At 48.3% G+C, this 57,671-nt stretch carries 45 protein-coding genes and 1 CRISPR repeat array (2 of these 46 cut by a window edge); of the genes, 18 read left to right on the plus strand and 27 right to left on the minus strand.

What is annotated here, in order from left to right:
* From N836_RS41375 to N836_RS41395, 5 genes are all read right to left on the minus strand, one after another.
* Window positions 1-462, minus strand: the beginning of a protein-coding gene (locus N836_RS41375; protein WP_235071007.1) for a CoA-acylating methylmalonate-semialdehyde dehydrogenase. 1,011 nt of this gene lie to the left of the window's left edge; only the first 462 of its 1,473 coding nucleotides appear in the window; it begins with the start codon at window positions 460-462; its stop codon lies off the left edge, out of view.
* Between the two features lie 75 nt (window positions 463-537).
* On the minus strand, window positions 538-1,170 hold the full coding sequence (gene upp / locus N836_RS41380; RefSeq protein ID WP_023070390.1) for a uracil phosphoribosyltransferase: 633 nt from the start codon (window positions 1,168-1,170) through the stop codon (window positions 538-540).
* Window positions 1,171-1,380: 210 nt separating this feature from the next.
* Window positions 1,381-2,604 carry a URC4/urg3 family protein gene (locus N836_RS41385; RefSeq protein ID WP_023070391.1) on the minus strand — a complete coding sequence of 408 codons (1,224 nt, stop codon included), beginning with the start codon at window positions 2,602-2,604 and terminating at the stop codon, window positions 1,381-1,383.
* A complete protein-coding gene (locus tag N836_RS41390) occupies window positions 2,601-3,869 on the minus strand; it encodes a GTP cyclohydrolase II (RefSeq protein WP_023070392.1) in 1,269 nt (422 codons plus the stop codon). The genes N836_RS41385 and N836_RS41390 overlap by 4 nt, the downstream gene beginning before the upstream one ends.
* Before the next feature lie 152 nt (window positions 3,870-4,021).
* Window positions 4,022-5,695, minus strand: coding sequence for a solute carrier family 26 protein (locus N836_RS41395; protein WP_023070393.1), 1,674 nt, complete (start codon window positions 5,693-5,695; stop codon window positions 4,022-4,024).
* 229 nt (window positions 5,696-5,924) lie between these two features.
* Here N836_RS41395 and N836_RS75545 point away from each other — a divergent pair, with 229 nt between their 5' ends.
* Window positions 5,925-6,110 (plus strand): hypothetical protein, encoded by a 186-nt coding sequence (locus N836_RS75545; protein WP_152532022.1) that lies wholly within the window; start codon window positions 5,925-5,927, stop codon window positions 6,108-6,110.
* Between the two features lie 188 nt (window positions 6,111-6,298).
* On the opposite strand, the gene N836_RS41400 is transcribed toward N836_RS75545, so the two are convergent.
* The 7 genes from N836_RS41400 to N836_RS41430 form a co-directional block, all read right to left on the minus strand.
* The gene (locus tag N836_RS41400) at window positions 6,299-7,840 is read right to left on the minus strand and encodes a radical SAM/SPASM domain-containing protein (protein ID WP_023070394.1); all 1,542 of its coding nucleotides are present in this window, start codon (window positions 7,838-7,840) and stop codon (window positions 6,299-6,301) included.
* Window positions 7,821-8,192, minus strand: a complete 372-nt coding sequence (locus N836_RS41405) for a CU044_2847 family protein (RefSeq protein ID WP_023070395.1) — start codon at window positions 8,190-8,192, stop codon at window positions 7,821-7,823. The genes N836_RS41400 and N836_RS41405 overlap by 20 nt, the downstream gene beginning before the upstream one ends.
* Window positions 8,193-8,314: 122 nt before the next feature.
* Window positions 8,315-10,294: a S1 family peptidase gene (locus N836_RS41410; RefSeq protein ID WP_161634917.1), complete on the minus strand. Its 1,980-nt coding sequence runs from the start codon at window positions 10,292-10,294 to the stop codon at window positions 8,315-8,317.
* 157 nt (window positions 10,295-10,451) lie between these two features.
* On the minus strand, window positions 10,452-13,169 hold the full coding sequence (locus N836_RS41415) for a tetratricopeptide repeat protein (RefSeq protein ID WP_023070397.1): 2,718 nt from the start codon (window positions 13,167-13,169) through the stop codon (window positions 10,452-10,454).
* 702 nt (window positions 13,170-13,871) lie between these two features.
* On the minus strand, window positions 13,872-15,779 hold the full coding sequence (locus tag N836_RS41420; RefSeq protein WP_023070398.1) for a heavy metal translocating P-type ATPase: 1,908 nt from the start codon (window positions 15,777-15,779) through the stop codon (window positions 13,872-13,874).
* A gap of 174 nt (window positions 15,780-15,953) precedes the next feature.
* Window positions 15,954-16,340, minus strand: a complete 387-nt coding sequence (locus tag N836_RS41425; protein ID WP_031291308.1) for an ArsR/SmtB family transcription factor — start codon at window positions 16,338-16,340, stop codon at window positions 15,954-15,956.
* Between the two features lie 102 nt (window positions 16,341-16,442).
* Complete coding sequence (locus N836_RS41430; RefSeq protein ID WP_235071008.1) at window positions 16,443-17,879, minus strand: multicopper oxidase family protein; 1,437 nt, start codon at window positions 17,877-17,879, stop codon at window positions 16,443-16,445.
* A gap of 177 nt (window positions 17,880-18,056) precedes the next feature.
* Between N836_RS41430 and N836_RS41435 the strand changes: the two genes are divergently transcribed.
* The 3 genes from N836_RS41435 to N836_RS41445 all read left to right on the plus strand — a co-directional run bounded on the left by N836_RS41435 (window position 18,057) and on the right by N836_RS41445 (window position 21,067).
* The gene (locus N836_RS41435) at window positions 18,057-18,254 is read left to right on the plus strand and encodes a heavy-metal-associated domain-containing protein (protein ID WP_023070401.1); all 198 of its coding nucleotides are present in this window, start codon (window positions 18,057-18,059) and stop codon (window positions 18,252-18,254) included.
* Between the two features lie 375 nt (window positions 18,255-18,629).
* The gene (locus N836_RS41440; RefSeq protein ID WP_023070402.1) at window positions 18,630-20,882 is read left to right on the plus strand and encodes a heavy metal translocating P-type ATPase; all 2,253 of its coding nucleotides are present in this window, start codon (window positions 18,630-18,632) and stop codon (window positions 20,880-20,882) included.
* Window positions 20,879-21,067, plus strand: coding sequence for a hypothetical protein (locus N836_RS41445; protein ID WP_023070403.1), 189 nt, complete (start codon window positions 20,879-20,881; stop codon window positions 21,065-21,067). The genes N836_RS41440 and N836_RS41445 overlap by 4 nt, the downstream gene beginning before the upstream one ends.
* Window positions 21,068-21,110: 43 nt before the next feature.
* Here the strand turns inward: N836_RS41445 and N836_RS72715 are convergent, their stop codons facing one another.
* Genes N836_RS72715 through N836_RS72720 form a run of 4 tightly spaced genes read right to left on the minus strand, consistent with a single transcriptional unit; the run spans window position 21,111 to window position 29,695 of the window.
* Window positions 21,111-23,915 carry an ATP-binding protein gene (locus N836_RS72715; RefSeq protein WP_023070404.1) on the minus strand — a complete coding sequence of 935 codons (2,805 nt, stop codon included), beginning with the start codon at window positions 23,913-23,915 and terminating at the stop codon, window positions 21,111-21,113.
* 8 nt (window positions 23,916-23,923) lie between these two features.
* Window positions 23,924-24,307, minus strand: a complete 384-nt coding sequence (locus N836_RS41455; RefSeq protein ID WP_023070405.1) for a response regulator transcription factor — start codon at window positions 24,305-24,307, stop codon at window positions 23,924-23,926.
* A 57-nt stretch (window positions 24,308-24,364) separates the two neighbouring features.
* Window positions 24,365-27,394 (minus strand): response regulator, encoded by a 3,030-nt coding sequence (locus N836_RS0136810; RefSeq protein WP_023070406.1) that lies wholly within the window; start codon window positions 27,392-27,394, stop codon window positions 24,365-24,367.
* Window positions 27,395-27,454: 60 nt separating this feature from the next.
* Window positions 27,455-29,695, minus strand: a complete 2,241-nt coding sequence (locus N836_RS72720) for a GAF domain-containing sensor histidine kinase (RefSeq protein WP_023070407.1) — start codon at window positions 29,693-29,695, stop codon at window positions 27,455-27,457.
* 781 nt (window positions 29,696-30,476) lie between these two features.
* Between N836_RS72720 and N836_RS41460 the strand changes: the two genes are divergently transcribed.
* Window positions 30,477-31,871, plus strand: a complete 1,395-nt coding sequence (locus N836_RS41460) for an HTTM domain-containing protein (RefSeq protein ID WP_023070408.1) — start codon at window positions 30,477-30,479, stop codon at window positions 31,869-31,871.
* Between the two features lie 556 nt (window positions 31,872-32,427).
* A CRISPR array of direct repeats spans window positions 32,428-33,406; the repeat unit is 37 nt; unit sequence GTCACAATCAACCACTTCCCCTAACGGGGATTGAAAC.
* Between the two features lie 165 nt (window positions 33,407-33,571).
* Here the strand turns inward: N836_RS41460 and N836_RS41465 are convergent.
* Window positions 33,572-34,204 carry a Vat family streptogramin A O-acetyltransferase gene (locus tag N836_RS41465; protein ID WP_023070409.1) on the minus strand — a complete coding sequence of 211 codons (633 nt, stop codon included), beginning with the start codon at window positions 34,202-34,204 and terminating at the stop codon, window positions 33,572-33,574.
* A 209-nt stretch (window positions 34,205-34,413) separates the two neighbouring features.
* On the opposite strand from N836_RS41465, the gene N836_RS41470 reads away from it, so the two are divergent.
* The gene (locus N836_RS41470) at window positions 34,414-35,559 is read left to right on the plus strand and encodes an MSMEG_0565 family glycosyltransferase (RefSeq protein ID WP_036052101.1); all 1,146 of its coding nucleotides are present in this window, start codon (window positions 34,414-34,416) and stop codon (window positions 35,557-35,559) included.
* On the opposite strand, the gene N836_RS41475 is transcribed toward N836_RS41470, so the two are convergent.
* Entirely contained in the window at window positions 35,504-36,799 is a 1,296-nt protein-coding gene (locus N836_RS41475; protein WP_023070411.1) for an amidohydrolase family protein, read from the minus strand. The two genes, N836_RS41470 and N836_RS41475, sit on opposite strands and share 56 nt — an antisense overlap.
* A 139-nt stretch (window positions 36,800-36,938) precedes the next feature.
* Between N836_RS41475 and N836_RS41480 the strand changes: the two genes are divergently transcribed.
* Window positions 36,939-37,223, plus strand: coding sequence for an MSMEG_0570 family nitrogen starvation response protein (locus N836_RS41480; RefSeq protein ID WP_023070412.1), 285 nt, complete (start codon window positions 36,939-36,941; stop codon window positions 37,221-37,223).
* A 63-nt stretch (window positions 37,224-37,286) separates the two neighbouring features.
* Here the strand turns inward: N836_RS41480 and N836_RS41485 are convergent, their stop codons facing one another.
* The gene (locus tag N836_RS41485) at window positions 37,287-37,601 is read right to left on the minus strand and encodes an ArsR/SmtB family transcription factor (protein WP_023070413.1); all 315 of its coding nucleotides are present in this window, start codon (window positions 37,599-37,601) and stop codon (window positions 37,287-37,289) included.
* Between the two features lie 231 nt (window positions 37,602-37,832).
* Here N836_RS41485 and N836_RS41490 point away from each other — a divergent pair, with 231 nt between their 5' ends.
* Window positions 37,833-38,180: a hypothetical protein gene (locus N836_RS41490; protein WP_023070414.1), complete on the plus strand. Its 348-nt coding sequence runs from the start codon at window positions 37,833-37,835 to the stop codon at window positions 38,178-38,180.
* A 58-nt stretch (window positions 38,181-38,238) separates the two neighbouring features.
* On the opposite strand, the gene N836_RS72725 is transcribed toward N836_RS41490, so the two are convergent.
* From N836_RS72725 to N836_RS41520, 7 genes are all read right to left on the minus strand, one after another.
* Window positions 38,239-39,363 carry a caspase family protein gene (locus N836_RS72725; protein ID WP_023070415.1) on the minus strand — a complete coding sequence of 375 codons (1,125 nt, stop codon included), beginning with the start codon at window positions 39,361-39,363 and terminating at the stop codon, window positions 38,239-38,241.
* Entirely contained in the window at window positions 39,327-40,061 is a 735-nt protein-coding gene (locus N836_RS41495; protein ID WP_023070416.1) for a hypothetical protein, read from the minus strand. Before N836_RS41495 ends, N836_RS72725 begins: the two co-directional genes overlap by 37 nt.
* 275 nt (window positions 40,062-40,336) lie before the next feature.
* On the minus strand, window positions 40,337-40,687 hold the full coding sequence (locus N836_RS41500) for a DUF1257 domain-containing protein (RefSeq protein ID WP_023070417.1): 351 nt from the start codon (window positions 40,685-40,687) through the stop codon (window positions 40,337-40,339).
* A gap of 170 nt (window positions 40,688-40,857) precedes the next feature.
* Window positions 40,858-42,366 (minus strand): stress-responsive protein Ycf46, encoded by a 1,509-nt coding sequence (ycf46, locus tag N836_RS41505; protein WP_023070418.1) that lies wholly within the window; start codon window positions 42,364-42,366, stop codon window positions 40,858-40,860.
* Between the two features lie 104 nt (window positions 42,367-42,470).
* A complete protein-coding gene (locus tag N836_RS41510; protein WP_031291330.1) occupies window positions 42,471-42,803 on the minus strand; it encodes a hypothetical protein in 333 nt (110 codons plus the stop codon).
* A 297-nt stretch (window positions 42,804-43,100) separates the two neighbouring features.
* Complete coding sequence (locus N836_RS41515; protein ID WP_152532023.1) at window positions 43,101-43,604, minus strand: hypothetical protein; 504 nt, start codon at window positions 43,602-43,604, stop codon at window positions 43,101-43,103.
* Between the two features lie 22 nt (window positions 43,605-43,626).
* Window positions 43,627-44,136, minus strand: a complete 510-nt coding sequence (locus N836_RS41520) for a hypothetical protein (RefSeq protein WP_023070421.1) — start codon at window positions 44,134-44,136, stop codon at window positions 43,627-43,629.
* A gap of 265 nt (window positions 44,137-44,401) precedes the next feature.
* On the opposite strand from N836_RS41520, the gene recQ reads away from it, so the two are divergent.
* Window positions 44,402-46,606, plus strand: coding sequence for a DNA helicase RecQ (recQ, locus tag N836_RS41525; protein ID WP_023070422.1), 2,205 nt, complete (start codon window positions 44,402-44,404; stop codon window positions 46,604-46,606).
* 399 nt (window positions 46,607-47,005) lie between these two features.
* Here recQ and N836_RS41530 read toward each other — a convergent pair whose 3' ends face one another.
* A complete protein-coding gene (locus tag N836_RS41530; RefSeq protein WP_023070423.1) occupies window positions 47,006-47,497 on the minus strand; it encodes a DUF1822 family protein in 492 nt (163 codons plus the stop codon).
* 555 nt (window positions 47,498-48,052) lie between these two features.
* Between N836_RS41530 and N836_RS41535 the strand changes: the two genes are divergently transcribed.
* The 9 genes from N836_RS41535 to N836_RS41570 all read left to right on the plus strand — a co-directional run.
* Entirely contained in the window at window positions 48,053-49,798 is a 1,746-nt protein-coding gene (locus tag N836_RS41535; protein ID WP_023070424.1) for a phage tail sheath family protein, read from the plus strand.
* Between the two features lie 44 nt (window positions 49,799-49,842).
* Window positions 49,843-50,301 carry a phage tail protein gene (locus tag N836_RS41540; protein ID WP_023070425.1) on the plus strand — a complete coding sequence of 153 codons (459 nt, stop codon included), beginning with the start codon at window positions 49,843-49,845 and terminating at the stop codon, window positions 50,299-50,301.
* Between the two features lie 35 nt (window positions 50,302-50,336).
* The gene (locus N836_RS41545; protein WP_023070426.1) at window positions 50,337-50,834 is read left to right on the plus strand and encodes a phage tail protein; all 498 of its coding nucleotides are present in this window, start codon (window positions 50,337-50,339) and stop codon (window positions 50,832-50,834) included.
* Between the two features lie 262 nt (window positions 50,835-51,096).
* Window positions 51,097-51,450 (plus strand): hypothetical protein, encoded by a 354-nt coding sequence (locus tag N836_RS41550; protein WP_023070427.1) that lies wholly within the window; start codon window positions 51,097-51,099, stop codon window positions 51,448-51,450.
* Window positions 51,434-53,890 carry a hypothetical protein gene (locus N836_RS41555; protein ID WP_152532024.1) on the plus strand — a complete coding sequence of 819 codons (2,457 nt, stop codon included), beginning with the start codon at window positions 51,434-51,436 and terminating at the stop codon, window positions 53,888-53,890. The genes N836_RS41550 and N836_RS41555 overlap by 17 nt, the downstream gene beginning before the upstream one ends.
* Window positions 53,887-54,036, plus strand: a complete 150-nt coding sequence (locus N836_RS76260) for a hypothetical protein (protein ID WP_023070429.1) — start codon at window positions 53,887-53,889, stop codon at window positions 54,034-54,036. The genes N836_RS41555 and N836_RS76260 overlap by 4 nt, the downstream gene beginning before the upstream one ends.
* Window positions 54,020-54,520 carry a phage tail protein gene (locus N836_RS41560; protein ID WP_023070430.1) on the plus strand — a complete coding sequence of 167 codons (501 nt, stop codon included), beginning with the start codon at window positions 54,020-54,022 and terminating at the stop codon, window positions 54,518-54,520. The genes N836_RS76260 and N836_RS41560 overlap by 17 nt, the downstream gene beginning before the upstream one ends.
* Window positions 54,520-57,264 carry a hypothetical protein gene (locus tag N836_RS41565; RefSeq protein WP_023070431.1) on the plus strand — a complete coding sequence of 915 codons (2,745 nt, stop codon included), beginning with the start codon at window positions 54,520-54,522 and terminating at the stop codon, window positions 57,262-57,264. Before N836_RS41560 ends, N836_RS41565 begins: the two co-directional genes overlap by 1 nt.
* Window positions 57,265-57,269: 5 nt before the next feature.
* Window positions 57,270-57,671 carry the 5' portion of a CIS tube protein gene (locus N836_RS41570; protein ID WP_023070432.1) on the plus strand. It continues 123 nt past the right edge of the window, so only the first 402 of its 525 coding nucleotides appear in the window; its start codon is at window positions 57,270-57,272; its stop codon lies off the right edge, out of view.

Below are 57,671 nucleotides of genomic sequence, written 5' to 3' on the forward strand. Positions count from 1 at the left end.
GGCCGGAAAGTTAAACGGCGCAATAATTCCCACTGCACCCAGGGGCTGACGAATCATAATCTCATCAATGCCCCGAGCAATGTCTTCTGAGTTAATCCCCTGCATCAGGGTGGGAATACCACAGGCCACTTCCACATTTTCAATGGCCCGCTGCAGTTCTCCCTGAGATTCTTTGAGGGTTTTCCCACACTCGGCAGTAATGGTTTTAGCCAGATCGTCTCGGTGGGTTTCTAGGAGAGTTTTTAGTTTAAAGAGATATTGGATTCTCTCCGTAGGGGGCATCCGTCGCCAGGTGGTAAAGGCCTTGCTGGCAGATGTTGCTGCCTGGTCCAGGTCACTGGCTAATGACAGGGGAACCTCGGTTAAGACATCTTTAGTAGCGGGATTGACAACATCGAGATAGTCAGTGGTGGCGGACGAGTGCCAGGCACCAGCAATATAGTTTTTAAGTTGTTTCATCATAGAGCCCAGAAACTAAACGTTGAATACAAAATTGAATGCACTAACCAAAAATCTCCCCTCCTGGGAGGGGATTCTTTATTGAGTACCAAACATGCGATCGCCAGCATCCCCTAGACCTGGCAAAATGTAGCCGTGTTCGTCAAGTTTGTCGTCAATGGCGGCGGTAAAAATTGGCACGTCAGGATGTTCTTGGTGAAAGCTTTTAATCCCTTCGGGGGCGGCTAGCAGACAAACAAATTTAATTGACTGGGGTCGAGTTTCTTTGAGCCGATGGACCGCTGCGATCGCAGTATTGCCCGTGGCAATCATTGGATCGACGATCAGCATCTCCCGCTCACTGACGTCTTTTGGTACCTTAAAATAATACTCCACTGGCATCAGCATTCTAGGATCGCGGTAGAGACCAATATGGCCCACCCGCGCCGATGGAATCAGCTTGAGCATGCCGTCCAAAATTCCCTGGCCCGCCCGCATAATCGAGATCAGCACCAGCTTCTTACCCGTGAGCATGGGAGCTTCCATGGAGGCAAAGGGAGTCTCAATCAAGACTTTCTCCATGGGCAATTCACGGGTAACCTCATAGGCCAATAACAGGCTAATCTCCTCCAACAACTGTCGAAATTTAGCCGTACTAGTGTCCTTCTGACGCATCAGGGTCAGCTTATGCTGAATCAAAGGATGCTCAATTTGTGTGACTTGTTTGTTCATTAGAAATAAAAAGAGAGAGCAGGGAGGGCAGAGGAGAGAGAAAAGAGAGGGGAGCCATAAAATGAGTCCGCTAAGAGGATTGCCCAAAAATAAAGTTCCAGGTTGAGACTATAGATGGGTGGATGAGTAATGGGGTAACGGGAGACTTATTTAAGCGCGGGAGCCTCAAGCTTTTATATTTCTCGGCTCTCATTCCCCATGCTGCCGTCCTCAAAACACAGTCCCGTCGCTTTGAATTGCAATGGGCGGTGCGCCAGTGGAGCGTCGCTGTTGGGCAATCCGGCGGCCAGCGGCCCAGGTACCCCCTTCTAACACTTTGATCAATGGCAGCTCGTCAGACGCTTTATCGAGCAACTGGCGGACACGGGCTCCAATTTTGTCTAGCATGACGACGGTTAACGCCCGCCATTCCACCACCACCGTTGAACCGGGTAGGTGGGTCTGGCGAGTCACCTCAGGATGTTTGGGCACCAGCAACCCCAAATCGACGCAAAGCCCGCCATTGCGATACTCGGCTAACCCCGTCAGGGCATCTAGATTAGTCACCGTGATTCCAGCAGCGGTCAAGGGTTCTACCAGAGAATAGGTTAACCACTGGGATAACTTATGAAACGGCACCAGAGTTGAGCCGGGTCCCTGGTCAGGAAAGGCGGGATGGGGCCAAACGTCCCCCAGGTTAGTGTCCGCCAGGGCTATTCGACCGGGCCAGATGGAGCTGAAGCTTTGGAGCACCTCGGTGAGCAAACTCCCAGCATCCAGGGTTTGCCCATAGTGCCGGATCAGGTAGTCGAGCAAGTTACCCGGTCTGGCAGGGTTGGCCCCAAACCGCTCCGGTTGAGCTGTGAGGGCTGCCCCCAGCTGATGCAGTAGGGTCAACCGCCCCCCCAGGCCCACCAAAGGGTTGGTTTCACTGACTTGAAAGGCCTGGGCCAGATCGGCTGCGGTTAAGGATTGTAAACCCACGGCATCAACCTGATGGAGCCGTTGGGAATCGGTGGAAAAGAAGCCCCGCTCAAATGCTCGTAAACTGGCCACCGCCAGTCCTTCTGAACGACTCAGGATTTGGTCGGTGGCAAAGTCCTGATACTGCCACTGGCTACCGGCACCGGCATCCAGCAAAACACTAATGATCGCCAGGTCGAGCTGTGATTTAGCGATCGCACCCTCAATGGTTTCCTGGGTTGTGGGCACTAGGGTGGGAGCTAACCGGGAGCCAAAGTGACGCCAGCGACTATGAAACGGCACGTCAAAATCGGGATATAGCTGCTGGGTGGTATCCACCACATAGTTGGCCACCTTGTCTAACTTAGAAAGATCGCAGGCAAAATGCTCCAGCTGATCCGCCTGGCAAAGTTCAAACAGCTGGTGGGTGCGATCGCGAATTGCCTGAGGCCGTTGCAAATAGGCAATTGCCGCCTGTTCTGCCGGGGTCATAGGCCATCCTCATACTGACGGCCAATGGTTTGGGTGAGCACGGTCGCATCAGGGACATCCCCTTCGGTGTAGTAGCCTGCCGCCTTTTTTGCTTTGATTTCCACCTGAGCATCCGCTGGAATCAGCTCCTCTGGAATAGAAATCCGTTCCACAATTTCAATTCCCGACTGGGTCACCGCGTCGTATTTCAAGTTGCTCATGGAAACAAACTGATCGATCCGGGTCATGCCCAACCAATGCATCACATCGGGCATCAGCTCTTGAAAGCGCATATCCTGCACCCCAGCCACACATTCGGTGCGGGTGAAGTAGGTATCGGCGCGATCGCCGCCTTCTTGACGCTTACGGGCGTTATAAACCAAAAACTTAGTCACTTCACCCAAAGCTCGACCTTCCTTACGGGCATAGATAATCACACCGGCTCCACCCACCTGGGCAGTTTCGAGGGCAACTTCAATGCCATGGACCAGGTAGGGACGGCAGGTGCAAATGTCTGAACCAAAGACATCGGACCCATTACACTCGTCATGAATGCGTACGGCCAGGGGGCGATCGGGGTCAGTAATGGCTTCTAGATCCCCCAGAATGTAGACCGTATGGCCGCCAATGGGAGGCAAAAATACCTGCAGGTCGGGTCGGGTGACCAGTTCTGGAAACATACCGCCGGTCTGCTCAAATAGGGTGCGACGCAGATCGCTTTCTCTGACACCAAACCGCTGGGCAATGCCGGGGAGATACCACACGGGTTCAATGGCAGCTTTAGTCACCACTAGCTCACCCCCCTCCTTAAGGATTTTGCCATCAACGCGGATACGGCCCTGGGTAACGGCCTCTTGCAATTCTGGGATATTGATATGGGCCTTGGTAATGGCAATGGAGGGGCGAATATCGTAGCCCTCTGTTCTGAGATCTGCAAATAAATCGTGATCCAGAGCCCCAAAGGGATCGAGGGAAATAATTTTGTCAGGGACAGTCCAGCTGGGATGGGGGCCAATGGAAACGGTGGGGGCTGTGTCAGTTAAATCAGCCCGGTGATCGTGTTCTAAATCACCGCTGGCAATGGCCAACGCTCGATACACCGCATAGCCCCCAGAATGGGTACCAATGACATTCCGATGGGCACGATTTCCCAGGGTGGCAATAATGGGACCGCGCTCATATGGGTCCGCCTCACCCCATTTAATCTCAATGGAATCTTGACCAGAATGGCCGGGATGAGACGTTAGAACAATATGCTTGTGCCGAGGTGGCTGTGCTGTTGCCATGGTAGAACCCGTTTGTCAACGAACCCCCAAATTATCCTATTTTTAGTCCACGGGACTGTAATTGAAGTATCAGTCTCGTTACAGTAGCCTTTGGTGAAGGCATGGGTGAGCTGACCGGGCAGCTGGGCTAGGACGGTCAGCTCACCGGTTTCTCACTTAAATCGATAGCGTTCCTCAAACCCACGAATTGCTGTTTGCAGGGTGGGATAAATGTGCTCATTGCCAATCAGCTCCTGTAACCCAGACCGTTTGAGTTGGGCGTACAGGTCTTGTTTGACCCGCGCCAGGGCCAGGGTAATTCCCTGATCGGCAAGCTCGTGATGCAGCTCTGCCAGCATGTCGGCGGCGGTGATATCAATTTCGGCCATGGCTTCTGTGTTGAGAATAAACCACTCGACTTGCTCCTGTTCAGCTGCGATCGCAGCCATGGCCCGGCGTTTAAAGTTCTCCACATTGGCAAAACAAATGGGGGCATCGTAGCGATAGATGACGATGCCAGGAATTGTAGTGGCATCGTCCCAATCGTCAATATCATGCCAACCGGCGAGACCGAGAACTTTACCCAGTACGGCATCGTGGGGACGGGCCACGCGGGCAAAGAGATCAATAACAGACAGACTGATTGCGATCGCAATGCCCACCAACAAATCAGTGGCCAACACCCCCAGGGTGGTCACCACGGCTAGGGCAAATTCAGTACTGCGAAATCGTAACAGTCGGACAAATTCCGAAATCTCAATCAAGCGAGTCGCCGCATAAATCACCAGGGCTCCCAGGGCCGCCTGGGGAAATAGCGACAACAGTGGTCGCAAAAAGACCAACACCCCCACCACCGTCACCAGGGCCACCAGGGAAAAGAGCTGAGTTTTGTTCCCCAGAGCATTGCCCAGCACCGTGCGGCTGCCGCTACTGCTGATGGGAAACCCCTGCATCAGACCCGCACCGATGTTGACAGCGCCCAGGGCCAGCAGTTCCTGGTTAGCATCAATTTTGTAGCCATTGCGGGTGGCAAAGGCCCGAGCCGTCAGCACATTGTCGGAATAGCCAACAATGGCAATACCGATAGCCGCTGCAATCAGGGGATTCACTTGAGCCATCGACAGTTTTGGTACGGTCATTTGGGGGAATCCGGCTGGAATATCTCCCACCACCGCCACCCCCAGCTGGTCCAGCTGAAACAGCTTCACAGCCGCTGTTGCCAGCAGCACCGCTAACAATGGCCCAGGGGCATTGGACCAGCGCGATTGCACAACAAACAAAAAGGCCAAAACAGCCATCGATACCATCAGGGTAGGACCATGAAACTGGCTAAGATGATTCAAAAAAGCCTGAATCTCTCCAAAAACACTGTCAGCATCGACAGGAATACCGCTGACTTGGCTAAGCTGCCCTGTCATCATAATCACGGCAACTCCCGCCATATAGCCAATCAGAATGGGTTTAGACAGTAAATCGGCAAGAAACCCCAATCGCGTTATGTAGCCGAGCAGGTATATCAGTCCCACCACCAGAGCCAACAGCGCCGCCAGGATGGCATAGTTGCTACCGCCGGGTGTCGCCAATGGCCCAATGGCGACGGCTGTCATTACTGCAGTTGTCGATTCTGGCCCTACAGAAAGCTGGGGCGATGACCCCAGCAGGGCGTAAATCACCATTGCTGGCAAGATGGCCCATAGCCCTGCTACGGGTTGCACTCCAGCCAACTCGCCATAGGCCATGCATTGGGGAATTAAATAAGCCGCCACCGTCAATCCAGCTAAGATATCCCCCCTTAACCAGGCTGACTGATAAGACAACAATTGCTTTAGCCCCAATGGCAGCTCCATAATCGATCTAACTCACACTCACAGATGTCTTTATCCTAAAAAATTCCGACAACTTTCAGTCAAGCCTCAGGGTAAGGGATACCCCTAGCGGTTAGGTTTGCCCATGGTGTCAAGCGAGAACAAGGTTAAGTAACGTAAAGCCCTGTAAATATATGGAATTTACGTTTCCTGACTCCACCTTGAATTATTAGGATCAGAGTACAAATACTTAATGGGGAAGGAGAGCGTTATGCAACGGACTGCTTTCATTAGTGTAGTGTTAGCGATCGCAATTGTTCTCTTCATGCCAACGGTTGCTTTGGGTTCTGCTAACTCTACAGACGCCAATACCTCAGATGTAACCGATACGGTCACACCTAAGCATCGAGGCGGCTCTCATCACGGTGGCCATGGCAACCACGGCGGATGTTATTAGGTAACTCTAAGCAAACTCTAAGCACAACTTTGCTAGATGCTCTAGAAGCTGCTCCCTGCTTCACAATGGTCGATCATACCATCGATAATGGCAGTGGCTCACTCATCTTCTTACTCGAACCTACGACTCGCTAACTCATGACTTTTGAGTGGATGCTACTCGGTTTCAAGCTCAGTAAAATTACAGAATTAGCAACCGTGAAATTTGAGTAACCGTAGTCCTTCCAGCCGTAACAGTTCTGGATAAAGTGTTTTATAAATGGCACAGTTAGGACTTTTCACATCCCAACGTCCGGTAACGCGAAATGTTTCCACTGGACATCCCCCTGTACAGCGATAACGATAGGTACAGGTCTGACACTCTGATTTTTCCTGTACAGACAGGTTTTGAATCGGGCCATGGGCCAATGCAGGCAAAAGCTGGTAGGAATCGAGATCATCGCTAACGGGTTGATTCAGCTGCATCTGACATTGGGCAATTTGGCCGGTATGGGTGATTACCGCATAGGTCTGACCAACGCCACAGGTATGGGTGTGAGCCTGGGATTGCACTTTGTCTAGTAGACCATTGACTAAGGAACGAGACAGTAAGCTTGGTGCTGTTGGCTGTTCAATAGCCTGCTCAATTACCCGGTAGGCTGCTTGCATGCCAGCAATCATAGCGCTCTCCTCTAATTCGAGTTCTTTATGATCAGCACTTAAAGGAGTTTGGCGATAAAAGTTCAAACTAAAAGGCCAATCATGACTCAAGATCCACTGCACTAACTCAGATAGATAGGGCGCACTTGCTCCCGTTACTGTCACACTCAGATGTAGATCAATCTGACGCGGTTGAATCAACTTTTCTAACGTGTGCATCACTTGGCTAAAGCTCGTCCCACCTCCTTTGTTTGGGCGTTGCCGATCATGGACTGCACCCAACCCATCCAAGGAGATCATTAAACGTACTTGAGTCGCTTCAAACCAGTTCACCATGGCGGGGGTGAGGGCAACTCCATTACTGAGTACCACTTCTCGTAACGCCAAACCCGTTTTCTGAGCTAACTCCATAGCCCGCTCATGCAACCTTTGAATCAGAGAAAAGTGAAGTGTGGCTTCGCCTCCAGCATATTTCAGTTTAAGCTGAGAAAAGTTCTGGCGATGAGCAGCAGCAAACAAATTTTCGATAGCATTTAAGCCTGTTTCTAAGCTCATATGGGCAGATGATTTACGCACATAGCAATAGGGACAATCCAAATTGCAGGCGTTGGTTACGTGTAACCAAGCTGTTAGCTGATCGGGTGAAGCAGGCTGAATCTGAGGCTGATGTCCGGTGGGAACCAGTAAATTTTGTTGCGCCAGCTCATGATCAATTGTCTCTTTTAGGGGCTGGGGTTTTTGGTGAAATATCTGATACCGCTGCCATGCAGCTGGGTTCAAAACACTAGGGCCAGCTGGAGCAAAAGGACTAAATGCTAGCTGATACCCCTGGCGTAGGGGAATTGTGTAGGTATCTGGCAAGGCAGAGAATGATGTGTCTTGCGGGTTTATGATCGCAATAGCAAAGGGAGTATTAGAGCAAGCACAATCGCAGTCTGTTTCATTACCCTTTATATCATTACCAACCGATGCACTGGTCAGCAACTGTGGTGTTTGAGGAGAGTTAACAGACGACTGCAACGCTTGATCGTCCAGATCTTCTAATCGGTTTAAGCAGGACACAGCGATCGCCTCAATTTTGGTTGATATCACATTCAGCCTGAGAAGACTTTTTATTTTTTCCCTCAGGTTGATTCCCAGACTGCCACTTTAGGGTCACGGTATAGCTGGCCTCTCCATTCACCTGGGCTAGGGCAAATACAGGCGTACTGGCTTCTACACCCACACTCATACCAAAGGTAACTTCCACTTCCTGAGGTCCCAAGCTGGACATTAAATTGATTAAATACTGGGCGTTTTTCTTCAGGGCCTGAGCAGAGGCCTCAAAAGTATGAGGAATATCTCTACGATTGGCTACCAATTCCACAGAATCAGTGTCCTCTCCATCGGGAACCTCTACCCAAATAGGTCCTCCTGGAGTTTTAACCGATAGAAAATGACTCATAACTTTACCTCATAAGATTCCAAGCTGATGTAAAACTGATCTCTTCTCACTATTGTCCCCTCTCTCTGTTATTGTCTAACTTATTTACATAGCTTCTACGAGTGCGTATTCATCGATTCTCATCACAAGGTAAGCTGCAAATCGGCTAGAACTCCTAAAATAGTGGTGGCAGGAATGCAATAAACCACATCTGTTCCTAACCTAGCGTGAATCATACCCACCAATTGTCTTCCTTCAACATGACAGAGGGGGGCACCACTGACGCCTCCTTCAACTTTAGTAGGTCCAAGGTTGAGCAGTTTGATAAAGCCATTCCCCACCTGTTCATCAAACACCAGGGATGCAAAACTCTCACCCTTCAGACGTTTGGGGGCAGGATAACCAAAACTATAGAGAGTTGTTGCCTGTCGATAGCCGTTTAGACTCATGGATTCATGGCTCAGGGGCAGCAGATTCTTTAAATCTAAAACAGATATTTGAGGGACTGTTGTAGAAACCGGTCGCAGAATAGCAATGTCCTGCCGAGAGCTCCAATCTCTATCGCTACAGTCTTCAGGCACTCTGTACCACAAGACTTCCAGGTCTAAATCTTGAACATTAGGTCCAAAGGTTCTAGCCTTAACTAGGTCTCTTTCTGAGCATTGCAGCTGTTTGAGCACGTGGGCACAGGTCACCACATATAGCTTTTGCTCTAGAGTTACCCAAAATCCTGTACCTGACACCTCACCAATTTTATTGCCTAAGGCAACTGTGATGGCTTTACACTGGTTTTGAATAGTTTTCATCTGTGGCCGAGTATTATCCTCAGTCGTAGCATCTGAATAAGAGACAAAAGCATAATCGACCAATCTAATCCAGTCTGAATTCAAGGTTTGCAATAGTGATTGACTATCCTCATCATCTTCTAAAAGTGTTTCTAGAATAGATCGAGTGTCCATCGTCTCTGTCTGTCTACGATTCAAAATCTGAATACCATAGCGCAAACAATCAATAAGCTCAGATTGTTCTAAACGTTCCTGTTCTTCCATACGACTCAAACAGTGATAAATGCTCTCTCCCAAGCATCTGATTACATCATCATAGGATCGGTTGTTGTCAGCTGCCCAATCTTGGTAAGTTTTCTGAGCAAATTGGTGCTGTTTGGAATATTGTTCTTGATCTTTTAGTGACATTCGCGCTAGCGAACCTAGACGGAAAACAGGATTTAAAGCTTTTACCCCCTGAGCAGGACGATAAGAATGAAGAAGGTTACATTGACGAAACGTACTCATTAGTTGGGGTAAGTTCTGCTGGCTTGATAGCTCATATTTCTGTTCAATGACTTGAAGGGTTGCAAAATCAATAGTGCGAAAAATAACTAAATGCGAGAGATAGGTTTTGCAAACGGGATCTAGATTTTCTATAAATCTTTTTAATTCCTCTTCTACATGCGTTTCAAAGACTCTGAGATCTTGTTTGCGTCCCAAGCTACGGGAAGGTGCCCAACCTTTTTCTAGCTCTTGCAGTAGTCCAATGGACGCTCGAGGATGACCACCGGAGAACTGAAGAATTCGATCTACTACAAAACGACGATAGTGTTGTGACCGGCGCTGCCAGAGTTCATCCATGTCAAGGACATCAATGAACTGATTAATCGCTTCTCTCTGAAATAGCGTCAACTCAATAGACCGACTACCCAAAGGCCAGGGGGTTGCACTACGAATACTGTGACCGGAAAAGATCAACAAAAAGTTATTCCCAGTTAAATCTTTTAACTCACGTTGAAGATCAGGAGCAAGTGTACGTTTGACCCAATTTAGTGTTTCTACCCCCAGGCACTGAACATCATCAAACATCAATATCTGCGGCTGTCCAGGTTGTAATTGCTCTAGCAAAATCTCAAGAGCATAGGATAGATTATCTGGCGGTTCAATTGACTTGGCAGCGATCGCTTCAATGGCAGCCGTCACCGTATCCAATTCACTTCGTGCTCGCTTTAATGGGATTATAGAACAGTGCCATTTTAGACTTTCATACTCTGTTCTAAGCTTATTGAGAAAAGCAGTTTTACCGTACCCAGGCAGGGCATCCAAGACGACTAATTCCCCCAAAGAGTTTTTCACTCGGTTGAAGGCACGTTTTTGGTTGTGAAAAGCAAACCTAAGGTTTGGTGAACTAGTAGACATGCGTAAAACCATTGTGACGTTGAGCTAGAAACACCCAAATATTTATTCTGCAAATCATAGATGGCCTGCTGGTTTATTGCGATTGCTGATTTATTTAAATATTCAACTCGGATAATAAATCTTCCAAAGTAATAATAAAACCTGGATAATGCTCGGCAAGGACTCGATTACTGGCTATGGCCTTATCCCATTGCGCAATTAGGTAATGACATTGGCTTTTTCTCAAGGTGACATCCTCTATCTTTTCCAGCAGTTCTTCTGTTAGCCATGCCAACCATTCTTCTATGAGTAGATCCCGCATGGCAGGACTATTATTGAGGCTGTATTGATCTAGTTTTAAAATGTTGATGCAGGACTCTAGCGCTATTTCCAGAGATTTCTCATATTCTCCATTCTGAAATAGGATATTAGCCAATGTGCGTTGTGCTCTACTGACAAGGTGGGGAGACAGTTGTTTTTCTGCTAGATTTTTGGCTTGACTGGAGGCAGCTTGAGCCTGGTCTAATTTGTCCTGAAGATAGTAGGCAACCCCAATATCCTGTAGGTTGTCTATTCTCCAGATGGGATTATCTAATTTTTCAGCAATTGACTGACTCTTCTGATAAAAATCAATAGCGTCGTCAAACCGACCTTGTTCTCTCAATAAAGTACCTTTTTCATTGTAGATCTCTGCCAACAGTTCCTGACGTTGTTGACAGTGCTCAAATGCGTGATCAAACATTGTCATTGCTTGGTCATAATCTACTTGAGCGTCATTGCTACTGGTACGGAGCGGTTTAACTTTATCCCAGCCAATTTGCCGATAGAGTCTGCCATAGGCAATATTTACCATGGCTAACCCCGGAGTAAAGTCAATTTCGGAAAAGCTAGAGAGGGCCGCTTCGAAGTGTCTGATAGCCTCTTGTTCATGTAAGGAGTTAGCCGCAATAATCCCTAAAACACTATGGCTTCTACCAAGTTGTTTCAAGTCTCCAGAGCGCTGACCTATTTTGAGCGCGGTTTTACCATGGGCGATTGCCTCGCGGTTTTTTCCCATAATATGAAAAACATAGGCCAGATTAGTTTTTGTAGAGGCTCGCTCCAGATCGGCTTTTTTTACTTGCTGAAGCACTTTTAGTGATTCTTGATAATAGATGATGGCTTGACTAAATTCACCCTTCTTACGATAGGCCCAGCCCATGGCGTTGAGGGTTTGGCTAAAATTCTGTAGAAGTTGTTGATATTCCTCAAGTGAACAGTGACACAGTTTGAGTTCGGACCGAAACCAAGTTTCACTTTGTTGTCCTGTAGATATACTGCTGGCAAAGTCATCTAGGTGAGCATAGATGTAAACTAAATATGGGCGTACTCTACTTTGAATAATTCGAGACGGGAATTTTTCAAAAATACGTTCAAAGCTAACCAAAGCCTCTCCATATCGGCCTCGACCGTAATCTAGATTTGCCCATTCTAACTCCAGTTCTCCTTGCTCATCTTGATTCAATTCAGATTTAAAGCTTTGAACCTCTTCATTAAGAGCCGATTTAAACTCCTTAGAATGGGCCTGAGTATTGGCCTGTTTCAGGAGACTACGCCACATATCTAAACCCTGATCTATGTCGACATACAAGGTGTAATAAAGTTGTTCCTGTTGAAGATTTTGTCTGCTGATCAAATCTTTCTCAACCGCAAGCAACTGGTCGTAATAGTCAACCGCCTTAGCACTCCATGCTCGCCTGAGAACCTTGTTTGGGTCATCGTGCTGCCAGATGTGGGTATACACCAGTCGTTGCATTTCGTCATGCAGCAAACAGCTCTGGCGTTTGCCGTCAGTGCTGTAATGTGATTTTACAAAGGAATATTTAGAGACGGATTCAATCAAGTCTGATGCCTTTGCCACGGGCTCTCCCAATATCTCTGCTAGAAAACCAGCATCAAAGCGACGTTTTAATTGGGCCATCGCTAGGATCACTTGATCTTCTGAATAGCGCAGCTCGCTGATGCGTTCAATCATCATTTTCTCAAACGCCTCAGGACTATCGGCATCTAAGTCTTCTGGTTTGCTGCCATTGTTTAGCCAATCGATGGTTAAGACCACTAAAATCGGCCGTCCTTGTGAGAGAGTAGCTATGCGATTAACAAATTCTGGTGAAATTTCGTATGTGGACTGTACTGTCGGTGCTTGCTCGAAGTACTGACGGATTTCGATTGGTGATAAACCCTGTAGCTCCAAACAATCAATTTGAGGATGATGACAGTAGTCAGTGAGGGGAGTTCGGCCCGCTGTGACGATCAAGGGACGGAATTTTCTCTGTTTCCTGGGCCCCAGTTGAGGCAGCATTTCCTGAAAAAATCTTTTTATTGCTTGATTTGTACACTCAGTGGTATCAAACAGCAGAATTACCTGCTCGGCATCCAAAGTATCGTAACAGTCTAAAAAGATTGATCTGAGGTTAATCTCTTCTTCAACAGCTTGAAAGCTGCGATCCAGCGCAGTAAAAAAATGGGCAAAAGGGTTGGTTTTAGAAGCAGAGGTTAATTGTTCTGCAATGCTTCTGAGAATTCCCGGCTCAGTCTGATGAGAGGTCAGGTACAGGTCAATGGGATATTGGGTAATGAGAACATTTTGCGGATTAGTAGAGTCTCGATGCTTTTGAGCCATCTCAACAAACTGCTTGAGTAATTGAGTCTTACCCATCCCACCAGAGGCTTGAATGGAGAGTATCCACTGGGGATTAGAGTCTGTCAAAGAAGCCTGCATCATTTGGGTTAACCAGGCAAGTTCCTTTTCTCGACCAACAAAAATGATACGGCTGTAAATGGAATCTGACATAGACTTCCTACACATGGGATAACATTCTGAGCAGAGGCGTATCTCAACAGCAAATTTGCTGTTGAGACTGGAAAGCTCTGGTCAGATCAAGAATCAGCTGTTATGGGTTTTGGTATTAACCATTAGCAAAGAAGCTGACTAAATCACTATGATCTGTGGATAACAAATCTTTAAAGACCCAGATTCAATTTAGTTAAAAAACCATAGCGCTGCTGATTCTCGGTCTGGTTTTATCTGAAAGATGCTGATATACGGCATCTCTAACCGATAGATTTATCCTCTAAATCAGCAACGACAAAACCATCTCGCTTTGAATGACTCCTAAAAATATTTAGAGTAAGTCAATCTTTCAGAGGGTTATTAGGGGTATGAGAATTATTGAAAAAGCAACTGTCATAGAGGGGCTTAGCAACCGTTAGCTTTACTCCAGCTTATAATGTCAACAATTACATTTGATTCTTACATCTACTAACGGGTTGGAAAATCGCAAAAATACGAGTTCATATGTTAGAACATCAGTCTAATTAACTACATCCGACTTGAAAACTGAGGAATTAGAATTTATTAATGTCCAGCTTTTTACCCACTCTGTGAGCAGCCGCTTGGGCGTCCACAGCCTAAATCCTTCTACCCCTAGGAGAAGGATAAAGATCCTTAAATGTTCAGATTGTGGCTTTAAACCAGACAGCGATAGCCAACAAATTAACTTTTAAGCACTCGCCCGGCATTTAGAATCGCCAGCAATGCCACCCCAACATCGGCAAAGACGGCTTCCCAAAGGTTGGCTACACCGATGGCTCCAAGAGCAATAAAGAGAAGTTTGACCACCATCGCCAAGATAATGTTTTGCCACACAATCCGTCGGGTTTTCTGGGCAATCTGAATGGCTTCAGCCACTTTGGAGGGGGCATCGGTCATAATCACCACATCGGCGGTTTCAATGGCTGCATCAGACCCCAACCCCCCCATGGCAATACCCACATCGGCCCTGGCGATTACGGGGGCATCGTTAATGCCATCACCCACAAACGCAATCTTATTGTTGGTCTGCTGCGCCTGTTGTAAAAAGTCTTCTAACGCGTCCACTTTATCTTCAGGCAACAGCTCGGCTCGGTACTGGTCCAACCCGAGCCTGCGGGCAATTGTATCAGCTACCGACTGGTTATCTCCGGTGAGCATGGCTGTGGCTACCCCCTGACGATGGAGCGCGGCAATGGCCTCAGCGGCATCCTGCTTGAGTTCATCGGCAATCACAATGTGGCCGCTATATTCACCATCAATTGCCAAATGCGCCACGGTCCCCTCAACCACACACCTATCGTGGGGAATCTGTTCTCGGTGCAACAGCCGATCATTACCCGCTAACACTGTGCGTCCCTGCACCTGAGCGCGAATGCCATGGCCAGCAATCTCTTCATAGTTTTTTATATCCACCGTCTCAATCGCTTGACCATAGGCTAGCCGAATAGACTGAGCTACCGGATGATTGGACTGTGATTCTACTTGGGCAGCCAGTTTTAGCAGCTGATGCTGACTCAGACCATTGTGGGTGACCACATCGGTGACTTGAAAAGTCCCTTGGGTCAGGGTACCTGTTTTATCAAACACCACCGTTTTGACCTGGGCCAGAGCATCTAAAAAGGTGGAGCCTTTGACTAAAATGCCCTGTTTAGCTGCACCACCCACGCCCCCAAAGTAGCCCAGGGGAATACTGATCACCAGACCGCAGGGGCAAGAGATCACTAACAGCACCAGGGCACGATAGGTCCAGTCTGCCTGGGTAGCCCCTGGGATCAACAGGGGGGGCAACAGCGCCACGGCCAGGGAGAGCAGCACCACCACCGGGGTGTAATAGCGGGCAAATCGGGTAATAAATTTTTCGGTCTCGGCTTTTTTACTACTGGCGTTTTCTACCAGGTCCAAAATTTTGGCAATTGATGATTCACTAAAGGGTTTAGTCACCTCCACGGTCAATCCCCCTGACTGGTTGATCATGCCGGCTAAAACAGATTTGCCAGGGGTGATAGTACGGGGAACCGATTCTCCGGTGAGGGCTGAGGTGTCCACCAGAGACTTGCCTTCCAAGACCGCACCATCCAGGGGGACTTTTTCGCCGGGACGCACCACTATTAAATCTCCCACGTTGACAGCATCGGGGGATACGGTGGAGATAGCACCATCCACCTGCAAATTGGCTGTATCGGGTCGGACTGCTAACAGGGCTTTAATCGAGCGTCGCGCTCGACCTACGGAATAGTTCTGAAACAGCTCTCCTATTTGAAAAAACAGCATGACTGCCACCGCTTCTGGGAGCTCATGGATTGCGATCGCACCCAGCGTAGCAATGGTCATCAGAAAATTCTCATCAAAAATCCGCCCCTTGAGCAGATTGCGTCCTGCTGTAGTCAGCACCTGACCACCACTAATCAAATAGGCTGGCAGCAGCACCGCATACTCAGCGATAGCAAAGGGCGTATTGTGGAGCGGCTGATAAAAAACAAGACCCAGCACAAACAGCAGTGCTGCAACCGCAACCGGTGCCCAACGTCCTTCCAACTCGTCTACACCATGATCATGACCACAGCATCCGTGGGAATGAGATCCTGCCATAGTAGCCACCCTAAAACTGAATATCTGAATTACTGTTCAGATATTATATCCAAGTCTAGGGAAATGGAAACAGCTGCATAAAAAGGTAGCCGTCAAGGTAGCCATTCCAGCTATCCTTGGCTGAGCAGAGTCCGTTCTGGACAGACACAAGGGTAAAACAGCAGCTAGACCCTGCTACTCATCTAAATGATCGGCGACGTCTCTATAAATGGACGCCACATGACCATCTGCCAGGCTATAGAAAACATTGCGCCCCTGACGGCGGTATTTGACCAAGCGATGAGATTTTAGCACCCGTAGCTGATGGGATACGGCTGATTCGCCCATTTTGACCGCCGCTGCCAAATCACACACGCACAGCTCCTGTTGCGCCAGGGCAGAGAGCAGTTTCAGTCGATGAGGATCAGAAAGAACGCTAAAAAACTCCGCCATCCGCTGCGCCTTAGTCGTTTCTAACACCTCTGGCTGCACCTGGCGTACGTTCTCTAAATGCACTAGCGGTACGTCACAACTGGGAGCATCGCCAATCGCTTTTTTATTTTTCTGACTTGAAGCAGGCATGGGGAAGATCAATAGCATTCTCTATATGATACTGAGAATCATTACCACTTGAACACCTGTTCAATAGTTTTGGTTTGCTCGCTCAGTGGCGATTGGTACACTTTAAGAGATTTCGACAATTCCCATCATGCCCTGATCTTCGTGATCAAGAATATGGCAGTGATAGACGGTGCGCCCCACAAAGTCTTCAAACCGCACACGAATGACAACGGTTTCACTCCCTTGAATACTGACGGTATCTTTCCAGGTGAGAAGAGATTCAGGCTGACCATTGCGTTCAATCACCTGAAAGCGGTTGGTATGGAGATGAAACGGATGATCAATGCTAGCTTTGTTAATGATTTTCCAATCTTCGACCTGATTCAGCCGCACCTGGGTATCTACACGGTTCATGTCAAAGGACTTGTCGTTAATGATAAAGCCGTTCGAGTCTGCAGTGATGCCATGATTAAGTACCAACTCACGGGTAACCGCAGGCGTTGGTAAGGGCTCCACCGGAATTAAAGCGGAGGGCAAGGGCAACGGCTCGGCGTAGTCGCTGGGTTGATAGCGTAGGGTTGCCAGGGTCGTTTGAGTGGGCGGCACCACCCCTGACATGTTGTTAATGATGGGTCGCAATGAGTTGATCATGGTGCCAATGCCGCGATCGTAGGACAGGCTGAGCAGGGGATAATCTCCCGGTTCTTGCTGGCCGGAGATGAGGATCTCGGCACGTTCACCGGGGGAGAGACGGAGGGTATCGAGTGGGGTAGGGGCTGCGATCGCACCTCGATCTGTCGCGATTAAAAACCAGGGATGATCCTGAAGTTGCAGCTGATAGATCCGAGAAGCCGAGGCATTGACCAACCGCAACCGCAACAAGCCATTTTGCGGTATTGTCACCACCGGATTGCGCCCACCATTCGCCAGCAGAAATTCCCCTTGTCGTCCCCATTTTCTAGCCAGGGCATGGGGATCTTGCGGCAGCAACGTCGGTTCAAAATCCTGGAGCACCAGCACAGCCTCCTCCGTCTGCTGTAGTTCCGGAATCTCATCTAAATCACCTCGAATAATCAGCGGACCTGCCAGCCCGCCAAAGACCTGACGGGCCACATCCAGATGGTAGTGGGGATGGTACCAGGCCGTCACCGCCGGGTGATTAGCTGGAATTTGAAACTCGTAGGTATACCGTTCACCGGGGGGTATCGCTCGAAACACATTGTCGATCTCAGGTGAAATGTGTAGACCGTGGTAATGAAGATTGGTGGGAGTTTCTAGCTGATTAATTAGGGTTAAACGCACCGTGTCTCCAGCGCGGGCTTCCAGAACAGGTCCAGGCATTTGATTGTTGTAGGTCAACATTCTGGTACGCTCACCTGCTAGCCTTTTAGTCTGAGCTTGAGCTGTCAAAGACAATTCCAGCAACCCGTCTGTGCCGACAACACGGCGAGTTGTCTGAACACATCGAGACAACAATGGCGCACCAGCGGCAATCGCCAAAAAGCTAAGAAGTTGACGACGATACATACAGCTACGATAGAGAAGGACTTCTATTGTCATCGAAAAATGCAATCGTAGCTAGGCTAAAAAACAAAACCATGACCGTCTGCTAGGCCGTTTGAAGATCGAGGATTCCTATCATGCTTCGATCCTCATGATCTAAAATTTGTTAAGCTCTCTAGACTCTCTAGTTAACTAGAGGGTTTAAGCTAATGCTAGTCCATTGAAAGCAATGTCATGACACTCCAGCTAACGGTTCCCAATATGGCCTGTGATGTCTGTGCTAAGAACATCACAAACGCCGTCAAAGCTTTAGATAGCAAAGCTACGGTTACCGCCGATCCCAAAACTAAGCAGGTAGATATTGAGACAGAAACGGCTGAAACCGCCATACGAGAAGCCCTTGAGCAGGCAGGTTATCCAGCCTCAGCTTAGCTCAGAACAGATAACAAACTTACTAAATGTCAACCCACACCGCCCCCCTCTCAGGAGGCTACCGTGTATACACAAGTTGGAGAGTAGCTTCAATTTTCGAGCCCACTCTGCGAGAAGAGCAAAGCTCTACATCCCCCAGCCCCTTCTCCCCCAAGGCGAAGGGGTGCCAGAGTCAAAGTCCCTCGCCCTGGGGGAGAGGGATTTAGGGTGAGGGCCAATTCAAGGCCAGCAGTACCTTTTAGACCATTATCTTCTAGATGTATATACACAGTAGCCTCTCAGGAGGGGATAGATGTTGGCTATTGCATTAGATTCTTGACCTTCAGTTGCTTTACGACAATTCTATCCAGAGGGTAGCCCCCTTAGGAGAACCTTATGACTACTGCTACTCTCACTCTAAAAGGCATGAGCTGTGCGGCCTGTGCCAACGCTATTGAAACCGCGATTTGCCAGGTGCCCGGCGTTCAGAAAGCTCAAGTCAACTTTGCGACTGAGCAAGCCAATGTTGACTTTGATGAGTACAGCACCAGCATCAATACGATAGCCGCCGCCGTTGCCGATGCGGGGTATGAAGCGGCTGAAGTTCGTGATAATTGTATTGAAAAAGAGCGTATTGAACGACAACAGCGGCAGCGGTCATTGTTATTGCGGGTGGTGGTCAGCAACATGATTGGGATTGTGCTGATTGTTGGCTCTATGCCTGCCATGCTGGGTATGCACATTCCTGGCTGGCCAATGTTTTTGCATAATTTCTGGCTGCAGCTGGTGGTGTCGACTCCGGTTTTGTTCTGGTGTGGGCAATCCTTTTTTGTGGGGGCCTGGAAAGCTTTTACCCATCGGACCGCTAATATGAATACTCTAGTAGCGCTGGGGACGGGAACCGCCTATTTCTATTCGTTATTTATCACTCTGTTTCCAAATGTATTAATTGCTCAGGGGCTCAAGCCTGAGGTGTATTACGAGGCGGCTGTGGTGATTATTGCGCTGTTGCTACTGGGACGTTATTTGGAAAGCCGTGCCAGGGAACATACCTCAGATGCTATTCGCCAGCTGATGGGATTACAGCCTAATGTGGCCAGGGTGGTGCGCCAGGGCAGCGAGATTGATATTGCCATTGAGCAGGTGGTGGTGGGAGACATTGTAGTGGTACGCCCTGGAGAGAAAATCCCGGTGGATGGTGATGTGGTATCTGGTCGCTCCACGGTGGATGAGTCCATGGTGACTGGTGAACCGATGCCGGTTGATAAACAGACGGGCGATGAGGTGATTGGGGCGACGATTAATAAAACCGGTAGCTTCCAGTTTCGAGCGGCAAGAGTTGGCCAAGATACGGTGCTCGCCCAGATTGTGCAGCTGGTGCAGGCAGCCCAGGGGTCAAAAGCGCCGATTCAAAAGCTAGCGGATCAGGTAACTGGCTTGTTTGTTCCGGTGGTGATTGCGATCGCACTTCTCACCTTTCTCCTCTGGTTCAACCTCACTGGTAACACCACCCTGTCGTTGTTGACCACCGTCGGTGTCTTAATCATCGCCTGCCCCTGTGCTTTGGGCTTAGCCACACCAACATCCATCATGGTTGGCACCGGCAAAGGCGCTGAAAACGGCATTTTGATCAAGGATGCTGAGAGTTTAGAACAGGCCCACAGACTACAGACCATTGTGGTGGATAAAACCGGCACCCTGACCCAGGGTAAACCTACGGTGACAGACTATATCACCGTGCGGGGAACAGCCAATCGCAATGAAGTCAGACTGTTGCAGTTGGCGGCGGCGGTTGAAAATAATTCAGAACATCCGTTGGCGGCGGCCATTGTCAACTATGCCAAAGCTCAGGGAGTGGAGAGACTGCCAGCCGTTCACAATTTTGAGGCTATTGTTGGTAGCGGTGTCCAGGGCGTCGTCAATGGTCAGCAGCTACAGATTGGTACCGAACGCTGGATGAAAACCCTGGGGATTGATACCCAGCCGCTCCAAGCTCGACAACAGGCCTGGGAAGCAGCGGCTAAAACCACCGTCTGGGTTGCCGTGGATGGTAAAGCAGAGGCTCTGTTAGGCATTGCCGATGCCCTCAAGCCCTCATCCGCCAGCGTTGTACGTACCCTGAAACGCATGGGTTTAGAGGTGGTAATGCTAACAGGAGATAACCCGCAAACCGCCGCCGCCATTGCCCAGCATGTGGGTATTCGTCGGTATATTGCCAATGTGCGGCCTGATCAGAAAGCTGCCCACGTGCAACAGCTACAGGCAGATGGAAACCGAGTTGCCATGGTGGGCGATGGCATTAACGATGCCCCGGCCCTAGCCCAGGCGGATGTGGGGATTGCCATTGGCACAGGGACAGATGTTGCGATCGCAGCCAGCGATATTACCCTGATTTCTGGTGACCTCAGTGGCATTGTTACCGCCATTCGTCTCAGCAAAGCCACCATGGCCAATATTCGCCAGAACTTGTTCTTTGCCTTTATCTATAACGTGGTGGGTATCCCCATTGCAGCCGGTATACTGTATCCTCTTTTGGGCTGGTTGCTCAACCCCATGATTGCCGGAGCTGCCATGGCCTTTAGCTCAGTCTCAGTTGTTACCAATGCCCTACGGTTGAGAACCTTTAAATCTGTGGAGGTAAGACCATGAAACTAAAATCTCTGCTACTAATCGGTGGTGTGAGTCTCGGCATCACGGTTAGCACGGCGGCAATGGCCAGTGTTAGCAACTTTCAAGCCATTGAACAACCATTGGAGATCAAGTTGGGAGTTTCTATCATGGGATTGGGCCTAATTGTATTAGAGCTATGGTGGTTTCTCGCTAAACAAAAATAAACCACAAACAGGGATGCCCTATCTCTGAGCGGCTCTATTGGGCTTATTCAACCTCATCCCAGGTTTGTTCCGATGCTTTGATAGAGTCAGGGTTTGAGTCTTCTATCATGATCACAAAAATAGTTTCCAGACCATTAGAGAATCGCAGGGTATTGACCAGATCATGGTCAATGGAAATAGCTGAATCAACAATGATCATATCGGGCTGGAGTGAGAGTGCTTTCTCAATGCCTTCTTTACCCGTAGTTGCTGCAGTCACGGTATAGCCGCTGGAGAGTAGCAACTCTGTCAAATTTTTAGTGGTAGACACATCCATGTCAACAACAAGTATTTTGCGATTGGATGTTCCTTGATCCAATAAGGTTTTAATATCGTACAGCAATAGTTCCGTATCAATCGGCTTGGTCAGATAGCGATCGATCCCTAAACGATAGCCCCGCTCTTGATCTTGAATAATAGAGAGAATAATCGTAGGAATTCCCATAGTGGCCGGGTTATGCTTAAGCACAGCCGCCAGGTCAAACCCATTGATTGTTGGCATCATCACATCTAGGATAATCAAATCCGGCGGGTCTGCCTTAATTTGATTGAGACCATCCACACCGTCCTTAGCCGTTTTAACTCGATAGCCTGCAGCCTCTAGTTCCTGGCGCAACAGCTGACGAATATGTAACTCATCATCCACCACTAAAATTGTTTTATGGGACTTGTCCGTTGGCGTAACTGCTCGGTCCACATTTTCTTTTAATTGTTGCACCAGAGATTGTAAATTGCCATGGGTGATGCTTGCTGTTTCCCGATCTACTATAGGTAAGGTAAATGAGAATTTACTGCCTTCACCTAAGGTACTCTCAGCCCAAATACGGCCCTGATGATGTTCAATAATTTGTTTACAGATCGGTAACCCTAAGCCGGTTCCTTTGGGTTTATTGGTCATTACTTCACCCACCTGGGTGAATTTCTCAAACACTTTGTCGAGATCGTTCTCTGAAAGGCCAATACCTGTATCAATGATACTGATAATTACTTCGTCATCTTGCTGATAGGCATGGCAGGTAACAGATCCCTGATCGGTAAATTTAATCGCGTTGGCCAGCAGGTTAATTAATACTTGGATTAAGCGGTTGCGATCGCACATCACCCCTGGCAGTCCAGGTTCAATGTCACAGAGCATCTCCAAACCGCTGTTTTGCACCAGCACCGATGTCGCTGAAATAGCCTGATCAATAATCTCTAGAACCGATATAGCCTGAATATTCCACTCAAGTTTACCCGCCTCAATTTTAGAGATGTCTAACACATCATTAATCAATGAGGTTAAACGTTCTCCCTCAGTCACAATGATGTTTAGGTTGTTACGCACCTGACGCGCCGCTCGTCGCGTTTTGCCCGTCTCAGCACTGACAGCAGGCAAGATCACATCCTCTAGCTTTTTTTGAATCAGCTTGGCAAACCCTAACACCGATGTTAGCGGCGTCCGCAACTCATGGGAAACCGTAGAAAGAAAATCAGTCTTCATTTGATCAACTTCTTTCTCAGCGGTAATATCACGAATTAAAACAACAGATCCATTAGCCTGTAAGGGCTCTATCTTAGAGGTTGTTTCTCGGTCAGGGGTAATGGCCGTGACAAGCGCCTGACCCACACGATCGTCCAATAAGTTGACTTCAACACTCAGATTTATCTCCGGGGCTTGCTGGTTCTGAATAATCAGCTCAGTAATGGATGGATCAAAAAGTGATTGCATTGGCTGGCCCTGTAGCACATCCCCATGGAATCTAAACATCTTTTTTAGAGCCGGGTTCACACGGGTAATCATGCCTTGGGAGTCAATGACTAATAGACCATCACCCAGGTTATCAATGATGGCATTGAGTTCCTGGGCCTGATTTTCCAAATCCTTCTGGGTCATTCTCAGCGCGTTAGTATAGCTACCGACCCACTCAATCAGCTGATTGAGGGACTGGGCTAAACTACCGATTTCATCATCGTTGACTGCCCCGGCGCGCAGGTTGAAATTTTCATCCCGTGTCACCTGTAGGGCCGTTTCTTCCACGGCCCGCAGCGGTCGACTGATGGTGTGGCTGATGAGATAGGCTAGCAAACTAGCCAAGAGCAGTGAGAGTGCAACACTAATAGAAACTACCTGAATCTGCAGTCGAGAAGATTCTCGAATAATCTCTCTAGCCTCTCGCAGCTCGTCCTCTTCAATAAAATCAGCAAGATCGGCAAGTTCACCAGCAAACTGTTCTAGCCTGAGGGCAGCCGAGCGGCGGTTCAAATCAATAAACTCTTGACGTGCCACCAACAGATTTCTATCCTGTAGCTCATTCAAATCAAGACTGTCGACAAACTGCTCAACATCTTGAATATTCTCTGCAACAACCCCGTCATAGCTATCAATCAGATTATCTAAAAATTCGAGTTCCTCATCGGTTTCTTCGACGCCTGCTGCCAAATCGTCATCATACTGTCGCAACAATTTAGACCAATCTTCTTGAAAGTCATTGCCACTACTCCGATAGAGATCGTAGTTGACCAGAAACTGGTCTGGATTTTCGAGCCAGGTAATCAGCTGGCGTTCATAGGCAATAAATCGATTGAGCGATTTTTCTAAATTTCTCAGACTAAGAATCTCTTCAACAGCATCTTCATTACCCCGATGAGCTTCAGCGGCATAACGCCGAGATAGGCTAATACCGATACCCGTTCCAGCTACAACAATACCGACAATCAGAGCGTATCCCAAGCCAATCTTTTGGATGACCTTGAGTTGGCGTAAGTGGCCTTTGAGCCAGACTGGCAGCATGCCAGGGAAGGCATTAGATGACAAGGGTTGGCGATTCATAGGGCGTTCTACAGAGCAAGAGCTAAAACTTCTGCAGCTTTTTCTAATATCTCATCAGGGTCAAAGGGCTTTGTCATGTACAAATTTGCTCCCACTTCTCGACCCTGTTTTTGGTCAAATTCTTGCCCCTTAGCTGTCAGCATGATGATGTAGGTCCCCTGAAGCGCGGCATTTTGCTTAACGGTTTGACACACCTCAAATCCGTTCATTTTAGGCATCATCACATCTAGAAAGACGAGATCAGGCTGCTCAGAACGAATCATCTCCAATGCATCTACACCATTAGTTGCCGTCAGTAATTCCACTCCCTCATCTTCCAAATCCTCTAAGATTTGTTCCATCAAAACGCGGATATGTACTTCATCATCAACAATTAAGATCGTTTTATTCATACAATTACTCCCGTAGGCCCTAGGGTCATAACAAAAAAATACATGTCAGTGGCTATCTTATCCAGAACTTTCAGGAATCTCAGTCTGGGCATGTTTTACCATAATAATGAAGATATTTTCTAAACCATTTTCAAAGCGTAGGGTGTTGACAAGGTCGTGGTCCATCGAAATGGCCGAATCGACGATCAACATATCGGGTTTGAGGGCCAGAGCTTTTTCGATGCCATCTTTGCCAGTCGTTGCTTTGGTGACGGCATAGCCTTTGGAAACCAAAACCTCGGTTAGGGTTTTGGTAGTGGAGATATCAATATCGACAACGAGCACCTGACGGTTGGATGTACCCTGGTCTAATAAGGTTTTGACATCATGCAGCAATACCTCGGTATCAATCGGTTTACTCAAATAGCGGTCGACACCGAGGCGATAACCACGTTCTTGATCCTGGACAATGGAAACCACAATAATCGGAATTGTCATAGTGGTTGGATTGTTTTTTAGCACAGCCGTTAAATCGAAGCCATTGATGTTTGGCATCATCATGTCTAGGATAATCAGGTCAGGCGGCGTCATTTTGATCTGATTGAGGGCATCCATGCCGTCTTGAGCGATTTGGACTCGATATCCAGCCGTTTCTAATTCCTGGCGTAAAAGCTGACGAATGTGGGGCTCATCATCAACAACCAAAATTGTCTTCTGGGAGGTATCGGCTGCAGTTGTTGAGGCCACACTCAGCTGTACCTTTTCTTTAAGCTGTTGCACCAAAGCTCGCAAATTAATATTGTCTGGCTGAGGTGCTATCAGGTTGTTCAGAGGTAGGGTGACGGTAAAGGTGCTACCCTGACCCAGGGCGCTTTCGGCCCAAATTCGACCACCGTGGTGTTCGATAATTTGTTTACAAATAGGCAAACCTAACCCGGTGCCCTTGGGTTTATCAGTCATGATTTTGCCGACCTGGGTAAATTTCTCGAATACTTTTTCAAGATCGTCTGCTGCCAGACCGATGCCTGTGTCAATCACGCTAATGGAGATCTCGGCATCTTGACGACGGACAAAACAGGTAATCGAGCCTTTAGGGGTAAATTTGATCGCGTTGGATAAAAGATTAATTAACACTTGAATTAAACGATTGCGATCGCACAGCACCGCTGGCAGACCTGGCTCAATATCCTGAATAATCTCTAACCCACTATTTTCAGCCAGTACCGATGTGGCAGCAATTGCCCGCTCAACAATCTCGGCAACAGCGATAGGCTCCATATTCCATTCAATTTTACCCGCCTCAATTTTAGAAATATCGAGCACATCATTGATCAGCGAAGTCAAACGCTCCCCTTCAGATACGATAATGCCAAGATTCTCCCGTACCTGACGCACTGCTCGTTCAGTTTTTTTAGTCTCAACCTGGACTGCAGGTAACACTAAATCTTCTAACTTTTTCTGAATCAGTTTGGCAAAACCCAGCACTGACGTTAGCGGCGTCCGCAGTTCATGGGACACGGTGGAGATAAAATCAGTTTTCATCTGGTCTACCTCTTTCTCAGCCGTAATGTCACGGATCAGCACAATGGAATCAAAAGTACCACCAGGAATAACATCAGCAGCATCCTTTGCCACAGCTGTGACTAACGCCTGACCAATGCCCTGATTAGGCAGCTCAACATCGGTGATTAAGAGTTGGGTCGGATCAGTCTGATTACGAGCAATCAGCTGTGATAAATCGGCATTAAAAACAGCATGACAAGGTTGTCCCAAAACAGATTGGCGATGCAAATTAAACATATTAATCAGCATGGGGTTGCTACGAATAATAATGCCTGCTGCATCAATTACCAACAAGCCATCACCCAGGTTATCAATGATGGCATTGAGCTGCCCCGTACGCTCTTGCACCCGTTGTTCCAGGCTTTCCTGACTTTGTTTCAGTTCTTTAGTGTATTGCCCCACAGAACTGATTAACTGATTTAGAGAACTGGCTAACAGACCAATTTCATCCTGGCTATTTACCTGAGCCCGAGTCGTGAAATCTCCTCCCTGGGTCACCTGTCGGGCTACGCGAGTGAGATGCTGAATTGGTCGAATGGCCCGGTTAGCCACATAGGCTGTAATGGCTCCTACCAAAACCGCTGCCATGCCAGTGCCCACGACAAAAATCCTGAGCAGCTGATATTGAGGGGCAAAGGCAACAGCTGTATCCGCCGTCAGCAGGGCTCCAATAGGTGGAGAATTAAACGTGTCACTGAGATAGACAGGACTATAGGAGATCAGCTGTTGTCGATTGTCTTCTTGAGCATTGCCAAAGATATCAGCCCTGGAGTGCCCAGTTTGCACCCTATCCATTAAACCTGGGTAGTAACTCTCAACAGATTGAGCCAGATAATCCTGTCGGGCACTGGCAAAAATTAGACCGTCTGCATCAAGCAAATGCCATACTCGTTTATGACTCTCAAACAGGTCAAACAAGTCACTAATGTGATGCCCTGGGACCCGAGCTCTAATAATATAGACCGTGTCGTCTGTCGCCACGTCCTTCACTGGCACAGCATATTCAACTCGTAATAAACCGGAGCTAGAAGAAAGCCCCGGTCCGTTCATGGTGGTTTGTCCAGTCTTTAGGGCGTCTTGAAAGTATTGACGATCGCCGTAATTCCCGACAAAAGGTTTGCCTGTTGTCGATTGCGATACAGGATTACCGTTAACGTCAAAAAGAATAACACTATCAAAGTATTGAATCGCGTTAGCAAACTCAGTTAGTAATAGCTGTTGTTTATCTGAAGATGAGCGATCGCGCAGGATTTTATCAGTCAAAATTGGATTGACGGCTAACGATTCAACCTCACGGAGGCGACTCACCAAAAACTGATCTAACGTTTCACCAATTATTTCGCTGCGCTGATGTTTTTCTTGAATAATTTGTTGGTATATGGAACGGCTGGCAAACAAATAGGCCACACTGCCCGTTAACAATACGGGCAAGGTGCCCAACGCGATCGCAAGTGCCGTCACCTTATATCGTAAACTCTGGGGTTTACGGGGAGTCGCTGCCGCTTTACGTCTAAACCATTGAGACGATAGTAAACCATTATCCATGACTGTTACCTAAACTATGCGGCATGGCGTTCCCCAAAAAGATTATCCCTGCGACAAACACTACTGTTCAGTCCCATCTTTCTGCACCGAGCGATGCACCTTGAGCGTATCTTGCTCAATCGGCAGTTCAATCACAAAGGCCGTCCCGCGACCTAGCTGAGACTGACAGACCAGGCTCCCGTTATGACGTTCGGTAATAATCTGATAGCTAATGGACAGCCCCAACCCTGTACCTTTACCCACATCTTTCGTCGTAAAGAACGGATCAAACAACTTGTTGCGAATTTTAGCCACGATGCCAGGACCATTATCACTAATCCGAATTTGGATACGGTTAGCATCAATCTGGCGGGTGTCAATGGTAATCTTAGGCGAACTGGGAAACGGAGGAACCTCCAAAACATCAATGGCATTCGCCAAAAGATTCATAAATACTTGATTAAGCTGACTGGGATAACAACTTATGGACGGTAAGTCACCGTAGTTTTTAACAATTTTAATACCCGGGAAACCATCATATGCCTTAAGACGGTGGCGCAAGATCAGTAATGTACTGTCCATACCCTCGTGAACATTAACCGCTTTCACATAGGCTTGGTCTAAACGTGCAAAATTCTTCAAAGACAGCACAATATCGCGGATGCGCTCCGTGCCCACGGTCATACTGTTTAAGGTCTCAGGCAAGTCTTTTAGCAAAAAGGGTAAATCTATGTTCTCCACAGCCATCTTTAAATCCGCAGAAGGAGAGTGGCATTCCAGCTGGTACAGTTTCACCATGTCGACCAGATCCTGGGTGTATTGCTGCACAAATTCCAGATTGCCATAGATAAACGTGACAGGATTATTAATCTCATGGGCTACCCCAGCCATCATCTGACCAATGCCAGACATTTTTTCACTTTGGATCAGCTGTAGCTGGGTTTGTTGCAGGGCTTCCAGGGTGGTTTCCAGTTGTTGTGCTTTGTCCTGGGCTAACTGAGCCGCATGGCGACTCTGGTCATAAAGTTCTGCTTGATCGAGGGCAATTGCTAGCTGATTAGTGACCGCCTCCAGGAGATCAACTTCGTTGTCACTCCAGGCGCGAGGCTCCTGACTGGTACCGCAACAGATCGTTCCAATGTGTCCAGCGCGAGTCCGCACAGGAATTGCCAACAGAGATGCAAAGTCGTGGGTGTGCAAAAATGTTTTAGTGGCACCATCTGCTAACTCATGCACATCATTAATCTGCACTAATGGCTGCTGACCAAACCACTGGGCTAACTCACCGATAACACTTGCCCGATACTCTCCCACCAGAGGAGGCAGGTGGCTACGCTTGGATTCGGTAACAATTTCTAGGCCACACATGCTGGGGGACAATGAACAATCATCACCGGGCGTACTGTCTGATCCAGACTCAGTTTGCACCCAAAGAAAACAGCATCGCTCTACATTCAAGGTGCGATAGATTTCACCCACCGCTGTAGTCAGAATGATATCTAATTCCAAAGATTCTCGAATCTGGCTGGAGAGACGAAAAATCAAATCGTTCTGACGGCTTTCTTTTAGCTGCCGCTCATGGAGCAGCGCATTGATCACCCCAGCCACCTGAAATGCCATGGTGGTCAGTAGCTTGAGGTCTTCGGCACTGTAGGGCTTGGCAACAGAACGGCTAAGTGAGATCGCACCGATCGTCGCTTCCTTACTTTTTAGTGGCACGCACATCAACGCCGCCTTTTGCGTCATTTGGGAGCGGTCATCAGCGGCCAAATCATTAACAATCTCACCTCGTCCAACCTGGACAATGCCGCCAATAATATCGCTACCCAGCGGAATAGCTGTCGGGAACAGCTCCTCCTCACCAAAGCTCGCAATCCGCTCCAGCACTTCCGTATCCTGCAATAGTAGCAAGGTACCCTGACTAGACTTCAGCAGATGGCGAGCCTCCTCTAGCACTAGGGAAGCCACCTCCTGAATATCTGAACTATCAATTATTTTTTCCGATAGCTTAAATAGTAGGGAAATTTCCTTATATTTACCGATCAGTTCCTGGGCCAGCGATCGTTTCTCAGCTTCCCGATAGATCAGTTGAGAAATCAGATTAGCAATCACCTGGGCGTTTTGATCACCCCTGACCCAGCCTAAAATCTGTCCATTCAAATCGATTGGGTAGCGGCTGCCACCGTTATCCTCGGTATTGCCCAGTAAGCACTCGCCATCCGGCGTTTCAACACTGACATTAGAGGCTGTGGCATTGATCACATCCTGAATCAGTGAGTATTCATTTCTTAGAACGATTTTTTTAAAGTCGATACTCACCATGAAAGGGGACATCCCTGCACGTTTTTGCCTCTAGCCTTAGCCGTTTGGAAACCAGTTTAGCCATGGGATCGGCTTACTTAGAGGGTATTTTAAAGGTAGCATCTAGCACCAGATTAGCCCCTCTAGCCTCCCAAGTTTAGGGGAGAGCGCTCTCAAAGTCCCCCAACGTTGGGGGATCTAGGTGGCTAACCAACTCATTTAGTCCGTTTCATACAACCCCTTAGCATGATAATCCACACTTTCTAAGAATTCCCGATCATCAGGACATCAGTAGCAGACTACTTAAATCTACGCTGAGATTTTCTTATTTTCTATACCTGTTCACCACCGCCCGCAGGAAAATTATTAAACATCAAGGTTACAAATTTTTCCTAAGTATCCAGTTAATTATCCGGACCCTATTCCGGACCTTATTAAGAGATTTATAAGTTCACCCAAAAACAAACTGCAGTCACGAATTTTAAGCTCATTATTCACCTCAGATTTGCCATTCTTTGAGTTATTTTTATATCAATCAGCCATGATGTGTGCATTGCTAAGTAGATAGCCGCAAGTAAACGTCCCTGACACCGCTGGTTTCGACACCGCTCAACCAGCTAATTGAGAGAAGGTGAAGGCTGAGGCTGCAACGGTTCGGCTGCGACGGTGAGCTCGGCCGAACCGCTCAGCCGAACTGCGGAGTCGACGCCCGGATTGATGGACAGTTTTATCTATTTACTTATCAAGCTGGCGTTCAATAATTGCTGGGCTATAAAGGTAACGAGCCCGATATACACTGTCCATGGTAAAACTACCTAAAATCTATCACCCCAAGACCTGCTCTCCTGTACTACAGTTTTTTAACCAGGCAGGTTGGCGATTTCTATTTGCCCCAGTGGACATCGCTATTCTCGTCTACGTTCGCATTGCGTTTGGTGGCATCATGCTTTGGGAAGTGTGGCGCTATTTTGACAAGGGTTGGATTGCTCGCTACTGGATCGACCCGATTCTTAATTTTCCCTACTTTGGCTTTGAGTGGTTCCATCCCTGGCCAGGGCAGGGAATGTACCTGCACTTTATCGGTCTGGGCATTCTGGCCAGCTTCATCGCATTAGGTTTTTGGTATCGTGCCAGTACGGTACTGTTTTTCCTAGGATTTACCTACATGTTTCTCCTGGAGAAAGCTCGGTACCTCAACCATTTTTATTTGATCTGCCTAATTAGCTTTCTACTAATTTTTATTCCCGCCCATCGTGCTTTTTCCATTGATGCCTGGCGGCGTCCTGGCATGCGGACATCAACAGCCCCTGCCTGGACCCTATGGCTTTTACGAATCCAAATCGGTATTCCTTATTTTTATGGTGGTTTAGCCAAAATTAACGGCGATTGGTTACAGGGGGAACCCATGCGCATGTGGATGGCAGAACGCATGGATTTTCCGCTGATTGGTTCGTTGTTTACTCAGGAGTGGATGGTTTATTTTCTGAGTTATGGGGGACTGTTGCTGGATGTATTGGTGGTGCCGTTTTTAGTGTGGCGACGCACGCGAGTCTATGCATTTGGGGCTTCCTTAGTCTTTCACCTGATGAATGTACAGCTATTTAATATTGGTATTTTTCCGTGGTTTATGATTGCGGCTACGGCCATCTTTTTCTCCCCTGACTGGCCTCGACGATTGGTGAAACAGCGGAGTTGCGATCGCAACCAGGCTCCACCAGCTCGCCTCACCCCGAGGCATAGGCTGATACTAACGCTGCTAGGCATTTATCTGTTTCTACAGCTAGTGCTTCCCTTCCGTCACTATCTTTATCCAGGCGATGCCAACTGGACCGAAGAAGGCCATCGGTTTGCCTGGCACATGAAGCTGAGAGATAAAAACACTGATATCAGATTTGTGATTACCAACAAGCTGGATGGTACAGTCAGCCATCTAGACCCAGACGATTTTATGCCTCGCTGGCAGGTGCGCAAGATGGCCGCTCGACCAGACATGATTTTGCAGCTTAGCCATATTATTGCTGAGGACGTTGGTGGGGCTGATCAAGACTCTATTGAAGTGAGAGCAGAAGCCTTAGCATCCCTGAATGGCCGAGAAAAACAACTGCTGATTGATCCAACCGTGGATTTGTCGAAAGAACACCAGTCGTTATTGCCAGCAGATTGGATCTTACCGTTAGAAACACCTTTGAACGAATAACTGTACTGGGTGGATGAGTGATGGGGTAACGAGATAATTATTTAAGCGCGGAAGCCTAAGCGGCCCCTGAGCGAAGTCGTTGGCATAGCCTTCCCGAAGGGAATAGGGAACGCTGGCTGATACCGTTGGCTAACTCCGTTGGAGACGCTGCGCGAACGACTTCGCTCAGCCAACGGTATCGGTGGGACAGTTATCTTTAGGGGCGTTTTAAGCGTCAGGGGTGGTCATATTTGGGTTGCCTATGGGCTGTTGCTATAGGTTATGCTGAAGGGTAGGTGAAGCGTGATCTTCTTGGTCAAAACTGCCCTGCGCGGATGGGAGGCGGTTTTGGTAACGACTCTGACTGAAGTATATGAAACCCTTGCTGCATAAGCGCTTGGTGCTTTTTGGATGTTTTTTAGGTTCGCGCAAATGCTAAAGCATAGTCAGGTCAAGGGTTTGAAGGATTAAGGGAATCTGAAAAATTGTGGTTTTACGGATATGGCGGTTAGAATATAGATGCTTCGCGCAAATGGACCTTGAAAACTTAATGCAGCCAGCGTTTCAATTGGCTGCCGTCACAATCAACCACTTCCCCTAACGGGGATTGAAACAGCTAACCGCAGATCAATACCAGCAGGATAGAGAGTCACAATCAACCACTTCCCCTAACGGGGATTGAAACAGAACTCGATGGGTAAACCCAGGTGAACGAATGCGCGTCACAATCAACCACTTCCCCTAACGGGGATTGAAACCAATACAGCAAACCCTTAGACCTGACACGGAAGGAAGTCACAATCAACCACTTCCCCTAACGGGGATTGAAACCCACTCACTGAACTCCTTGCCTCCGTTGTTGTAGACGTCACAATCAACCACTTCCCCTAACGGGGATTGAAACTCCTCATTTGGTAGCTAGCCTTGCTAATCCTTCTGTCACAATCAACCACTTCCCCTAACGGGGATTGAAACGTCGTTAGCCCGCAAGCCAAGGATAACGCAGGCCACGTCACAATCAACCACTTCCCCTAACGGGGATTGAAACTCCCTAGTAGGGCAGGTGAGTGAGTTTGAGTTACGTCACAATCAACCACTTCCCCTAACGGGGATTGAAACACGCTAAAACGTTCTAATGCCGATTGAAACTCTGCCTGTCACAATCAACCACTTCCCCTAACGGGGATTGAAACATGATTGCAAGGCGAATCGGATCACCGAGTGCTTTGTCACAATCAACCACTTCCCCTAACGGGGATTGAAACTTCTTGGCTGATAGGGTGAAATAGTTCTCAAGAAGTCACAATCAACCACTTCCCCTAACGGGGATTGAAACACCTGGCAGTTTGACACACGTTGTTACGATGTTTTAGTCACAATCAACCACTTCCCCTAACGGGGATTGAAACAATCCCACCAACCCTAAGTATCTTTTAATCAGAGGGTCACAATCAACCACTTCCCCTAACGGGGATTGAAACAACAAAGAATGTGTTTATTGCGTTTAATTCGGCTGTTCGTCACAATCAACCACTTCCCCTAACGGGGATTGAAACGAGTACTATGTAGCAGCGTAATAAGTGAGAAATAATGAGAGGTCACAAGGGTACATCTCAACTTTGCGCTAGGCATAATCACAACTTGACTTTGTCGATCATCCTAACTGGGCCACCTTTTGCATAAACACTAAGCGCTAGTAACTACGACAGCTTTTTCAGAACTCACTGACAGTTCGCCAACGCCTCAATATCTGCCCTGACAATCTTCTCCAGATTCCGCGTAATTTTTACCCCATCCCAATCCCACCAAGCAATCTCCAGCAAAGCTGCAATCACCGACGGCTCAAATCGTGGTCGAATCATTTTAGCCGGATTACCACCAACAATCGTATAAGGCTCCACATCTTTGACCACAACAGACTGGGCCGCAATAATCGCCCCATGGCCCACCTGTACCCCAGGCATAATCATCGCTTCGTGGCCAATCCAAACATCGTTGCCAACCACCGTATCGCCTTTATAAGTCACCTCATCCTCTTCAGGCGTTACCTTCTCCCAACCATGGCCAAAAATGTTAAACGGATAGGTAGAAAACCCACTCATCCGGTGGTTCGCACCATTCATAATGAACCTGACACCTCTGGCAATGGCACAAAATTTACCAATTATTAACCGATCGCCAACAAAGGGAAAATGGTATAGCACATTGCGCTCAAAGTTTTCCGAATCCTCTGGATCGTCATAATAGGTGTAGTCACCAATAATAATATTAGGATTTGACACCGTATTTTTAATAAAACAGATCTGTGGAAATCCCTCCATGGGATGCTTGTTGTTGGGGTCAGCGCCGTGCATCTATTGCTACATCCTTAAGTTATGAGCCAGTCGACTATTTTAGTCGATACTCACCCTTACGGGACAATATGCAGCAGCTGACCCTTTAAACATTGTTCGCCTCTAGAACCGGAGTTTTTCGTATTAATATCAGAGGCATTACTGATCCCTAGTACCCGATGGGAGAAAAAACGACATATCCCCTAACCTTCGCCTCGCCTCTGCCGTCTATGTCTCTGCGTATCGCTCTGCTCACCTATGCCACTAAACCCCGTGGCAGTGTCATCCATACCTTGGAACTTGCCGAAGCGCTCACTGAACTGGGTCACCAGGCTTCTGTTTTTGCCCTCGATAAAGACGGTCAGGGCTTTCATCGTCCGACGTCGTTTAAAGCCTGGCCTGTGTCTGCGACCCCTTGTAATGCAGGCATCGACCAGCTGATCCAACAACGTATTGGTGAATTTGTTAACTTTTTTCAGCATCATCCGCACCGCTACGATATCTACCACGCCCAGGACTGCCTCAGTGCCAATGCTCTAGCTATCCTCAAACAGCAGGGTCAGATTCCCCACTTTGTACGCACTGTCCACCACATCGAAGATTTTCAAAGCCCCTATCTCCAAACCTGTCAGGAGAAGTCGATCCATCAGCCTAAGCGTTGTCTTTGTGTGAGTGATGTATGGCAGCGAGTACTGGCACAAGCCTATGGCATTCAGGCTCATCGGGTCATTAACGGTGTAAGTCACCGATTCTCGGCCCAGCCCGATGGGTCCGAGGCCGCTTTAGCCAATGTCTATGGCATCGGACGTGGCCCTGTGTTTTTAACCGTCGGTGGGATTGAACCGCGCAAAAACTCCATTAATTTGCTGAAAGCGTTTTACCAGGTTAGGCAGGTGGAACCTGAGGCTCAGCTGGTGATTGCAGGTGGGGCCACGCTGTTTGACTATCAAGACTATCGGCACGAGTTTATGGAGTTAGTGGAGGCCTATAGCCTGGCCGACGGACTCGTGCTACCGGGGGTAGTACCTGATGCGGATCTACCAGCCCTCTACCGATTGGCTGATGTATTTGTATTCCCGTCTGTGCAAGAAGGGTGGGGGCTGGTGGTGTTAGAAGCGATCGCATCTGGCCTGCCAGTACTTACCTCTAACCAAGCGCCGTTTACGGAGTTTTTGTCAGAGCAGGATGCGATGTTGGTAGAGCCTGGGAATGTGGATGCGATCGCATCCGCTATGTTGACTCTACTCAATACCGATATCGCCCAAACCCTGATCGACCATAGCCGTCCTATTGTTGAGCGCTATAGCTGGCAACAATCCGCTAAGATGCACCTGGAGCTTTATGGTGAGTTAGCTGCTGAGTCAACTCAGGACTGAACCGTATGCTTTGGGCGTGAGTCTCGGCAACAATTTTTCCACCTTTAATGACGGTGCGCTCTATGGGCACCATGCTGATGGTTTCAGAAGCCGATTTGGCATTAATTAAAACCAAATCGGCAATATTACCAGGCGCAACCCCGTAGTTTTGAACACCGATAGCCTTAGCAGCAGCGGTTGTCGCCATCTCTAAACATTGAATATGGCTTTTTGCAGTCCCCAACTGCAGCGTTTGAGCCAGTAGCGTACAAATTTTTAACACATCGCCATCACCAAAGGGGGTAAACAGGTTTTGGATATTATTGGTAGCGACACCAACGGTAACGCCATAATTCATTAGTGTATGAATCGGAGCCACCCCGCGTCGTACATTGTGTGTATCTTTACGCCCCATCATATAAAGATCGGTAGCAGGCAACGCCAAAATTGAAATGCCCGCATCACACAGCATTACAGCCATTTCCTGTAAAGCCGGAGGAGGCAGACCAGCCAGTTTTGTCATATGCCCTAAACAAACACGCCCCTGCCAACCTCGCTTTAAGGTTTCTGCGACAACTGTAGGTAACAACAATGGTGCATCATCATCCAAAAAATCTAGATGAAAATCAACATCGCAGTCAAACTCCTGGGCCAGGTCAAAAATGATGCGAATATTTTGTTCAGGCTCTGGATCGACATAGGGGGCAGACCCAATCACATCCCCTCCCAGGGTCATCGCCCGTTGCAGCAAGTCAACCGTACCCGGCTGATTGGTAATCCCTTCCTGGGCAAAGACCGCCAGCTGTAGCGTTAGGCCCCAGGCATATTCTTGCTTGAGCGGCACCAATGCCTCCATCGCCGTGAGCTGCAGCATCGGGTCAACTTCTACATGGCTGCGCATTAGGGTGGTGCCAAAGCTAATCTCGCGTTCGATCACCTCACGAGCACGGCATTGAATATCCTCAACGGTAAAGCCGCGTTTAAGGTTGCCCGTTTCTGTTAGGGCTTCTTGAAACGTACCGGTTTGGGCAGGATGCTGAGCTAGTAACAACGCTTTGTCTAAATGCAGGTGCCCATCAACCAGGCCGGGCATCACCAGTCTACCTTTCGCATTTAGGGTGAGCTGGGCCTCGGCCTCTATTTGGGGTGCAACCTCAGTGATGACGCCGCCTTCCATGGCGATTGACCAGCGCCCATCCTGACCAGTAAGGGCAGCGTCAACAATTTTTAGCGTTGTTGCTACATTTGATACTTTATCCATCCCTGATTTCAGCTGTTAATGGTCTAGCAAGACTTCACTCCGGTCGAGCCTGTTATCAGAGTGAAATCGCAGTTTCCGCTATAGTATAGATTGATATCAATCACAGTCCACCAGCTACACTCAACCTCCCCCAAGCACCATGCCTGAGATCCGATTTCAGATTCAGTGGCCAGATGGTCAGCAGGAAAGCTGTTACTCCCCTTCATTAGTCGTTAAAGATTACTTTCAGGTAGGTGAGTCTTACACCATTACTGAATTTCTCAACCGGTCTCGCGAATCGCTTCAAATTGCCAGCGATCGGGTTAAAGCTAAATATGGTTTTCCCTGTAGTTTGGCCCTAGGACAGCTACAAAAAATTGAAGATGCCGCTCAACAGTATCTGAAACAACCTGACAGTAAGGTCACCGTTTTACAATTTAAGTAGCAGAGAATACAGAAACTCCCTAGATCCCCATCAAGACCTCAGCTCTTTTCTTTGCTAACCCCGCTAGTCTGGACAGATGCGGGCGGGCAAGATGGGGCTCAACCGTCGGAACTCAGATAAATATTGCTCTAACACCACAAACTGTGGCAAGTTCAGCCGATAGTAAATCCAGCGTCCTTCTTGCCTGCCCTGGATGAGTCCTGCTTCGCGCAGGGTTTTCAGGTGAAAGGAAAGCTTAGAGGCACTAATGCCTAAATGGTTGGCAATATCGCAGGCGCATAGTTCGCGATCGCGCAATAGCTCAATCACCTGTAAGCGATAAGGTTCTGAAAATGCCTGAAAAAGCGGCAAAACATCTGTTGAAATAGCTGCTGCCATAACCCTTATTAGATTTATCAGTGATCATAGCCCTTTAGAAGAAGACTTAACCACTAGCCGATCTAATCGATCATAAAAGGTATGACTCTACACATTACCTGAACCACACATTTCATGCAGAACCATATACCACATCATTGCTTAATAAAATTTAAAGATTTATTATTCCTGTTATGAAGATGTGAACTCAGGAAATTGAAGTGCCCTGTATTCTTATAAAAGGACTTCAGCATGTTTAAGAAAGACTTTAAGGTCGGCAGAAAGCTCTTATTAGGGGCTGTTGTTATTTCAGTAATTTCATTGGGTTGCAGTAGTTCCGAAGACGTTGAAATACTCCAATCTGGTACATTTGGTGGCCCGCCAGCATTGAAAGTATCGATGTTTGATGCGAAGAACCCAGATCCAACAGAAGCGGGTGAGATTCTCCTAGCTCAAATTGGAACAGATGTAATTTTTCAGGAAGAATATCCTGATGGGAAGTGGGTCAAAGTTGAAATACGCAATATGAAGCTTTGGGTTGACAAAGGTAGTTTGCAGTGTACAGAGTTTAACTTGGGGCATTCTTGCACCCTCAAATAAGTAAAGAAAATTAGTTAGAGGAATCCGTGCGTCTACCCTCAGAGACTCTTTGTCTTCTTCATTTGGAACGTGTAATCGGTATACCAATCCAATCACATACTTTTGCCTCTGGAGCATACTCAATGGTAGTTGAATGATATCTTGCTCTAACCCAAGAATTGTTGGGTCCGCCAACTCTCCATTTATAGTTTAAGGTCTGACATCCCCATTTTGTAAACAGATAAGACAGGCTTAGAAATACAGCCAGAGCATACATTGGTATCTTAAACCGTCTAACTATTCCATTTAGAAAAGTTTGACTTCTAGCAGCTCCACTATGGATAAGCGTATTCATGAGCAACCTTGTATTATTAGAAAAGTTTGTTGTTTCAAGAATTCGAATGTTCTCTCCCCCCTGTTCTGTGTATATTTCGGGCTTTAATGTAGAAAACTGAGTTTGAATTTTCTGTTTGACATATTGATGCAGCTCATTTACAGATCCTTTACCCTTACACATACCTTCAATTAGACAACGCGTATAGGGAGATAGATCGGAAGTCATGCCACTGAAGGAGAGCTGGGTGGCACCAGATGAACTAAGAATTACTCGACCTTTTCCACCAAGTTGACTACGAATATCAACAGACGTATCATCCTTTGCTACAAACCCTTGAGGAAAAGCACCACTGAAACAACAATCTAGAATAATAACCTGGCGCTTTGACCGACACTCATTCATCAAATTATGAACAAAACTAGCTGATATAACAGAAGAGTCTATCAGGTTTCCATAGGAGTCTTTAGATGCACTTTTAGCACCCAGATATAATTTGTTGTTAATATCCTTAAAGCCGTGGCCAGAAAAGTATAAAAGCACCAAATCATTTTCACCACGATTTGCAAACAGCTCATACATGGCTTGTTGCATCTGAGATGAATCGGGATTCTCAAGTAATGGTAAAACTTGGTCAAACTTGCCAAGGGATGGAGCAGAGAGTACAGTCTGCATCGCTTGAGCGTCTTTAACTGCCCCAGGGAGCTCTGCAAAACCGGAGTCATACTCACTGACACCAACTAGTAAGGCAACTTTGCTAACGCTTGACGGTGCTGAATTAGCAGCATGCTGCCACGACTCTGCTGAAGAATTAGATGATAGAGCCGTGGCGGCTACTTTCCCGGCAGCTTTGCTTTTACCTTCTCCCAAAATGCTTTAACATCAAATCCGGTGCCTAGTTCTACCTCACTCTCATATTCAACAGCAGGCAAAAAGGGTAATAACTGAGGAATTAAAGGAACCGCCACCTTTAGCCGATGTCTGAAACTGGCCTCTGGCGAATTCATAATCCCTAAGACAGCCTCGGCATCATCTCCAGATAAGGAAGGAATATGCTGCTGCAGGTCTGCCAGCATAGTTTTCATCTCTGAGTCTGATAGTTGATTAGCCTCTATTCCATCTAGAAGTAACCTGACTAAGGTAGTTTGATTTTTATTGAAATTCTCTGTTATCGATGCAATGACCTCCCTCTCATTATCTTTGTAATGATTGAGAAGAATTTCTCGTGACTTAATGAGTTCAGCATGGATAGCACGATGAGCATTTTTTATTTCTCGCTGTCCCACCAGTAGGGAATCTAATCTGTCATCTATCTCATCTAACCGGCTACTAACTTGCTCCTGTTCAGCACTTGATTTATCAGTCAGCTTTGTGACAAGTGACTCATATTCGATCTGATAACGACTGGCACGCTTTCGAATTTCTTTAATATCCTGTTTAAACCTACGTTTATCAAGCGGATCCCTGGATAAACGTAGCGCATCCTCAAAATCCTTTAGAAGTTCATAATCTTCACTGATATTATCATCCAGGTCTTTTATTCTTTGCTCCAGCACTGAAGGTTTCATCAAATTACTTTCAAGAAGCTACAGGTAGATGATTAAGTACTGAATAACGCATATTATCAAAGTAACAAAAGAATCAGGCATACTACAAGAGTAGTAACGGCTTTGATATATCTAAGTTAGCTAGTTTTAATAAAATTTTATATTTTTCGTACTGATTTAGTGATTTTCAGTATCTGCAGGCTCTTTCTCGTTGGATAACCAATAAAAAAGCTGGCTCTCATTGAGCCAGCTTAAACACTGCGCGGGAACGCGTATAGGAAGCAGCAGTAGTCTTGCTACTGAAGTACAAGCTTCACGTTTGCGTTCTGCAACCCAGGGCGCTTAACCTCGGACAGAGTACGATTAACCGCATACTTCTGGTTAATAGAATTGATTAGCTCAGTCTGGTTATGCTTCTTAGCAACACCCCAAAGGTCAGCAATCAGATCAAAGGAGCCATCAGCATTGCGGGACCAGCCCAGATCATACTCACCTTCTAGAACAGCTACGATGTCAGCACGCACGCGCTGGCCATTGTAACCACGAACATCAGCATCAGTCTTAACCGAGATACCGAGGTCCTTCAAAGAAGAAGTAAGAATTTCAGCTTCAGTGATCTTAGTGCGTAGAGTACTAAAGTGTGACATTGGTGTTTCCTCCAGTAGGAAATGAGAGATACAAAACTAGTTCGTCGATCAAAAAACGCAAAGCCAATAGATTAACAAATTTGGGATTGTTATTTGCTAAGCCATTGCCTCAAAACTGCTAACCCTGAGGTTAGCCCCTTGTTAGGAGACGTGCTCCTAACAAAAGCCTGTTAAAACTCCATCCGCTGATATTCAGCGACGGATGAAGCCGCGGGGCGAGCACGTTGTCGTGCCCAATCGCGAAGCGCCGTTACCTGTTCACTCATTGTCTTAGACAACGGTAAGGTAGCCCGAATCGCTGCAATAATGTCGAGTTGATTAAACTCACGACCCTGGGCAAACGCCTCATACATTGCCGAGATTAAACCCTGTTCAATCTCCGCCCCCGAAAACCCTTCGCATACTTTAGTAAGCTGATCGAAATCAAAGCGTTCGATGTCGCGGCGACGCTTACTAAGATGAATTCTAAATATCTCTTTGCGTTCTTCTTCATTGGGTAGATCCACAAAGAAGATTTCGTCAAATCGGCCCTTGCGCAAGAATTCACTGGGTAACCGTTCTACCCGGTTCGCTGTGGCCATTACAAATACTGGTGAATCTTTCTCCTGCATCCAGGTTAAGAAGCTACCAAAAATCCGGCTGGACGTACCGCCATCGGAATCAGCAGAGCCCGCACCGCCAGCAAATGCTTTATCAATCTCATCAATAAAGAGAATGGCGGGTGAGATTGATTCCGCTGTGCGTAGGGCACTGCGCAGGTTAGCCTCAGAACGGCCTACCATGGAACCATCATAGACTCGACCGATATCTAAGCGCAGCAGGGGCAGACCCCACAGTCGGGCTGTCGTCTTAGCAATGAGAGACTTACCGCAGCCGGGAACTCCCAAAATCAGCATGCCTTTGGGCTGTGGTAAACCGTACTCACGAGCCCGCTCGGTAAAGGCATTGGACCGCTGTCTCAGCCAGTGCTTAAGTTCTTCTAAACCGCCAACTGAATCCAGGGTTTCATCTTCTTCGATATATTCCAGAATGCCGTTACGGCGGATCAGTTGCTTTTTCTCAGAAAGAACAACATCAACTTCAGATTCAGTGAGCTTACCGGCAACTACCCGAGCTTTGCGAAATACTTTCTCGGCTTCGTCTTCAGTAAGACCTAGAGCTGCCTTTAACAGCTTTTCTCGAACATCGGTGGTGATGTTAGACCCCTGGGATTTGCCGAGTTCTGCCGTTAATACCTGGTTCAATTCACCCATAGTAGGCATTGAGAAGTCCAGGACTACTACTTCCTTTTCTAGCTCCACCGGAATCTCTTGCACCGGGGACATGAGGATAATTGTCTTATGGGTTCCTTTAAAGCTTGCGATCGCATCCCTCAGACACCGAGTCACTGCTGGCGAGTCCATAAATGGATGCAGATCCTTAAATACATAGATTCCTGGATCTTTCTGACGGATTGCCCAGTCTATAGCAGCCTCAGGAGAAACCGTATTACCATTTTGTGAGCCACGGGTCTGACCATATTCGACCACACCGTGAGTAACCGTCCACGTAAACAACCGCCTCTGAGGATGCTGTTTAGTCAGCGCCGCAATTGTCCGCTCCGCCCTTTCTTCCTCAAACGTGAGCAAGTAGATCAGAGGATACTGAGCCTTAATTAGGACCTGAAGCTCTTCTTTCATAATTGCTTATCCTCTCAACGTCGACCGACACCAACAGACTAACCAAAACCCATAGCCCTACGACCGCAACTTAGCGCCGTTACGTAAGGGCCACAAACCGCTCCCTAGCAGGGAACCAGTTCTCCTTCGTCAGAACGCACTGAGCTAGGAACCACATCAGGCACTTCAGTTAAAGACTCTGCATGCAAGTCTCCATGAGCTTCCACCGCCATTAGATCACCATCTCGCAATACCACAGAGGTCGTACAAGAGGGACACTCATACACTAAATGAGCCGCACCCTGGACCCCATCAACAACATCAGAATGGTCGAGATAGAACCCAATTGCCCGTTCAGCCAAGGTAGACATAGGCTCCCCATCTACCGCAGCGCGAATCTTAAGCTTGCGGTGCAGGTCATCGGGCATATAAAGAGTGACCTTCTGCTTACCTTGCATACCAACCTTAATGAATAGAAGTTAAACCACGGGGCGTTTCACCCATGGAGATAACATACCGACCTTAGCGGATGCCGTCAAGCCGCTATGACATTATGACGCCAAAACGTTTACATTGCTTTACAAAACCTCGGTATTGAATTGATCGCAGAGTCGTAAGGATACATCGCCTGCATCACGCCATGAGTTCAGGCCGATAGCTGCGAAGATAAAATTGGCTCAGGCTCCTCAGCTATCTTGTGAAGAGTTGTAGGTTATGTGCTGAGAAAACTGAAGGTAGTGCGCCAATGGCACGTGCTAAACATCAAAGCAAAAAATGATCATCCGTCCTCGGCGCTTCCAGTGTTTTTTGTCTTGGGGCATAGCTTTCAAGGCATCGACTTCTGATTTAAGAATGAATTGCATCTCACCTGGCACGACATGACAATCGATAAATTCCCAAGCTCGATCAATTCCGGCTGCTCGTTCTGCTGCAAAGTCAGTTAAAATTTCGCCGCATTTGATGGAGCATCGGTGGCGCAGTATTGCTTTTTCCCAAGTTGCTGAGTAATGGGGATTTTTTTCGCTATCTGCACCCAGACAGGTAGTTTGAAAAAATTTGGGTTTCTCGGTAGTACCGAAATTAAAGCCTAAAAATACGGTGATGACTTGAAACTGACCCGCTGGATCATTGGCAACTAATAGGTTATCGCCGTTATTCATGAAGGCTCGCCAAGTAGTTTCGTCGTCACAGATAACAGGTACCTGATTTTCTAGAATATAGTGCTGTGGGTCTTCGGAATCTTCTGGTACTTGCGTCATGCCTACATTGCAACCCATTGCGTCATGGCTGATGCAAGCGAAGTGATTGTCTAGGGTAAACGAGGAAGACGATCATGCGACCACGTCGTTCCCAGTGTTTGCGATTGGTTGGCATACTGCGGATAGCCTCAGCTTCAGATTCCAAGATGAACTGAATCTCACCAGCTTCGGGTTCAAGGATGCAATCGATAGCTTTAAAGGAGCGGTCAATGCCAGCGGCCTTCTCGGCAGAAAACTTAGTTAATCCCCGGGCGCAGGCAATTTTTCCACGATGTTCTAAGCAAGCACGTTGCCAAGTTCCCGAGTATTTTGGCCTTGAGCTATTGGTACCAAAACAAGTGGTTTGAAAAAACATAGGTTTCTCGGAATCGCCGTGATTGAAACCAAGGAAGACCGTCATCACTCGGAACTGACCGATAACATCTTGGGCTATGAGAACATTCTTCTTATGCCTCATAAACTCTCGCCAGGCAGCAGCATCATGGCAGGGGACAGGCACCTGGTTTTCGAGAATGTAGCGTTGAGCCTGCATGAGGTCTACTCCAAAAGTTTACGCCCGTCTTGAATTGGCTGATTGATAGCATCGCGAAGGATAAATCTAGCTACGTTCTATTTAAGTGTTTCAATGCGGTTTCTTATCACCCATTTCTATGAAGACTTAATGCTGCGGCCAGAAGAACCTTTATCGACAGGAGAGCAGTGATCCTTAAACTCTTAGAGTTACGAACTGTAAAGCTATCATCGTTAGTATTGGCCCCCCGGTGACTAAAATAAATAGCCGGTGAATTGATACATCCATGGCTAGCGCAACGACCATCACATCGTTTCCCTCTTTAGAGAAAGCTCTTAAGCATTTCTTTGGCTATGACGGCTTTCGTCACTATCAGCGAGATATCATTGAGCACGTCCTCAAAAATCGCGATGTGCTGGTGATTATGCCTACGGGTGGGGGAAAATCCCTGTGCTATCAGCTACCGGCCCTACTGCGAGTGGGCGTCACTATTGTGGTTTCTCCCCTGATTGCGCTGATGCAGGATCAGGTTAATAGCCTCAAGGATAATGGCATTGCCGCTACTTTTATCAACAGCAGTTTGACCTTTAACGAGGTGCGCGATCGCGAACAGGCCCTGCTCAAAGGTGAGATCAAACTGCTTTACCTGGCCCCAGAGCGGCTAATGAGCCCCAGTTTTTGGCCGCTGCTAGAACAACTGCAGCAAACTATCGGCATCAGTGCCTTTGCCATTGACGAAGCCCACTGCGTTTCCGAATGGGGCCACGACTTTCGCCCTGAATATCGCCAATTGTTTCAACTAAAACAGCAGCTGCCCCAAATACCGACCATGGCCCTGACCGCCACCGCCACCGAGCGCGTGCGGCAGGATATTGTTCAACAGCTGCGGCTTAACGATCCCCAAATCTTTGTCTCCGGGTTTAACCGACAAAACCTATATTACGAAGTAAAACCTAAAACAAAACAAAGTTACGACCATCTACTCAAGCTGGTTAAACAACAGCCAGGAGCCGGTATCATTTACTGTCTCAGCCGCAAACGCGTCAACGAAATCTCCTTTCGGCTTAAACAAGATGGCATTTCAGCCCTGCCCTACCATGCAGGGCTCAGCGCCCAGGAACGCCAGGAAAACCAGGAACAATTTATCCGCGACGATGTGCGGATTATTGTTGCCACCATCGCCTTTGGCATGGGCATTAACAAACCCGATGTGCGATTTGTTATTCACTATGATCTGCCCCGCACCATCGAAAGCTACTATCAAGAATCCGGTCGAGCCGGGCGAGATGGCGACCCTGCCAACTGCACCGTATTCTTTAGCTATGCCGATGTCGCCACCGTCGATTATTTAATTAATCAAAAGCCCGATGAGCAGGAACAGCGCATTGCCCGGCAGCAACTGCGCCACGTCATTAACTATACCGAAAGTGCCATCTGTCGCCGCAAAATACAGCTGAGCTACTTTGGCGAGAGCTTTGCTGGCAACTGCCAAAATTGCGACAATTGCCTAAACCCCGTACCGCTAGAAGACTGGACCATTGAAGCCCAAAAGTTTCTCTCCTGCGTAGCCCGTTGTCAGGAACGATTTGGCATGAATCATATTATTGACGTACTGCGAGGATCTCGTAAAAAGCGGCTAGTAGAACTGGGGCACGACCAGCTTTCCACCTACGGTATTGGCCAGGACCATAGCGTCGACGAATGGCGACAGCTGTGTCGTTCGTTGCTACACCAGGAGCTACTGGCAGAAACCACGGACGGCTATTCTGTGCTGAAGCTTAATGCTGGCAGCTGGCAAGTCTTAAAAAAACAAATTCCAGTTAACATTCATATCTTCAAACGAGCTGAAGCACCCAAAGCCACGAAGGCCAGCAATGAAGTCCAACTTAACGCTGATGAAATCCTGTTGCTCGAACAGCTGCGGCGTCTGCGCAAGCGTCTGGCCGATGAACAATCTGTGCCTCCCTATGTTGTCTTTGCCGATGCTAGCCTACGGCAGATGGCCCAGCAGCGACCGATTACAACCACAGCCTTTGCGGCTATTTCCGGTGTGGGTAAACGTAAGCTTGAACAATACGGTCAGATCTTTACCAACGAAATTCAACACTTTTGTCAGTCTCATAATCTAACGCCCAACAACATTGTTAGCGTCCCAACAGCTACTCCCCAACAATCTGCCCAAGAACTCACGTCTACTTATATCACCACCCATACTCTACACAAACAGGGCCTTTCACCCTCAGAGATTGCCCTGGAACGGGGGTTAAGACTCGGCACCATTATTGAACATCTGTGCCAGCTGATTGAAATGGGTCAAGATATCGACCTGAACAGCACCGTTTCACCAGAGCGACAGGTTCCTATTTTTGAAGCCATTGAAAAAGTCGGCTCCCATTCCTTAAGAAACATTCGTGATGAACTGGGCGAAACCTTTGACTACAATGAAATTCGCCTGGTCAGGGCTGTGTGGGAAAGGCAGAATTTAGCTTAAGAGGCTGCCGCTATTACTCCGGCAATCAAACAAGCAGCATCGGCTGGCCCAGACCCTAGAGATATAGGTTTTAGGCTAAAATCTTATGGTTCTATTTCATTGCCGGAGTAGTAAATAAAATACCAGCATGAAATTATGTTATCGGCTGTCCTCTCCTTACCTAAGGGGAGAACGCTTATAGACACTTAGGAATGAGGATTCAATTAGCTCCTATCTTCTTTCGTACAGGCGTTCCATGGAACGCCTCTGCAGACAACATTTTTGGATCTTATAAAACCTGATCCCTTAGGTTTTATTTACGTACAATCGCCTAGGCGGTAAAGAAACCCTTCAAAGTTGTGCGGACATGATGGGAGAAGTCTGTAAATGATGGCTGTAGAAAATGAATATTGAATCTAGTCAAACATCACCACTTAAGTGCTGAGGTAGTTCCGACAAACTCCGCAACTCTTCCAGCAAGATCCACTCATCCGTCACCTCCCCCACAAACCCCAACAACGCCGCTTCTGGCTCATCCGCCTCCAGGTCCAAACCCATAACGATATACGCAACGCGATCGCAACTCACATCTGCTGGCACATAACACTTAGTTGCCTCCGCCTCCACCACCCGACATTCAATCCGTCCATAGCCCGGCACATACAGATCCGCCACATCGTTGACCACCTGCAGCACCGGATTCCAGCTATCCCCCTGGGTCACATCTGTCTCAAACCCCAACAGCCTGAGATATTGATCCACCACCCCCACCGCCAGCGTATTGCGATAGATCCGCTCACCACAGGCAGGATGGCGCTGCGCAAACCGTTGCGCAGTTTGCTGCAACGATTGGGTCGGAATAACAACAGTAACGTCTACTTCAGATAACAACGGCTTAGATGAAAAGTGCATAACCTTGACATGTATCATTATCCCCCAAATAGCCCAAAGTGACCGCTTATCCTAAACTACGTAAGCGCCACAGGTAGCGGTTTTTACCGCCCAGTGACCTACTGACGATAGACCAGCGCTCACCATCGGACCCTTACTAGTTCCACGGCTGAACCAGACACTTTTCGCAGTCAGATAATTTCTTAACAGTTATGGGAAACGTATCAAATAGGCTGATTGGCTCTCTAAATCGCCTAAATCTGGCAAGGCTGATTCTTTAGCAAAAAGATATTTTTGCGATCAAGCAACTGGCTAAAGTGGCTAAAGTTATCCAGGCCCCCAAACCCCCAATGATGGGGGCTTTGAGTCTTGTCCCTCTCAAAGTTTGGGGGCTAGGGGGGCCTGAATAACCGTTGACTGCCTCTACAAACCCCATAAAGAGGAGTACCTAATGCTGAGTACTACCTTGTAAAGCTCAAATGTAAGCAAACGTGAACTCTGAGCCCTACAACTGCGAAAACCTCAGTTCATCATCGCTAGAACAATACGTGCGGTATAGGCTCAAAGGATAGCACTATGGCTCGACTCGATTACTTTGCCCCAGGTGTATATGTAGAAGAAATCCCCAGCGGTAGCCGGGCGATTCAAGGCGTAAGTTTGAGTGTGGCCGGTTTTGTCGGATTTACAGAAGATATACGCGGGGATGCTGAGATTTTTCAGCCGCAGCTAATCACCAGTTGGAGTCAGTATTTAGACAGTTTTGCCAAACTCGGGTCCGATGGCTTTACCGATTTTGGTGCTTATTTACCCTTTGCTGTTAAGGGTTGGTTTGATAATGGTGGCGGTCGCTGCTGGGTGATTAGCCTCGGCACTCAGCTGCCTCTGGCGAATACCGCCCCTGAAGAAGATACCGACAACATTCCATTACCCGCTACACCTATTCTCACCTCAGGCCGCAAAAAGTCCCTGGAATTTACAGTCAAGCCCGAACGTGAAGATGAAGGTCGTGTCCGGGTCTTTATTGAACCGGATGACCCCCAACCTTCAGATGATCCTGATGATGAGCCGTTTAACAGCGGCGAATTTTTTAGGGTGAAAGTGCTGGCGGGCAACGGCGATGAGAAAACATTTCGTCACTTAACCATGCAAAACCCGGAGGGCGTCGCTGAAGAAGATCGCTCTGCGGGGATGTATATTATGCACGCCCGGTCTGAACCTGAAACTGCTGACGACGAGGGCGTGCTGCTGCAGGAGTATATTGATATTACTATCGACCCAGAACCGGCATTACCCCTGGCCAAACGTCCTAGCAACGGGGTATTCGACATTAAACCCCGGCGGGTGCCCTATCGCACCAAACGCTGGTATAAAGAACTGGCAGGCAACAGAAAACGTCGCACGGGTATTCAAGGTCTGTTTGAGATTGATGAAATTGCCATGGTGGCTTGCCCGGACCTGATGCTGGTTTACCAAAAAGGTTTGATGGGGCTGCCGGAAGTGCATGGCATTATGGAAACCATGTTACAAAGCTGTGAGACAGCTGCACCGGGACCGGCTTACCGGATGGCGGTGCTTGATCCACCGCCGGTGAAGCCGCGTAAAAGTGCCATGCCGGTGAAGCCACAACAACAAACTCCCCAGGATGTGGAATCTTGGCTGATGGACCACTTTGGCCGCCGTAGCCAGTTTGGGGCGCTCTACTATCCTTGGATTCAGGTGCCCAACCCCAAGGATTCGGGTAAGCCGATTTCTGTTCCTCCCTGTGGCCACATGATGGGGCTATGGTGTCGCACTGATGAGTCTCGTGGTATCCATAAGGCTCCAGCTAATGATATTCCGCGCGGCGTGGTTGGTCTCGCCTATGATACAAATTTCCGTGAACAGGAGTTGTTAAACCCGAAGGGGATTAACTGTATTCGTAAGTTTCGCAACCGTGGCACCCTGGTATGGGGTGCTCGCACTCTGGCCCAGCTGGATGATACAGATTGGCGCTATGTTAGTGTGCGCCGGCTGATGAGCTATATTGCTAAATCCATTGAAGAGGGTACCCAGTGGGCGGTATTTGAACCCAACGATGAGGATCTGTGGGCTAGGGTGACTCGCACCGTGAGAAACTTTTTGGAGCGGATCTGGCGACAGGGGGCGCTGTTTGGTAGTACACCGGAAGAAGCGTTTTATGTAAAGTGCGATCGCGAACTCAACACTCCAGAGACCATGAAGCTGGGCATGTTGTTTATCGAAATTGGCGTCTGCCCGGTGAGACCTGCTGAATTTGTTATCTTCCGAATTCGTCAATGGGACCCTTCACAGGATGAAGCATAAGAACTGACAGTGTTTTTTTAGCATAAGGAGACAAAAAACAACCTATGGCTGAACTATTAACAGCGTGTCGGTTTTATTTTGAAGCTGACGGTGTTGCGGAAAAGTTAGTGTTGGAAGTCGCGGGGCTTTCTGTTGAGTCTCCGGTGGCTGGAGATGGCGGTGTTCACGGGTCTGGTAAAAGCGGCGTGCGGGTGCGTCAAGCTACACCTACAGTGGAAAAGTTCTCTAATGTCACCGTCAAGATGGTGGCTACCACCGATGTGGATCTGTATGAATGGTACAAAAACTGCAATACCAACGACGGGGGCTCTTCCGCCTGGGATAGCAATCGTAAAGCCGCTTCGGTGAGCGCCTATGACCAGGCTGGCAATATGCAAGCCCGCTGGGAACTGGTCAATGCCTATCCCTGTAAATACGAAGGGCCGAGCTTTACCGCTGGTGACAGCAATATGGCCAACGAGACCCTGGAGCTGGTCCACGAAGGCATTACCCGCGTGCAATAGGTTTGGATTTAACACAATGACCAGGAGGCCAGACTATGCCCAGCGTTGATTTTCCATCTGAGCTATTACTGGCCAGTCGGTTTTATTTTGAACTCTCCATTAAGTTAAAAGGAGGTAACGAGACCGTTGATGCTGTCTTTTTGGAATGTCAAAAATTTCAGAAAGAGCAAAAAAATATCGAGATTGTTGAAGTGGCCAAAGCCCAATGGGCCAATGCCAAAATGGGGCAGTTGGTCACTACTAAGATCCCCAGTCGTTCCACTATTGAGAATCTGGTACTTAAACGCGGGCTAACAGATTCTCTGGCCCTGTGGCAATGGTTTACAGACATTGAATCCGGGAAATGGGACAGCGACCATGTCTCTGCCGGTTCTCTGAATGTCTTTGACCAGGCAGGTACGGTAAAAGCCAAGTTTGACTTTACCGGGGCCTGGCCCACGCGCTATAGCACCTCAGAGATGAATGCCCAAAGTAATGACATGGCGATTGAGGAATTGGAGTTAGCTGTTGATGGGTTTACGCGGAGTCAGTAGAGGTGTTTTTATGTTTCAACATAATTTAGAAAAATTAGCAATGAGGCGAACGTTATTCAGGCCCCCAAACCCCCAATTCTGGGGGCTTTAGAAACTAATCCCTCAAAAGAACTGTGGGAGAGTATAGATTCAAAGTCCCCCAGGATTGGGGGATTTAGGGGGCCTCCGGGAGATTTGCTATATTCCAAAATAATTCGCCAGTAGTATCTTACGAAGAGGAGAATATCCCAAAAGCGCCTGTACATTATTTTAGAGAGCCCCAATGTTTCAAACGGAGTTTGAATTCTCATTACCTAAAGGCTACTACGATGGCGAGGGGAATCTCCATCGTAAGGGAAAAATGCGGCTGGCTAAGGCGGCGGATGAGATTACACCAATGCGCGACCCCAGGGTCAAGGCCAACCCGGCCTATGCGACGGTTTTGGTGCTGTCGCGAGTGGTGATTCAGCTGGGGGCTCTGTCGGATATTACTCCCCGGATTATTGAAGATTTATACGCGGCAGATTTGAATTATCTCTATACGTTTTACCGCGAGATTAATGATCTGCCGCCCCTAACACCGTCAGCCCAATCCACTAGCCCAGATTCTGGAGAAGCCGATGGTCAGACTATCTGAGTTGGTAAGTCAGATGCGACGACGGATGAGCGAAGGTCAGAACTTTGCTCGCAATCCGTTGCAAATGGTAAAACAGTCGGTATACAAATATGGCATTCTTCTCTATGGTAAGCTCTCACTGCCGACGGGAAGTAAGGGCAAGGAGACCACGGCTGATTCTCCAGCGGAACTAGAATTGGGCCATGGGGAGGATAGGAATACCAATGGGGCAGATGCCATAGGTGTTATTAACAATGGTGCGTCTCATGCACCATTTCAAACAACTGACATATCCTCTCTGAAACCAGAGCCCATCATTCACCAGCAGCCAACCCTATGGCAACCGACCCTACAGCCAGGGGAACGATTACAGGGAGGCTGGTGGGGCGTATACACGATCAAATCCTGTGTGTATGCCCAAGACTGGATTCGTCGTTATGACGGTCTCCAGGACAATGGCAGTGAGCCGGTTTGGATTTATGAGTATTGCTTGGATGAGGAGCATTGGTCAGCAGAGGAGATTGACGAGCGTAAGCGTCGCTTTAAGCATTTAATTGATCTAAATTTACGGCTGGGAGAAGGGTCTGATTTTAGAATTGTTCGTCCTAAGGATGTGATTAAACCAGCGGGTAATCGTGTTTACCTAATTACTCGCCCGGTGCTTCAAAGTCTTACCCTGAATGAGTTTCTAACGCAGCAGCCCATTCCCTGGACCCGCAGTCAGATAGAGCGTTTTCTCTCCCAAGTTTTGCAGTCTCTGCAATATTTGCAAACCTATCTGGTAAATTGGCCCGGCGATCGCTGGGAGCAAAAACTATCCCATGGCAATTTATCCGGTGACTGTCTTTGGATTCGGCTGCCAGAGGGCCACACTGAGCTAAATGAACATCCATTTTTTGTCTACTTGGGTCGCTTTCCCCTCTGGGAACATCTTGTCTGGCCCCACCCCATGGCTGAGCACAATGATCAGATGGGGAGCGTTGATGACGATTTACAGGCATTGGCCCATATCACCTTTGACCTGATCCGGGGTTATCCTAGCGATGATGATCCAGCGAATATCAGCCTGTGGCCCGATGATGACAGTATGCGGGTGCTGTATCCCTACATACTACAGATCCTAGGCCGTGGCGAAGGATTTAAGTCTATTGACAGTGCGCTTTCGGTGCTCCAAACGCTGCCAGCGAACCAATATCCAGTGGCGGAGCCGGAAGAGCCACTAGTTGAAGAGTCTCCAGTCGAGTCCTCCTCTTTTCCATCTCTGCTGTTGTGGCTGTTGGGGGGTGGTCTCCTGCTGGGTCTGATGGTCTGGTTCGCGGCGGTGCTCAAGCCGGAAAGCCGTGAATTTGCCTGTAAACTTCCCTGTCGCCTGGAGGATGTGGAAAGCTTGGGTCGTAATCAGTCCCTACGATATGGTATTGAACAAGGAAGTTCTTGGGAGAAAGCCTTCTTTAGTACCCTGACGTCTCCGCTCAAAGCGCCTCGACCTGTTTCTCAATTTGGTGAGATGACCGAGCTGCAGCGTACACTGCAGGAAAGGGATGCTGATTTTCTCCTGGAGAAGGCTAGTAATGTTCGTATCCCTAGGAACTTACTGTTTGCGTCGCTGCGTACGAATAGTCTGGATACTGCCCTGATTCAAAATTCTCCTGACTTGCCCAGCGACCTGGAAAAACGAACCGTTGGCTATGACGGCATTACCATCTTTGTCACCCATAGCAATGCCCAGCGTCAAGATAATATTCCCAATCGGCTGCGGGGACGGATTAGTTTGCAACAGCTGCGTCGAGTGCTGCTGGACCCTAATGCGCCGCTGGATGGGGCCAGAGTTGAGATTTACTGGCCTGAGGATGAGGTCACGGTCAATACACTACGGGATATTTTGTTTGAGCGCGACGCCGACAAATTGATATTTGAGCAACGGTATAACGAAGAACAGCCTTTTGACTCATCATCGCTTGTCTCACAGCAGAGAAACATGTATGAACACATGCTGGATGATTTTGAAACTAATGCTCGGGCCGACAATGAGGATATTATTGGCATTGGCTTTAATCGAATTAGTCGGCTTATAGGTCAGTGTTCGGTGTATCCCCTGGCGCTGGTAGATAAGGGACGTACCCATCATTTGTTTGTGGATGCCCATGGTGCTCCCATTGATCAAACTACGGATCTGTGTGGGGATAAGGGCACCTACTGGGTGAATGATCGGTTGTTTCAACCATCAGCAGTGACCTATCCCCTCGCCTATGAGATGGCGGTGGTCTATCATCGCCCGGTGGATGTGGACTCGTGCGATCGCTACACGGAAGGCTGTGCTAAAGGTCAATTGCTGGCGGATAAGCTGCTCACGCCAGAAGGTCAGTATCTACTCAGCGAGGTGGGTCTGGTGCCGGTGTTACCCATTTCAGAAATTCGGCAAATGGTGTGGAGTTCGATGGGCCAAGGAGAGACCCCATGACCCCACAACAGCTTGAAACACTGGCTAGGAAGATACTGCAGGACCCGGTGCTGATGGGGAAACTATGCGATCGCATTTACTATCTGCTCAATGCCGATAGGCGATTACAGCAAGAGCGTGGAGGCCGCTATGACCGATCCATTTAACTATGTCACCACCAATCGGTTCTATGTAGAAATCGACAGTGAGATTTCGGCTTCATTTAGCGAATGTTCTGGCATTGGCGTTACCCTCAAAACCCAGTCAATTGTTGAAGGTGGCGTCAATGGCCAGCAGCGATTTTTTATCGACAATCCAGAATTTTCCAATGTTGTCCTCAAGCGAGGCATTACCAATAGTGTCGACTTTTGGACATGGATCAAAGCCGTCCTCAACAACCAATCCAAACAGCGACGCAACGTCAGCATTTTGTTATTTAACCAGGCCGGAGACACTATGCAAGCCTGGACCCTGGTTGGGGCCATCCCCGTCGGCTGGAAAGCCGATGCCCTCCAGGCCAGTGCCGACAGTGTTGCCTTAGAAGAACTGACCCTGGCATACGAAGGCTTAAAAATTGAAAAAGAAGGCGGCAGCGACACCACCAAACACGACAAGCGGGGTGATACAGGCTACTTCGCGGGGGATAATTGATGGCCAATACTCCACCCGAGCCCGCCTATCTTGACCTGGCCAAACACCGTCCTCCCCTAGGATGGCCGCTGCAGCGGCGTCATTTTCAGTGGCAGACGTTTCCCCTCGGGCATGGCACTGGCGCAGCCTCTTCTGGAGAGAGTACTCCGGATGTCCAGCCTCTACGTCAGGCTGCTCAATTAGTGGGACTTCCCCCGGAGCTTGGCGATGGGTCTGGCTTTTCTAACTTTGTGGATGATACTAGGTATTCTGGACCATTAGATCTTCCAGTAATAGGGGACTTTGATTCTGGTTCTGCGCAAGTTAGGGAGATCTTTAACCAGCATGTTCCTTCTGAAGATACTGGTTATCCCGGCCCCCTAAATCCCCCAATACTGGGGGACTTTGAGTTTGATCTCCCTCAAGCTGATGGGACCACAGAGGCTTTTAATCGGCAAAGTCTTTTTGAAGAGAACCCTGAATCTATAGATAGTCCTACGGCGGGTACTCAGGACATTGCTAGAAAAGAGGATACTCGTGATTCTGGTCCTCTAAATCCTAGGTCTACAGAGGATACGTCGACAGTTGATCAGTCTGTAGATGACAAATCGATAGATAGTCTTAAGGACATCCTTGGTCAAGAAGCGACCACTTATTCAGGCCCCCAAACCCCTAAGCCTGGGGGCTTTGAGTCTGGTCTCCCCCAGGTTTGGGAAAGCCCCAGTATGCCTGGTGGGGAGAATATAGATGTTTCCATAAGGGGGAACTTCAATCAGAACAATCTTTTCGAAGCCTCTCCCGAGGCTACAGGGAATACATCGACGGTTGACCAGCCTGTAGATCATCAACCGATAGACAGTGTCAAATCCCTTTCTCTGGATGGTCAGCCCCCTAGCCCCCTGCAGCGACAGCCCCTGGGGCAACGTCCCCCCCTCGGGTTTAGCCGACCAGTAATTACAACAGACGCCACGACATCAGACGCCATGGCTCAGCGTCTGCCAAACATTAGGCCAGTTCCCTCCCCGTCTTCTCTAGATGCCTCCGAGCAATCACGATCTGACTCCTCTGATGGGGCGGAGGTGACGGAATCAGAGAGCAGCCAGCCAGATGTGGTTCAGCCAGTGAATGATGAGTCAGTTACCGCTGTACCCCCCACAGAAGCTTCCGCCGCAATTCAGCTCTCTCCAGATCTCCCCCTGGAGCAGGACAGCATCAGCGATATGCCGATGGCTGATGCTGTGCAGCAGTTGCCAATCGAAACGGCTCCTGAAGCTGAGCCACCAATCGATGCAGTCGTCCACTCACCTGCGGATATCCTGGCTGAACCGGTGAATGCCATAGACAGTGCCCCAACCGAATCTTCGATTAAACCTACGCTGGCTGACAATCTCTCGGATACAGTTCAATCAGATTCAGAGCCATCCTTCACATCTCCGCTACCGCTCTCACCCGAGCAGCTATCGCCCGCACCCGAGCCAGATTCACCAGATTCCCTGGCAGTCACTCAATCTGCTCTGCCATCCTCTGAGCTGACCATCCCTCCTCAATCTCTCCCTGACCCACCGGCTCTCGATACAGTTTCTCTATCTGAACCGGCCCCAATCGATGAGACTACGATTCACCCCAAACCCACCTCACCTGAGACAGGTCAACCGACTCCAACACAGCCTATCCCTGAGCAGAGTTCTGATCTTGCTGTAGATACGCCAACAGTTAGCTCTCTTCCAGAAACCGTTGCGCAGCTCCGGCTAGATCAACCCGGTCTAGAAAAAACAGAGCCAGCCGCTTTGCCTCATCAGATTCCTTCTACTGAGGAGCAACATGGCTCTGATTCTGTTGATCCAAGCAGTCTTCAAGCATTACCAAATCAGATTCCTTCTACTGAGGAGCAACATGGCTCTGATTCTGTTGATCCAAGCAGTCTTCAAGCATTACCAAAAGAGACTGCACCCCAACCTACAGAAACTCCAGATGAACGCCAGGCTGCTATTCCACAAGACCAGCCACCAGAGATGCCCTCAGTCTCTGAACCACTGCCGCCAGAACTGTCGGTCGAAGCCCCCGACGCGGTTGGGCAGACCATTCAAACCTCTTTACTTTCCGAGGCTGTTACCCAACCCCTGGGCCGACATCAACCCATGTTTGATGGTCTGCAAGCCACGGTAAAGGAACAACCTTCTGTAGAGGTAGCGCGATCTCAAGTCAAACCCACATTCCCAACCATCCAGGCAAAACAGGTGATGGAGCAGCCATCGGAACAGCCGCTCCGTCCGCTGTCATCCAAACTGGTATCACTCCGATCCGCCTATGGGCTATCCGATGAGTTGTCAGAACCCTGGTTAGAATCAGCCCCTAGGGCAACCCTTGAAACAGATTTAGACGAGACTCCCGTTGCCAAGACAGCCGAGACGGTCTCTCTATCCGTGACTCAAGCCCTGGCTGAGATGGCAGAGAACAATACAACCGCCCATATCTCATCCGGCGAAGATGAAGACCAGGCGCTGTGGCAGCTGGCCCACCTGTTGTATAGCGAGCTAAGGAAGGATTGGCTGGTGCGATCGCACATCTCAGACAATTTCCAACGCGCCAGCCCAGCCCTGATGCCAATCCAGTCCCATAACAGCAAACACGCCCACTTGCCCCTGACCCTTTGGCCACCCACTGCTCACCAGCTGGTCACAACTGTCAAACAACAGCTCACCATTAGACTCCGCCACAGCCACCGTCGGGCTCAACCTTCTACTCTAAGACGACCCATCACTTAACCCACATGAGCAATCAATCCAAGTTAGAAAAAGCCAAACTGAAACCTCTGCAGGGTGAAAATGCCAATGAAATTGTCTTTATGTTTAACCCTAAGGAACTGTCCTTTACAAATCAGGTCAACACCTCGGATAATCCCGGCTCGCGGGTAGCCAAATCGGGCCGTCCCCACGTCAGCTTTAGTGATCTTCCTCCCAAACAACTCGTCATTAAGGATATCTGGTTTGATACCTATGAGACCGGTCAAGATGTTATCGACACCTGTCTTAAACCCTTTATTGAATCGGTTAACTTTAGCGACAAAAAAGAACGCCCTCCTATCTATCGCTTTACCTGGGGTCCCCATGACTATCTGCAGTCATGCTTTATCCAACAGCTGAATTACCGGCTAACAAAGTTTATGCCCGAT

Origin of the sequence: Leptolyngbya sp. Heron Island J, from assembly GCF_000482245.1 — a bacterium.
GTDB lineage: Bacteria > Cyanobacteriota > Cyanobacteriia > Phormidesmidales > Phormidesmidaceae > Leptothoe.

Excerpts from the sequence above, each read along its gene's own strand:
- upp (WP_023070390.1), bottom strand. The coding sequence starts at position 1,170 with ATGAACAAACAAGTCACACAAATTGAGCATCCTTTGATTCAGCATAAG.
- N836_RS41385 (WP_023070391.1), bottom strand. The coding sequence starts at position 2,604 with ATGACCCCGGCAGAACAGGCGGCAATTGCCTATTTGCAACGGCCTCAG.
- N836_RS41390 (WP_023070392.1), bottom strand. The coding sequence starts at position 3,869 with ATGGCAACAGCACAGCCACCTCGGCACAAGCATATTGTTCTAACGTCT.
- N836_RS41395 (WP_023070393.1), bottom strand. The coding sequence starts at position 5,695 with ATGGAGCTGCCATTGGGGCTAAAGCAATTGTTGTCTTATCAGTCAGCC.
- N836_RS75545 (WP_152532022.1), top strand. The coding sequence starts at position 5,925 with ATGCAACGGACTGCTTTCATTAGTGTAGTGTTAGCGATCGCAATTGTT.
- N836_RS41405 (WP_023070395.1), bottom strand. The coding sequence starts at position 8,192 with ATGAGTCATTTTCTATCGGTTAAAACTCCAGGAGGACCTATTTGGGTA.
- N836_RS41415 (WP_023070397.1), bottom strand. The coding sequence starts at position 13,169 with ATGTCAGATTCCATTTACAGCCGTATCATTTTTGTTGGTCGAGAAAAG.
- N836_RS41420 (WP_023070398.1), bottom strand. The coding sequence starts at position 15,779 with ATGGCAGGATCTCATTCCCACGGATGCTGTGGTCATGATCATGGTGTA.
- N836_RS41425 (WP_031291308.1), bottom strand. The coding sequence starts at position 16,340 with ATGCCTGCTTCAAGTCAGAAAAATAAAAAAGCGATTGGCGATGCTCCC.
- N836_RS41430 (WP_235071008.1), bottom strand. The coding sequence starts at position 17,879 with ATGACAATAGAAGTCCTTCTCTATCGTAGCTGTATGTATCGTCGTCAA.
- N836_RS41435 (WP_023070401.1), top strand. The coding sequence starts at position 18,057 with ATGACACTCCAGCTAACGGTTCCCAATATGGCCTGTGATGTCTGTGCT.
- N836_RS41440 (WP_023070402.1), top strand. The coding sequence starts at position 18,630 with ATGACTACTGCTACTCTCACTCTAAAAGGCATGAGCTGTGCGGCCTGT.
- N836_RS41445 (WP_023070403.1), top strand. The coding sequence starts at position 20,879 with ATGAAACTAAAATCTCTGCTACTAATCGGTGGTGTGAGTCTCGGCATC.
- N836_RS72715 (WP_023070404.1), bottom strand. The coding sequence starts at position 23,915 with ATGAATCGCCAACCCTTGTCATCTAATGCCTTCCCTGGCATGCTGCCA.
- N836_RS41455 (WP_023070405.1), bottom strand. The coding sequence starts at position 24,307 with ATGAATAAAACGATCTTAATTGTTGATGATGAAGTACATATCCGCGTT.
- N836_RS0136810 (WP_023070406.1), bottom strand. The coding sequence starts at position 27,394 with ATGGATAATGGTTTACTATCGTCTCAATGGTTTAGACGTAAAGCGGCA.
- N836_RS72720 (WP_023070407.1), bottom strand. The coding sequence starts at position 29,695 with ATGGTGAGTATCGACTTTAAAAAAATCGTTCTAAGAAATGAATACTCA.
- N836_RS41460 (WP_023070408.1), top strand. The coding sequence starts at position 30,477 with ATGGTAAAACTACCTAAAATCTATCACCCCAAGACCTGCTCTCCTGTA.
- N836_RS41465 (WP_023070409.1), bottom strand. The coding sequence starts at position 34,204 with ATGCACGGCGCTGACCCCAACAACAAGCATCCCATGGAGGGATTTCCA.
- N836_RS41470 (WP_036052101.1), top strand. The coding sequence starts at position 34,414 with ATGTCTCTGCGTATCGCTCTGCTCACCTATGCCACTAAACCCCGTGGC.
- N836_RS41475 (WP_023070411.1), bottom strand. The coding sequence starts at position 36,799 with ATGGATAAAGTATCAAATGTAGCAACAACGCTAAAAATTGTTGACGCT.
- N836_RS41480 (WP_023070412.1), top strand. The coding sequence starts at position 36,939 with ATGCCTGAGATCCGATTTCAGATTCAGTGGCCAGATGGTCAGCAGGAA.
- N836_RS41485 (WP_023070413.1), bottom strand. The coding sequence starts at position 37,601 with ATGGCAGCAGCTATTTCAACAGATGTTTTGCCGCTTTTTCAGGCATTT.
- N836_RS41490 (WP_023070414.1), top strand. The coding sequence starts at position 37,833 with ATGTTTAAGAAAGACTTTAAGGTCGGCAGAAAGCTCTTATTAGGGGCT.
- N836_RS41495 (WP_023070416.1), bottom strand. The coding sequence starts at position 40,061 with ATGAAACCTTCAGTGCTGGAGCAAAGAATAAAAGACCTGGATGATAAT.
- N836_RS41500 (WP_023070417.1), bottom strand. The coding sequence starts at position 40,687 with ATGTCACACTTTAGTACTCTACGCACTAAGATCACTGAAGCTGAAATT.
- ycf46 (WP_023070418.1), bottom strand. The coding sequence starts at position 42,366 with ATGAAAGAAGAGCTTCAGGTCCTAATTAAGGCTCAGTATCCTCTGATC.
- N836_RS41510 (WP_031291330.1), bottom strand. The coding sequence starts at position 42,803 with ATGCAAGGTAAGCAGAAGGTCACTCTTTATATGCCCGATGACCTGCAC.
- N836_RS41515 (WP_152532023.1), bottom strand. The coding sequence starts at position 43,604 with ATGACGCAAGTACCAGAAGATTCCGAAGACCCACAGCACTATATTCTA.
- N836_RS41520 (WP_023070421.1), bottom strand. The coding sequence starts at position 44,136 with ATGCAGGCTCAACGCTACATTCTCGAAAACCAGGTGCCTGTCCCCTGC.
- recQ (WP_023070422.1), top strand. The coding sequence starts at position 44,402 with ATGGCTAGCGCAACGACCATCACATCGTTTCCCTCTTTAGAGAAAGCT.
- N836_RS41530 (WP_023070423.1), bottom strand. The coding sequence starts at position 47,497 with ATGCACTTTTCATCTAAGCCGTTGTTATCTGAAGTAGACGTTACTGTT.
- N836_RS41535 (WP_023070424.1), top strand. The coding sequence starts at position 48,053 with ATGGCTCGACTCGATTACTTTGCCCCAGGTGTATATGTAGAAGAAATC.
- N836_RS41540 (WP_023070425.1), top strand. The coding sequence starts at position 49,843 with ATGGCTGAACTATTAACAGCGTGTCGGTTTTATTTTGAAGCTGACGGT.
- N836_RS41545 (WP_023070426.1), top strand. The coding sequence starts at position 50,337 with ATGCCCAGCGTTGATTTTCCATCTGAGCTATTACTGGCCAGTCGGTTT.
- N836_RS41550 (WP_023070427.1), top strand. The coding sequence starts at position 51,097 with ATGTTTCAAACGGAGTTTGAATTCTCATTACCTAAAGGCTACTACGAT.
- N836_RS41555 (WP_152532024.1), top strand. The coding sequence starts at position 51,434 with ATGGTCAGACTATCTGAGTTGGTAAGTCAGATGCGACGACGGATGAGC.
- N836_RS76260 (WP_023070429.1), top strand. The coding sequence starts at position 53,887 with ATGACCCCACAACAGCTTGAAACACTGGCTAGGAAGATACTGCAGGAC.
- N836_RS41560 (WP_023070430.1), top strand. The coding sequence starts at position 54,020 with ATGACCGATCCATTTAACTATGTCACCACCAATCGGTTCTATGTAGAA.
- N836_RS41565 (WP_023070431.1), top strand. The coding sequence starts at position 54,520 with ATGGCCAATACTCCACCCGAGCCCGCCTATCTTGACCTGGCCAAACAC.